Origin of the sequence: Collinsella tanakaei (assembly GCF_030373545.1) — a bacterium.
GTDB classification, from domain to species: Bacteria; Actinomycetota; Coriobacteriia; order Coriobacteriales; family Coriobacteriaceae; genus Collinsella; species Collinsella tanakaei_C.
The window spans coordinates 1-57,671 of the sequence record NZ_JAUDCO010000009.1 but is presented as its reverse complement, the minus strand read 5'-3'; the positions used below and the strand labels follow the sequence as shown (position 1 = coordinate 57,671).

Genomic DNA, 57,671 nt, shown 5'->3' with positions numbered 1-57,671 from the left:
TGGGCGAGCTCGGGTGCGACCCAGAAGAACTGCTGGTTGCCCGTGGTTTCCAGATACGGTTCGTACCCGGCCTCCATCATGCCGTGCGCCAGGCGCACCGCGGCCGCGTTGGCGTGGCGCGCGTAGCGCCAGTAAGCGAGCTCGCCGGTCGCGTCGGCGTTGGCGTGGTCAAACGCCGCCTCAAACATCACGCCCATCAGGCGGCCCTTCGCCGTCATGGCGCCCGCGCGCTTGGTGAGGTAGGGGAGGCGCTCGATGGCGCGGCGTCCGCGCTCGCTGCGCCTGTTCACCACCAGCGTCTCGCCAAAGAGCATGCCGTTTTTGGTGCCGCCGAGCGTGAAGGCGTCGGCACGCGCCGCGATGTGGGCGATATCCAGGTCGGCACCGTCGGCGGTCATGGCGCTCGCCATGCGCGCGCCGTCGACGTAGATCGCAAGCTCGTGCGCGTCGGCCCAGTCGCAGATCGCATCGAACTCCGCGCGCGTCCACACATGCCCGAGCTCGGTGGTGTCGGAGAAATAGACCATGCCGGGACGCGTGGTGTGGCAACCGTTTGCCGCGCATACGCGCCAGACGCCCTCCGCGCCCTCGGGCGTGAGCACGCCCAGGTCGTCGTACGTGGCGAGCAGGCGGCGCCCGCAACCCTCGATAGCGCCCGTCTCATGGATGGTGGGGTGCGCGTCGGCGGCGCAGATGGGGCCCTCGAACTCGTCGGTGAGCGCCGAGATGGCGAGGATGTTTGCCACGGTGCCGCCGGGAGCGAAGGTCACGAACGCATCCGGCTGCTCGACGGCGGCGCAGATGAGCTCGACTGCGCGTGCGCAATGGGCGTCCGTCCCGTAGCCGGGGGTCTGCTCGGCGTTGGTGCGGACGAGCGCATCCAGGATTTCGGGCGCGGCGCCCTCGCTGTAGTCGTTGCGGAACTGATGCATGGTTGCTCCTTTGTCGAGCGGCGCGCGGCGGCAGGGCGTCAACGTGCGGGGAGGTACATGGATTTCGCTGTGAATGATACCGCGTGCGAGGAGCCATGGATATAATGGGTGGTCGATGAATCGAGGCGACGGGGAGGATCTCCATGCAAGCACAGCGGGCCGAGGGCACCAAGGATCTGATCGGGCGCGACATGCGCGCGTGGCAGCGCATGCAGGAGGTGGCGGCGAGCGTCTTCGAGCCCTATGGCTTCGACGCGATCGAGACGCCGGCCATCGAGCAGCTCGACGTGTTCGTGCACGGCATCGGCCAGTCGACCGACGTCGTCCGCAAGGAGATGTTCCGCGTCTTCTCCGGCGCCAACTTCGCGCGCGTGCTCGAGGAGGGCACCGACGCCAAGCTCAAGGCCAAGCAGCGCCTGGCGCTGCGCCCCGAGGGCACGGCCGGTGTGGTGCGCGCCGTGGTGGAGAACAACCTGGTTCCGCAGGGCTCCACGCCGTTCAAGGCCTACTATGCCGAGGCGATGTTTCGCGGCGAGCGTCCGCAGAAGGGCCGCCTGCGTCAGTTCCACCAGGTGGGCATCGAGTGGCTCGGCGCGCCCGACCCGGCGGCCGACGCCGAGTGCATCATCATGCTGATGGAGTTCTACAAGCGCCTGGGCTTCGACCTGTCGCGCCTGCGCCTGCTCATCAACTCCATGGGCGACCCTTCATGCCGTCCGGCCTATCGCGATGCCGTGCGCTCGTTCATCCTCGACCATGCCGACGAGATGTGCGACGAGTGCCGCGAGCGCGCCGAGGTCAACCCCTTGCGCGCCTTCGACTGCAAGAACGACCATTGTCGCGAGGTTATGGCTGACGCGCCCCTTATGCGTGACAACCTATGTGACGAATGCCGCGAGCACTACGAGCAGGTCAAGCGCTATCTCGATGCTGCCGGTATCGAGTATGTGGAGGACCCCACGCTCGTGCGCGGCTTGGACTACTACACCCGCACCGTCTTCGAGGTCGAGGCGCCGGGCGCCGGCGTGGGCTCCATCGGCGGCGGTGGACGCTACGACGGGCTGGTGGAGCTCGAGGGCGGCAAGCCGACGCCGGGCGTGGGCTTTGCCGTGGGCTTCGAGCGCGCCATGCTCGCCCTCGAGGCGTTCGGCGTCGACATGGCCTCCGACGCGCCCTCGTGCATCTATGTCGCGCATGCGGGCTCCGAGCTGCGTGGCGAGGTCTTCGCGCTCACGCACGAGCTGCGCGCGGCGGGCATCCGTACCGAGGCCGACTACCAGGGGCGCTCGCTCAAGAGCCAGTTCAAGCAGGCCGACAAGCTCGGTGCGCGCCTGATCTTGATCGTCGGCGGCGACGAGCTCGCGGCCGGCAAGGTCAAGGTCCGCGACATGGTGAGCCACGACGAGGAGCTCGTGGACCGCAGCGCGATCGTCGACGCGGTGCGCCGCCTGCTCGCATAAGCCGGCACCCGAGGGCGACTTCATTCCGTAGAGACCGCTCGGCGGCCCGTATCTGGCGATGCGGGCCGCCGTTTTTGTGACGATGCGTAGCGGGTGCGTTCGTGGGTTTCATCCGAGCTGGATGCCATGGATAAAATGAATGAGCTACTCATCAATAATGAATATAGATCGGTACTGAAATGAATGGGCGATATTGCGTACAATCTGACAGCAGCTTCTGCGAGTCATCAGACTAAAGCGCTGACCTGCTTTTTAATAAGCTTTTTACCGTTTTGTGACATCGCAGTCCTCAGGGCGCCATTTATATACCGCACACCGACCGTTTGCATAAACACTAGCAGACGAGTTCTAGAATCGCATATTGAGCGCTGCATGGTTGGCTGATGCACGGCGCCTGCTTGCACCGCTGGCAAGAACGGGTGCCCCGCGGGGCACGTGGAAAGGAGCGCATGTGAGAGTACAGCGATTGTTGCAAAAGGTTGCAGGGGGGGGGATGCTCGCTGCGGCACTGCTGACGGCGATGCCTCTTGACGCACTCGCCTGCACCCAGATCTACATGGGCAGCGACCTGACGGCGACGGGTGACACCTACGTCGGCCGTTCCGAGGATTTCAGCACGCGCTACGCGAAGCTCTTCGGTGTTCAGGAGCCCATGACGAATCCGACCTACATCTCCGAGGAGTCGGTTTTTAACTACACCTTCGAGGGCACGACCTATCGCTACACCTATGTGCGCGACGCTTCGGCTGTGTGGGATGGCTACGGAACCCCTGCTCCGTATTCCGAGGCGGGCACGAACGAAAACGGTGTGTCCCTCTCCTCAACGGAAACAACCTATACCAATGACGCCGTTCTTGCGGTCGATCCGTACAGCGGCGAGGGCATCGGCGAGTTCAACATCGCCGACGTGGTGCTCGGCCAGGCCGAGTCCGCACGTGATGGTGTTGAGCTGCTCGGCTCGATCGTCGACGAGTACGGCTCGGACCATGCGAACCAGATCATCATCGCCGACAGCGCTGAAACCTGGGTGTTCATGCAGCTCTCCGGCACGCAGTGGTGCGCCATCGTCATGCCGGACGACGTGCTTTCCAGCAACCCCAATATGGGCAGCCTGCAGTTCAAGGTCGACCTTGACGACGACTCCGTGTGCCTGCACTCGGAGCGCCTGGTCGAGGTCGCCAAGGAGGCCGGAACCTACACGACCTACGACGACGGCACGATGAACGTCGCCAAGAGCTACGGCGAGTCCCGCACGGCGAATCCGCGCTACGTGCAGGGTCGCCTGTACTTCGGCGTCGACATGGTCGAGGGTACCGACTATACGGTTGAAAACGACAGCGTCACGAGCATTGCCGACCCGCAGCTCATGTTCAAGCCCGGCGATTCCACCGAGCCGATCAGCCTGATGACGGCGCTGCGCTCGTATGCTGCGCGCGGTGAGCAGTCGGACAGCCCTGCGGTGAACGCGAACATTTCGGGTGTCACGGCCATCGGTAGCCAGCGCACCACCGAGACGCACATGTTCCAGATCCGCGAGGGCCTCTCCTCCGATATCGCCACGATCGAGTGGATCGCCACCTCCCCGGCGGAATTCAACGTGTTCCTGCCGGTGTACGGCGCCCTGCTTACCGAGGTCGACGAGGCGTACTATCCGGATTCCAAGACGCTCGACGTGTCCCACACCGGAACTGACGGTATGACCGACTACGACGGCACCGTGCTCAATTTTGTCTTCATGGACATCAACACGCTGTCCGACGCCAACCGCGGCACCGTAGCCGAGGGCGTGCGCGCGTACCTGGACGTCCTGCAGGAGTCCATCATCGATCAGCAGGAGCAGATCGATGCCGCGATGCAGCAGCTGCCCGCGGGCGATGAGCGCACCGCGCTGGCCAACGAGGCGTTCCAGACTGTGACCGAGCAGCTGTATGCAAAGGCCGATACGCTGCTCGACGAGATTCGCGACTACGTGGCTGCCGGCGACACGGCCGAGCCCTTCGTTCCGAGCGACTACGACGCCGATGCCGACGCCATGGTCGAGCCGTTCGTGTATGCCGATGCACTGTCCGCGCCGACGATCACCGCTCAGCCCGCTTCCGCGACGTACGAGCAGGGAGCAACCGCCGACGACCTCGCTGTCACCGCTGAGGCCGCCTATGACTCCGATGCCCTGACGTATCAGTGGTACGTTGCTGATGGCGCCATCGAGTCCGTTGACGACCTGTCCGCCTTTACCGCGATCGATGGCGCGACGAGCCCCCAGCTCGCCGTCGACACCGATACGGTCGGTGCCAAGACGTATGTCGTCGAGGTCACCAATGCGGCTGGTCTGACGGCCCTTTCGGATCCTGCGGTCATCACGATCGAGGAGCCGGCAACTGACCCGGGCACCGATCCTTCCGATCCGAGCACCGATCCTTCCGAGGACCCGACGGATGATCCGACCGAGAAGCCCACGCAGCGTCCCGACGACACCAAGAAGCCGACCGACACCAAGAAGCCGACCGGCGATCTGCCGCAGACCGGCGACAGCTCGTTTGCTGTCGTGGCGGCCGTTGCGACGGCAAGCGCCGCCTGCCTTGGCGCCGGCGTCTGGATTATGCGTCGTCGTATGAACTAACCGGCCGAAGGATCGCGCCTGAACGGCGCAGTTCTTCCGCGTGATGTGCGACCGCATCCGATTGTCTCGGGTGCGGTCGCTTTTTTGGCGGGCGTTGGCGCTGCGCCTCGAAGGTGGATTGGGTTTTGCCGGCAAATTGAATCGGGGTTCCGACTCAATTTAGTTTGCTAAAGCGTGAACTCTGTGAAACTCGTTGCCGGTGTGGCTGACTTTCGTATACTGACCAAGTGTTCTTATCGTGTTCTTTCTTTCAAAAGGCGGGAATCATCGGTGGGTGGTTTCTTCTTTTGTAGGAGGAGGGGAGGTATGCGGATGTCGGACGAAATCGAGCAGCAGACGGCCGACCGTGCGTCTCTGAAGGCAGAGCTTGAGGCGACGGCGACAGCGATGACCGCAGGTCCGCTCGCCGAGATCGAGATCCCGGAAAGCCTTCGGGCAAATCTCGCACTGATTTTGCGTCTCGAGCGCCGTGTGCTGAATGAGTACGACCCCGCGGTCTGCGATTTGTTTGACGTGCTGCTGCGCCATGCCATTCACGCCAATGAGGGCAATCCGGGTACCGCTGCGGCAAGCGAGCAGGTTGACGAGCAGGGCGTGCCCTATGCCACCAGCGATAGCAACAGCGCTTTCCGTGCCGCCGTGGAGCTGGTCGACGAGCTTCCCATCCAGACGCTCGAGACGCTCGTGCGCGCGTTCACGTCATTTTTCCACCTTGCCAACCTGTGCGAGGAAAACTACCGCGTCGAGACGCTGCACGACCGCGAGCGCCTGGTGTCCATCGAATCGGACGTTGACCCGTCCAACGAGCTGACGGTCGCCTTCAAACAGCTGATCGACGAGGTCGGCGTCGACCGCGCTACGCAGCTGCTGGGCAAGCTCGAGTTCCATCCGGTGTTTACCGCGCATCCCACCGAGGCGCGTCGTCGCGCCGTGGAGGGCAAGATTCGCCGCATCGGCAAGCTGCTTGCCGAGCGACCGCGACTCGGCGGGTCGGACCTCGTGGAAAACGAGCGCCATATGCTGCAGGAGATCGACGCTCTCGTGCGCACCTCGCCGGTGGCCATCAAGAAGCCGACGCCCGTCGAGGAAGCCGACACGATTATCGACATCTTCGACCATACGCTGTTCGATACCGTGCCGCGCATCTACCGCCGCTTTGACGACTGGGTGCTCGGTGAGGGCGCGGGCGTCGTGCCGCCGGTGTGCCCGGCGTTTTTCCATCCGGGAAGCTGGATCGGATCGGATCGCGACGGCAATCCCAACGTGACCGCCAAGGTGAGCCGTCAGGTTGCCGCGAAGTTCTACAAGCACATGGTCGCGAAGCTTGCGGACAAGTGCCGGCGCGTCGGACGCAACCTCACGCTCGAAGCGGGGTACGCCAAGCCCTCCGACGAGCTACTCAACCTCTGGAACCATCAGGTCGAGATGAGCGAGATCATCACGAGCCGCGCTAAGGACATATCGGAGTCCGAACCGCACCGCGCCGTTATGCTCGTCATGGCGGACCGCCTAGATGGAACGGTCGCGCGCGACGCGGACGTGCTGTACGCCTCGGCGGACGAGCTGTTGGACGACCTGCGCGTCGTGCAGCGCTCGCTTGCGGCGGCGGGCGCCGAGCGCGCGGCGTACGGGCCGGTCCAGACGCTGATCTGGCAGGTTGAGTCCTTCGGCTTCCATATGGTCGAGATGGAGTTTCGTCAGCATTCGCTCGTGCATACCCGCGCGCTTGCGGATATCCGCGAGCACGGCATCCACGGCGACCTCGCGCCCATGACGCGCGAGGTGCTCGACACCTTCCGCGCGATCAGCTCCATCCAGAAGCGCTATGCGCCCAAGATGGCACACCGCTACATCATCTCGTTTACCAAGTCGGCGCAGAACGTGGCGGACGTCTACGAGCTTGCGAACCTGGCGTTCGCGCACGCGTCGGACGTGCCGGCGCTCGATGTCATTCCGCTGTTTGAGCAGCTGGAGGACCTTGAGCGGTGTGTCGACGTGCTCGATGACATGCTCGAGCTGCCAGCGGTTCAGGCCCGTTTGGCGCAAACGGGGCGCAGGATGGAGGTCATGCTCGGCTACTCGGATTCGGCCAAGGACGCCGGTCCCACGACCGCCACGCTCGCCTTGCACTTTGCGCAGAAGCGCATTGCCGCATGGGCAGAGAAGCACGATATCGACCTCGTGCTCATGCACGGCCGCGGCGGCGCGGTGGGCCGCGGCGGAGGACCGGCCAATCGTGCGGTGCTCGCCCAGCCGGCGGGCTCGGTGCGCTGCTTCTTCAAGGTGACCGAGCAGGGCGAGGTCATCTTCGCGCGCTACGGCAATCCGGTGCTCGCCCAGCGCCATGTGGAGAACGTTGCGGCGGCGACGCTGCTCAACTCCGCGCCGTCGGTGGAGCGGGCCAACACCGAGATGACCGAGCGCTACCTCGACATGGCGCGCGAGCTCGACCGCGTGTCGCACGAGCGCTACCTTGCGCTGCTGGGCACGCCCGACTTTGCCCCGTGGTTCTCGGTGGTGACGCCTCTGGCCGAAGTGGGCCTTCTGCCCATCGGCTCGCGTCCGGCAAAGCGCGGCCTCGGCGCGCAGTCACTTGACGATCTGCGTACCATTCCCTGGGTGTTCAGCTGGAGCCAGGCGCGCATCAACCTGGCTGCATGGTACGGCCTGGGCAGCGCCTGTGAGGCGTTTGGCGACGTGGAAACGCTGCGAAGCGCCTATCGCGAGTGGCCGCTGTTCTCGACGTTTATCGACAACGTTGAGATGTCCATCGCCAAGACCGATACGCGTATCGCCAAGATGTACCTGGCGCTGGGCGACCGTTCCGACCTGGCGCACGCGGTGTATGACGAGATGCAGCTCACGCGCCGCTGGGTGCTTGCCATCGTGGGTGACGAATGGCCGCTCGAGCACCGTCGCGTGCTCGGCCGGGCCGTGCGCGTGCGCGACCCGTACGTGGACGTGCTGTCGCTCGCGCAGGTGCGCGCTCTGCGTATCGTGCGCGATGAGGGCGATGGGCTGTCCGAGGAGGCACGCGCCAAGTATCTGAGCCTGATCCTTGCGACCGTCACGGGTGTCTCCGCCGGTCTTCAGAACACCGGCTGATGAGGGGTTTGAAGCGAGCGGGCAGGTCGTGTCGTTCCTGATGTCTGAGGGCCCTGCTAGCGAGGGCGCGTAGGGTGCGCCTGACTTCTTTGTGGGAGGGTTCAGCTCAGTTCCGTGTGCAGGCAGTGCGCAGAGAGGAGATAGGCACGGGGCCGCCCGTCGTCATCGTGGCCCCACGCAAGGGGCGCCCCGCGAACGTGTATATTGTCGTCGGTCGTTCGGGGTACGCATGAATCAAAATGCGTTCGAGAAAATGCTGCCAATCGAATAGTATTTTCTGGGGCGCAGTTTTTCGGTGCCATCTTGTGGCTAGGGAAATATCCGTCGATAAAACCGCAGGATTCAACTGGGGCTTTATCGACGGGTATTTCCTCATGTACGAAGGGGCACTGAAAAATCGCGCCCCAGGGCTATGCATGTAGTTTTGAGCCCAGCGGACCGAGATGATGCGCGGGCGCGCTTCGTGCATGAGCGGAGTATCGAATGGGGGCGCACGCACGCGCCCGAGGGCCGCGCAGGGCGCGCTTCTAGCGCAAGCGAAACACATCTGCCGTGCCGGCCCGGCAGCTCGCTCTTGAGTGACGCCATAACATGAGGGCCGAGCGGCTTATCCGCCATTCGGCCCTCGATGCATTCGGAGTCGCGGGAATCGTGGCTACTTGAGCGAAACCTCGCCCAAAAAGGCGCGGGTGCGCTCGCTCTTGGGGTGGTTGAACACCTCGTCGGGCGTGCCCTGTTCCACGATGACGCCGCCGTCCATGAAGATGACACGGTCCGCCACGTCGCGCGCGAAACCCATCTCATGCGTGACCACGACCATGGTCATGCCGCCGCGCGCGAGCTCGCGCATGACGTCGAGGACGCCGCGCACCAGCTCGGGGTCGAGCGCGCTCGTCGCCTCGTCGAACAACATGACGTGCGGGTCCATGGCCAGGGCGCGCGCGATGGCGACGCGCTGCTGCTGGCCGCCGGACAGCTCGTCGGGATAGTAATCGGCGCGTTCGGCAAGGCCTACGCGCGCGAGCTGCTCGGCCGCGATGCGTTTTGCCTCGTCGTCGGAGCGATTGAGCACTTTGGTCTGGGCGAGCATGACGTTGTGCAGGGCGTCGAGGTGCGGGAACAGGTTGAACTGCTGGAACACCATGCCCATGCGCTCGCGCACCTTGTTGACATTCACCTTGGGCGCGGTGATGTCCTCGCCCTCGAAGATGATCTGGCCGCTCGTAGGTTCCTCGAGGCGGTTCAGGCAGCGCAGCATGGTCGACTTGCCCGATCCGGACGGACCGAGCACGACGACCACCTCGCCACGATGGATGTCGAGCGAGATGCCGCGCAGGACATCGACATCCCCAAAGCTCTTGTGCAGGTCGACGATGCGAATGATGGGATCGTTATCGGACGGCTTGGCGCCAGCGGCCGTCGCGACCGCGTTTTCCATATCAGGCATGCTGCGCCTCCTTGGTCGGTTCGGGTTCCGGGGCGCTCTTGCGCTTGTGCGCGTGGCCGCGGCGCGTGCGCTCTTCCAGATAGCGGGTGACGCGGGAGAGCGGCAGGGTGATCACGAGGTAGAACACGGCAGCCACGATGTAGGGGGTGATGGAGCCGGTGGACGCCACGATGGTGCGCGCGTACATGACGAGCTCCATGATGCCCACCGCGGCGAGCAGCGACGTGTCCTTGTACAGGGTGATGAACTCGTTGGTGAGGTTGGGGATCACGATGCGGAACATCTGTGGGAGGACGACGTAGAGCATCGTCTGCAGGCGGTTCATGCCCAGCGAGCGGGCCGCTTCGGACTGGCCTTTGTTGATGGAGAGGATGCCTGCGCGGAAGATCTCGCACATATAGGCGCTCGAGTTGAGCATCATGACGATGACGCCGAGCGGGAAGTTGGGAATGTTGATGCCCGCCATAGGCAGACCGAAAAACGCGACATAGATCTGCAGGAACAGCGGCGTTCCGCGCACGAGGTTCACGTAGACCGTGGCGATGCCGCGCCACACCGGGAACTTGGAGAGGCGCATGAACGCCAGGACGAGCGCGACGGGGATGGCGAGCGGGAACGACACGGCGACGATCGCGATGGACATGAAGAAGCCCGACAGAACCACCGGGAAGCTCGTCACGAGCAGCGTGGGGTCAAAGAACAGGCGCAGGAAGCGGTTGGAGTTCCACGCTTGGACCCACGCCTGCCCCTCAAGCCATTGCGAGATCGCCTCGGTGGTCGAGATGCCCTGGACCGGAATGACGGGGATGTCGGCGACGGCGGCGTCCTTCGTGCCGTCCGCGGTGGAGTAGGTGGCCTCGACCTGCATGTCGCCGCCGGCGGTGGGGAAGTACACGTCGTAGACGATGACGTTTAAGTGTCCAGCCTGCACGATCGGCTCGTCGAAGGTGAGCGTGAGGTTCTGGCCGTCGACCGTCTCGGTGTAGGCGACCTCGTTGCGCGTCATGAGGTCGTCGCCGGTGAGCAGCGTGACCGCCAGATCCTCGGTGTTGAACTCGGTTCCGTCGGGGATGTGCAGGGTGAGCTGCGTCACGCCCTCGCCCTCGGCGATGGACGCCTCGAAGGTGATACGCGACTGCGTGGCGCCCATGATGACGGTGGGGTCGTCCTCGGAGTTGGGACGGCCGGTGCAGCGCACCGCCTCCATAGCGGATGCGGGCGTGGCGATGGCCAGCGCGCAGATGCAGACGAGCAGGCACGCCGTAAGCGCGCTCATCAGACGATGGAGGGATAGTCGCGGAGTGTCCACGGTTTTTGCCTCGCTTTTCAAACGGGAATCGCGGCCCCTCCAGCGAGCGGAGGGGTCGCGAATACATACAGTCGGTTATGAGACGGGTTCGGCGAGATGCTTAGCCCATGTTGGCAGCGATAAGCTCATCGATGGTGCCGTCCTCCTGGAGCGCCGCGATCGCCTCGTTGATGGCGGCGAGCAGGTCGGGGTTGTCCTTGGAGACCGCGATGGCGTACTCCTCGCCGGTGGCGGAGGAGTAGACGACATGCTCGTCCGAGTAGGCGCCGGCGAGCATCTGCTCGACGACGGCGCTGTTGCCGCACACCGCGTCGGCCTGGCCGGCCTGGACGGCGGCGAAGGCGTCGGTGAAGTTAGGGAACGGCAGCTGCTCGGCGTTGGGGAAGAACTCGGCGGCGTGGTCGGCGCCGGTGGAGCCGCTCTGGACGGCGATGGTCACGTTCTCGGAGTTCAAGGCCTCGGTGGCGTTGTCCTCGGTGATGGCGGTGTTGTCGCTCATGACGGCGACGGCCTGGTTGTCGATATAGTAGGGCTCGGAGAAATCGACCTGGTCCTCGCGCTCCGGGGTGATGGAGATGCCCGACAGGCCGGCGTCGGCCTGGCCGCCCGCGACGATCGCCGGGACGATGCCGTCGAAGTCGATGTTGGTGTACTCGCACTCGAGGCCGAGGTAGTCGGCGATCGCGCGGCCAAGATCCATGTCGAGGCCGACGTACTCACCGTCGACGAGGTTCTCGAACGGCGGGTAGTCGGGCGAGGTGGCAAACGTGAGCGTGCCGGCGGTCAGCAGGGTGAGCTCGCCGTCGGACGTGGCCTCGGCGGAGCCGGCGTTATCGGCGGGGGCGCTGCCCGTGGTCGCGGGCTCGCTGCCGCAACCAGCAAGGCCGAACATGGCAGCGGCGGCACCGGCCGCCAGGGGGACGAACTGCCTACGGGTGATATTCATAAAAGAGCTCCTTCCACAGGGTGCTTCGTTGCGAATGTGGCACATCCTAATACTTGCTGATGTGCATGTGCAAGCGTAAATATGCATGCAACAGGATAGAAATATACATTCCAATACGATAATGGGCGGATATGATTCAGTTTTTGATAGATGTTCGTTTTGCCGGGAGCGTCGTCCGAGGTGTTCTTTTGACGGGATGCACGGCGAAACTTGCAGGTCAGAGCTTGCGTATGTGCACGGTTTGGAGCACCCGCGCCCGCGCCCGCGTCCGCACGCGGGGTGATTCATTCTTGATTATCTATGGTTTTGTTGCCAGAAATAATGCGGGTCTTCGTCTGCGCATACCTGTATGCAGGCTCGGGGGAAGGAGAGACCCGCCTGCGCCGCGTGTCGCTGCCGGCGCGGGCCAATGCTTCCCCTTTGTTAAGAGTCGCAAGAACCCGTGCTTTTTCGTGGCGCCGCACGGCATTTCCGGTATGCTAATGCAGCCGCGCTCCCTATAGGGGTATTGCGGCAAAACCCGAGATGCGCTGTCTACGCACGCTCGGGAATCTGTACGACGTCGCCCGTACCGGCACGGGGCGACACAGATCAAAAAGGAGGATTTCCGTGGCACACGACCACACGCAAAACCCCGCCGACATTCATTCCATGCACACCCGCACCTGCGGTGAGCTGCGCGCCGTCAACATCGGCGAGGAGGTTACGCTCACCGGTTGGGTCTCCCGTCGTCGCGACCACGGCGGCCTGATCTTCTGCGACCTGCGCGACCGCGAGGGCATCACGCAGTGCACGTTCGACCCGGAGCACGCCGCCGGCGAGGCCTTCCACATCGCCGAGACCATGCGCCCCGAGTGGCCGATCCTCGTGCACGGCACGGTTATCGCCCGCGATGAGGACACGATCAACCCCAAGCTCCCGACCGGTGAGATCGAGGTTTTGACCGACCGCGTCGAGGTGCTCAACCGCTCCAAGACCCCGCCGTTCCAGATCGAGGACGGTATCGAGACGTCCGAGGACACCCGTCTGCGCTATCGCTACCTCGACCTGCGCCGTCCCGAGATGATGGCCAACATGAAGCTGCGCTCCGACTTCACGTTCGCGATCCGCACGGCGCTGCACGACCGCGCGTTCATGGAGGTCGAGACGCCGTCGCTGTTCAAGTCCACGCCGGAGGGCGCGCGCGACTTCATCGTTCCCTCCCGCCTGCAGCCCGGCAGCTTCTACGCCCTGCCGCAGTCCCCGCAGCTGCTGAAGCAGCTGCTCATGGTGGGCGGCGTGGAGCGCTACTACCAGGTTGCCAAGTGCTTCCGCGACGAGGACCTGCGCGCCGACCGCCAGCCCGAGTTCACGCAGGTGGACATCGAGATGAGCTTCGTCGAGCAGGACGATGTCATGGGCGCGCTCGAGGACGTGCTCGCCGACGCCTTCGCCCGTGTGGGCGTGGACATGCCCACGCCGCTGCGCCGCCTGTCCTACTGGGACGCCATGGATACCTACGGCTCCGACAAGCCCGATACGCGCTACGGCATGACGCTCGTCGACCTGACCGACGTGTTCAAGAACTCCAAGTTCAAGGTGTTCGCCGGCGCTGCCAACATGGAGGGCCAGGTCGTCAAGGCCATCAACGCCAAGGGTGCGGGCGCTTGGCCGCGCGCGCAGATCGACAAGCTCGCCAAGGTCGCCGAGACCTTCGGCGCCAAGGGCCTGGCGTGGATTGCCTTCCGCGAGGACGGCTCCATCAACAGCCCCATCGTCAAGTTCTTTGCCGACGAGGAGATGGACGAGCTGCGTCGTCGCTGCGATGTGGAGCCCGGCGACCTCGTGATGTTCGCCGCCGGCCCGCGTCTGGCCTCCGACGAAATCTTGGGCGGCATGCGCTCCCACATGGCCGACGCCCTGGGCATCGAGCGCACGGGCCACGACTTCCTATGGGTCGTCGACTTCCCGCTGTTCCACTGGGACGACGAGGCCAAGCGCTACGAGGCCGAGCACCAGCCGTTCACCCTGCCGCATGTCGATCAGCTCGACCTGCTCGAGACCGATCCGCTCGCCATGGGCAGCTGCACCTACGACTTCGTCATGGACGGATTCGAGGCCGGCGGTGGCGGCATGCGCATCCACAATTCCGAGCTGCAGCTCAAGATGCTCGAGTTCATGGGCTTTTCCGAGGAGCGTGCCCGCGAGCAGTTCGGCTTCCTCATGGACGCCCTCGAGTTCGGTGCGCCTCCCATGGGCGGCTTCGCGCTCGGTTTGGACCGCGTGTGCATGCTGCTCGCAGGTTCGGATTCCATCCGCGACGTCATGGCGTTCCCCAAGACCTCGAGCGGCTCCGATCTCATGTCCGCCGCGCCGAGCGAGGTCTCGATGGCCCAGCTGAAGGAAGTCGGCCTGCGTCTGATGTAGGCTTTCTTCGACCTGATCGGCTTTCCCAGGCACCCGATCTTCGTCCTCAATCGTCGGTCGCCGCCCTTAAGGCGTGCTCCCTCCTCTTTCGGGCGAATCTCGGGCACCTGGGAAAGCCGTAAACGGCCGGACTGAGGCACCGCACCTTGCCGTTCAAGCCTTCGGGCGCCGCACGTCAGGCGTGCGCCCTCGGCTTTCACGGCAATTTGCGGCACCTCAGCCGGCCGTTGCCGTTGTCGACAAGATGGTGCCAGGTGCAAACTTGTCGCACCGTGAAGCCTCCGGGTCCCTTCTGGGCCCGGAGGCTTTTTTCATGGCGGTACGTCCACCCGATTTCACGCGATTTCGACGTTGAAAGTGCGTTTCCCGCGTGCAACCGAATGCTTTCAGCTCGATTACGAGGTCGTTTCGATATTACAGACCGGTTCCAACCGCGTAAAACGACATCCGTCCGCCCTCTTGTTCACCCGTCGTTTCCTACCATTGCCATGTCCTGCTCCGTCGTTGGCGCCGCAGACGGAACAGGCATTTCGATACGCAAGTGCTTTAGGAGGCGATATATATGTTGGATTCCGGTTCGACCGCGTTCATGATGGTGAGCGCCATGCTCGTCCTGTTTATGACGCCGGGTCTTGCGTTTTTCTACGGCGGTCTGTCGCGGCGCAAGAACGTGGTCAACACCATGCTCATGAGCTTCGCTGTGATCGGTATCGTCGGCCTTACATGGGTGATCGCGGGATGGTCGATTGCCTATGGCGGCGACGGTTCCAATCCCGTGATCGGCGGGCTCGATCAGCTCGGATTGTCGGGTACCGTGACGAACATGCTCGCAGAGGCGTCATCGACCGATGAGGTGACGTACCCTGCTGTGGTGGATATCGTCTTCCAGATGGCCTTTGCCCTCATCACCTGCGCGATCGTGACGGGATCCGTCGCGGGGCGCATGCGTTTCGGCGCCTTGGCCGCCTTTATCGCCGCCTGGTCGCTCGTGGTCTACGCGCCGCTCGCGCATATGGTATGGGGCGGCGACGGATCGCTCATCGGCGGTATCATCGGCGCGCTCGATTTTGCTGGTGGCGATGTGGTGCACATCAGCTCGGGACTCACCGGCCTCGTCTTGTGCATCGCACTTGGTGCGCGCAAGGGGTTCGGGATCAAGGCCTATCGTCCGCATAACGTTCCGTTCGTCGCACTCGGTGCGGGACTGCTGTGGCTCGGTTGGTTCGGCTTCAACGGCGGCTCGGCGTTCGCCGCGGACGGTATCGCCGCCCTCGCGATTCTGAACACCGTCGTATCGAGCGCGGCGGGGCTTGCGTCCTGGATGGTCGTGGAGCGCATCGCTACGGGCAAGCCGACCCTCGTGGGAGCATGCACCGGTCTTGTGGCGGGACTTGTTGTGGTGACGCCGTCGGCGGGCTTCGTCGAGCCGTGGGCTGCCGTCGTCATGGGGCTGATCGTCTCGCCCGTCTGCTATCTGGCGATCTCGCACCTGAAGACCCGTTTCGGGTATGATGACGCGCTCGATGCCTTCGGTTGCCACGGTATCGGTGGCATTCTGGGAGGCATCCTCACGGGCATCTTCTGCGTACCCGAGCTCTCATGGACGGAATACGGCGGGCTCATCTACGCGGGCGACGCGTCGCTTCTGGTAAGCCAGCTGCTCGGCATCGTGGTGACTGTGGTGTTGGTCCTTGTTGTCGATACCCTGCTCATCGTTGCGGTGCGGGCGGTTTTCGGCGGCAGGTTGCGCGTTACGGATTCCGAGGAGGCGCTCGGTTTGGACGTTGCCGCCCATGGTGAAAGCGCGTACCCCGCCTATACCGGCCTAGACATCTAATGGTCTGCAAGAGGCAGCGGAAAGCTGATCGAGTGAGAGGGATTTCCATGAAACAGGTTACGGCTATCGTGCGGCCGGAGGTGCTCGAGCCCCTGAAGGACGCGCTTACGGAAGCCGGTGTGTCCGGCATGACGATCTTCGAGGTGCAGGGCTGCGGTCACCAGCATGGATGGAAGGAGTTCGTGCGCGGTTCCGAGGTGCTGCTCGCGATGGTACCCAAGGTCGAAGTGATGCTCGTGGTGGATGACGACGAGGTCGATCCGCTTATTGATTGCATCTGCGCCGTCGCGCGCACCGGAGAGGTGGGTGACGGCAAGATCTTCATCGCCCCCGTCGACAGCGTGGTGCGCATTCGCACAGGAGAGCGCGGGCGCGCAGCGCTGTAGGCAGATCGCGGTGCGTGCGCCAGCGCTTCGCGTGTGAAACGGGCCAGATGACATTTCACACCATAAAGCCTCCGGGTTTCTTCTGGGCCCGGAGGCTTTTCTCGTTGCGGCGCGTGAAATCACGTCAGATGTGGTTGCATGTACGGGGCAAGGCGGACAATTTGTTCAGATATGAGGGTTTCATACGGCAAACTAATAGCGTCTAGTATTGTCCTGGCACTCAAAGGCTGGGGCATGCATCCGCGATCCGGTTAGATTGGCCAGATTATGCTCTGTATTTCAGGATTGCAGACCCGTTATTCCGCCCAGCGCGCCGTCCAAACCTTCATATCTGAACTAATTCCACCCAGCGCCTCGGCAGCGGTCATCGGGACGTCGGATGTGGCGCGCAGTGCTGTTCGCATGCTCCTTTTAGCTGGTCTGAGGGGCGAGTACGCTTATCGGTTGTTTGCACGTTCCCGCTACGCGCGCTTCTGTCCAGCGTAGATGGACCGATTCCCGTTGACGAGATAGCCCGCGGCGCACACGACGAAAAACGCAGGCAGATTTGCGAAGCCGAACACCTCGCCGCCGATGAGGATGGGGGCGAGCAGCGTGTTGGTGGCGCCGCCGAAGACCGCGGCGTAGCCCAGCGCGGCGACGAGCTCGACCGGCAGGCCGAGTATCCCGGCAAGCACGACGCCCAGGCTCGCGCCGATGGAGAACAGCGGCGTCACCTCGCCGCCTTGGAATCCGGCGGCGAGCGTCACGACGGTAAGAGCGAACTTGCAGGTCCAGTCCCAGGTAAAGACGCCGGCGCCGCCGTCGCCTGCAAGCGCCGCCGAGATGAGGTTGGTTCCCAAGCCCGCATAGCGCCCCTGCCACAGGGCGAGCAGGACAACCGAGAGCACGGCACCGATGATAGCGATGCGTACAAGTGGGTTCTCAATGCGGGCCGCTTGGCGCTTGGCGGTGGCAAGGCACCAGGCGAACGCGCCGCCCACCAGGCCGAAGGCAGCGCCGGCAATGGCGAGCTGCACCAACGAGGTGGGAGTGATGGCAAGCGTTTCGGCGATCGGAACCTCGAACTTCTCCAAGCCGAGGGCGCCCGAGGTCATGCTCGCGGCAAACGATGCGGTGAGCGAGCAGGCGAGCGCGCGATACTCGAGCCGCCCGGCGACAAGCACCTCGAGTGCGAAAACGCAGGCGGCAAGCGGCGTGCGGAACAGCCCGGCAAACCCTGCCGCCATGCCGCAGACCAAAAACGCGTTGCCCGCGTTGCGGATGGGCAGCTTGCAGCCAACCCAATGCGACAGCGTCGCGCCGATCTGCACCGCCACCCCCTCGCGACCCGCACTGCCGCCGAACAGATGGGTGAGCCAAGTGCCGCCCATAATGAGGGGGACAAGGCGCAGCGGGATTTCGGGTTCCGCACCATGACCGACGTCGAACACGAGTCCCATGCCGCGTCCGGTGTTCTTACCGAACCGCCGGTACGCCCACGCGATAACGACACCCGCGATCGCCAGCAACGGGATGAGCTGCCACGGGTGCGCGTCGCGGAAATCGGTGATGGCGAGCAGCACACGGCCGAACAGCGCGCAGATGGCGCCCACGGCGATACCGATAGGGATGCCGCAGACGGCCAGTGCTGCGATGGTCCTATATTCTGTTGCGGCGCGTGCGAAGCGTTCGTTCACGGTGACCTCCAAAAAAAGAGACTCCTACCCCAGGTCCGGCGGTTGCCGGGGGTAGAAGTCATCAGCCCAAGGCGGTTTAGGTGCTCGGACGCCTTGCTTGGGGCGCCGGCCCAGCGGAGAACATCATTCCGCAGGTCCATGATAGCGCATGTATCGGTATCGGGGGCGTTTTCGTCTGAGGCCTGCGCCTTTCATCGAAAGGGGCACATGCCCGTTTCGAGCGTCCGGTTCGGTTCTCTAGCGTCCCCATCGACCTGTGTTGATCTCGAAATTGCTAAGCGGTCCCCCCGTACGCGGCCCGTGCTTCCCCGCCGCGTGCTTCGGCCACGAAGCGAGTGCTTCGATTCGAAATGTCCGAGTAGACGCGTGTGCTTGCAACACAAAACTGCAGGTACAGGAATTGCTACCCCTACGGTATACAAAACGGTTTTGGATTCAAGCGCTCACTTCGCGGGATTTAAGGGCCTGGGGATACGGCGACATGCCCGCCTCGCCCGTATGGGACAGCGTGCGGTGCGCCGGACAAGTTCGTACCTGGCGCCATCCTGTCGCGACAGGATGGCGCCAGGTACGAACTTGTCCGGCGCGGGCGGCACCTTGATATATACTTGCTCACGATATAACGGGGAGCTGGAGGAGTCCGGCTGAGAGGAAGCCCGCGGGTCCGCACCCGCACCGCTTCGACCCTGAACCTGATCCGGGTAATGCCGGCGTAGGGACGCACGCATGCGCCAGATCGAGCCCCTACGATGACGAGGGGCTTTTTCATGCCCCGGAAGGGAAGTGCCATGGAGACAAGCGTAGCGATTCAGGTGCTGCCGCAAAACACCGCGAGCGACGAGGAGACCTGCCGCATCGTGGACGAGGCCATCGCCTACATCCAGTCCAAGTTCCCCGACGCGTACGTGGGGCCGTTCGAGACCGCCATCGAGGGCGACTACGACCTGTGCATGGAGGTGCTCGCTGAGGTGAACCGCATCGTGATCCGCGCGGGCGCGGACAAGGTCGCCACCTACGCCAAGATCTTCTATGCGCCCGAGCGCGGGCTCATGACCACCGAGCAGAAGGTCGGCAAGTACCATGAGCACGAGGCGTAGCGAGACCTCCGCGCCTGCGCTGCAGAAGCTCGCCGCTCCGGTGACGGTCGTGGCGCTCGTGGCGATCTGGCAGCTCGTGTGCTCCGTGGGGCTCGTCCCTTCGTTTCTGCTGCCGAGCCCGGTGGCGGTCGTCCAGGCGCTCATCGGCGACTGGCAGCTGCTGGCCGGCCACGCCGCGACCTCGCTCGCCGAGGCCGCCCTCGGCCTTGCCGCGGGCATCGCGCTCGGCTTTGCCGCCGCGGTCGCCATGGATCGCTTCGAGCTCGTCTACCGCGCGTTCTACCCGCTCGTGGTGCTCACGCAGACCATCCCGACGGTCGCCATCGCGCCGCTGCTCGTGCTGTGGTTCGGCTACGGCATGCTGCCCAAGGTCGTGCTCATCGTCGTGGCGACGTTCTTTCCCATCACGGTCGGCCTGCTCGACGGCTTCCGCTCCGTCGACCCGGACGTGATCGACCTCATGCGCTCCATGGGGGCGAGCCGCGCGCAGATCATGCGCCACGCCAAGCTGCCGGCGTCGCTCGGGCACTTTTTCTCGGGCCTCAAGATCTCGGCGGCCTACGCCATCGTGGGCGCCGTGATCGCCGAGTGGCTGGGCGGCTTCTCGGGCCTGGGCGTCTACATGACGCGTGTGCGCAGCGCATACGCCTTCGACAAGATGTTCGCCGTGATCATCCTCATCTCGGCACTGTCGCTCGTGCTCATGTGGGCCGTGGGCGCGCTGCGCCGCCGTCTGATGCCGTGGGAGCGCAGCGGCGACTGAGCCGATGCTCACTGAGACCCCGCTCTAATTTGAACGACTTCCATTCATATAAGGAGAACGATATGCACCGCATCCAAACCATCGACCAGATGATCGCCCGCCGCGCCGTGTCGCGCCGCGGGTTCGTCCGCGCCGGTCTGGCGGGGGCCGCCGCCCTCGGTGCCGTCGCACTCGCCGGTTGCTCGGGCGGCCAGAGCGCAACCGCGGGCAGCGCCGGCGCATCGGCTTCGGCCTCGGGTCTGAAGAAGATCACCTTCGCGCTCGACTGGACGCCCAACACCAACCACACCGGCGTATACGTGGCCGCCGCGAACGGCTACTACCAGGATGCCGGCCTTGAGGTCGAGATCGTCCAGGCGCCCGAGAACGGCGCGGACGCGCTCGTCGCCACGGGCGACGCGCAGTTCGGCGTGAGCTTCCAGGACACCATGGCGAGCTACGTCTCGGGCGACAGCGTGCTGCCCGTGAGCGCTGTGGCCTCCATCATCCAGCACAACACCTCGGGCATCATCAGCCGCGCCGAGAAGGGCATCACGCATCCCGCCGCCATGATGGACCACACCTACGCCACGTGGGAGGGCCCTATCGAGCAGGGCGTCATCCGTCGCTGCGTCGAGGCGGACGGCGGCGACTTCTCTCGCGTGCAGATGATTCCCTCGACCGTGACCGACGAGGTGACGGCGCTTCAGACCGACCAGGTCGACACCATCTGGATCTACTGGGCGTGGGCGGGCGTGAAGTGCGAGCTTGCCGGCCTCGACACCAATTACTTCGCGTTTGCCGACATCGACCCGGTCTTTGATTTCTACACTCCTGTCGTTATCGCCAACAACGACCTGATTGCCGACGACCCCGATACCGTGCAGGCGTTTGTGGACGCGACGCGCCGCGGCTACGAGGACTGCATCGCCGACCCGGACGCCGCCGCCAAGGCGCTGCTTGATGCCGCGCCCGAGCTCGATGAAGAGCTTGTGCGTGCGAGCCAGGAGTACCTGGCCGACCAGTATCAGGCCGACGCCGCGCAGTGGGGCATGATCGACCAGGACCGCTGGGATGCGTTCTTCGCATGGGTGAGCGAGCAGGGCTTCGCGCCGACCATCGAGGCCGGTGCGGGCCTCGACACCCAGTTCATCCAGTAGATGGGAAAAAGGGACAGGCACTTTTTCCCAGAGGGAGGAATTGTGGCACAGCTTGAGGTAGAGCGCGTGAGCGTGGCGTTCGACGGGGTCCAGGTGCTCGACGACGTGAGCCTGACGGTGGCGTCGGGACACATCGTCTGCCTGCTGGGGCCGTCCGGTTGCGGCAAGACGACGCTGTTCCATGTGGTGGCGGGCCTGTCGCTGCCCGATGCCGGCCACGTGCTCCTCGATGGGCGCGACATTACCGGCGAGCCCGGGCAGCTCGCGTACATGCTTCAAAAAGATCTCCTGCTGCCGGAGAAGACCATCGCGGACAACGTGGCGCTGCCGCTCGTGTTGCGTGGTGTGCCGCGGGACCGGGCACGCGCCCAAGCGCTCGAGCTGTTCGACACCTTTGGCCTTGCCGGCACGGCCGATCGCTGGCCCGCCGAGCTTTCCGGCGGTATGCGCCAGCGCGCCGCTCTTCTGCGCAGCTACCTGTTCAGTCAGGAGTTCATGCTGCTCGACGAGCCGTTCTCGGCGCTCGATGCCTTCACGAAGGCCGATATGCACGCCTGGTTCCTTGATGTTGCCGAGCGCTTCGGTACCACGGCGCTCGTGGTGACCCACGACGTGGACGAAGCGCTCGAGCTTGCCGACGAGATCTTTGTGATGCGCGGCGCCCCGCAGGCGGGGCAGCCGACGCGAATCGTGGGCTCCGAGCGCATCGCGTGTCCGCGTGTTGAGCGTACTGGCTTTGCCCTGACTGAGGAGTTCTTGGAGCACAAGCGCCGTGTGCTCGCGCTGCTCGGCTAGGGGAGCGCGGCGGCTACAGGGCGGCGGGACGATGGGGAGCGAAAGTGGGGTTCACCCCCCGGCCACCCGTCCCGACGCCCTGTGCGCCCCGGTTCTCGCCTGCATTGCCTTCGCGCATTTCCTGCGCAGATGAAATCGCGGCCGACGCCCCTGCGCTTTCTGCAGGCAGGTTTACCCTTGGCGAAAGCACGCCCGGCACGTTTTACGCGGGCGTGCCCGCCCCGGCCTCTCGCATGTGAAAGAGCACCCAGCCGTAGAAGGTCACGACCTGCTCAAAGCCTTCGGCCGGCTCCTCGCATGCGGAAGAGCACTCGGGCCTTTGTGTGCGGCCGGGTAAATGCTACCCCTGTTGTCACAAATGTATGCCACAGGTAACTTTTTTGGCTGAGTTGTCCGATATCCCTTCACAAAAAGTTAGACGTGTGTTAGTTTACCGATGGAAACATAGACATGGCTAACTTATCGCCCTGCCCCTGTTTCCAGCATGACCGGACGATGAAGGGAGGCGCCAGGCGATATGGCTTCCGCAGTCCATATGCCCGCCATGCCGCTGTCTTTGCGGCGCGCCGGGGAGACCGCTACCGTGACCAAGCTGCGCGGTGATGCCGATATGAAGCGCCATCTGGCCAATATCGGATTCGTCGAGGGCTCCGAGGTGCACGTGGTGTCTTCGAGCGGCTCCAACATCATCGTGATGGTCAAAGGCGCCCGTTTTGGTTTGGATGCCAAAGTGGCGCAGCGCATTATGACGGCATAGGGGCGCTCGGCGGTGCCGCGCCCTTCGAGAGCGCAGGAAAGGGGGAAGGACATGAAGACACTGGGAGATGTGGCGGTGGGCGATAGCTCGACCATCGTCAAGCTGCACGGTGCAGGGGCGCTCCGTCGCCACCTGATGGATCTCGGCCTCATTAAGGGAACGCAGTTCAAGGTCGTGAAGGTCGCTCCGCTGGGCGATCCCATCCAGATCACCGTTCGCGGCTACGAGCTTTCCATCCGCAAGGAGGAGGCGGCCATCGTCGAGGTCGCTTAGCGGCATCGTACGGGCCATTTGCACAGGTAGAGTTAGCTATTTCTAACAGTATGGGTTGATGCGAAGGCGCATCCTGCGTTCAGGGGCGCCGACACGGCGGATGGGTTGAACGGAACACGTCCCCAACCGACCCAAAATGGGTTGAACGGAGCACGTCCCCAACCAACCCATCGCAGAAGGGCTGGCTCAGCAGCTTATCCAAGTTTCAAAGCCTTATGGAAGAAGGAACGCATGGCGTCTTCACAGCTTCACGTCGCGTTGGCGGGTAACCCCAACTGCGGCAAAACCACACTTTTTAACCTGATCACCGGCCAGAACGGCTATGTCGGCAACTGGCCGGGCGTCACGGTTGAAAAGAAGGAGGCCACGCTCATCAGCGACAAGAGCGTGCGCGTCACCGACCTCCCCGGAATCTACTCGCTTTCCCCCTACAGCCCGGAGGAGCGGGTTTCGCGCGACTACCTCATGAGCGGCGAGCCTAACGTCGTGATCCAGGTCATCGACGCCACGAACCTCGAGCGCAACCTGTATCTGGCGCTTCAGGTCGTCGAGACCGGACTCCCCGTAGTCGCAGCGCTTAACATGGCGGACCTCGTTGAGAAGAGCGGCGACAAGATCGACACCGCGGCGCTCTCCAAGAGCCTCGGCTGCCCGGTCGTGATGATCTCGGCGCTGCGCAACAAGGGTGTCGACCAGCTCATCGCCGAGGCGAAGCGCACAGCCGCCGCGAAGGGCAACGTGCCGGAGCACCGCTTTGACTCCGCGATCGAGGATGTCCTCACCAAGATCGAGGACCTGCTGCCGGCATCCGTGCCGGCGAACAAGCGCCGCTACTGGGCGGTCAAGCTCTTTGAGCGCGACGAGGACGCGGCGCGCGTCGTCAGCCTCACCAAGGATCACGCCGCCCAGGTCGAGCAGCTCATCGCGCAGTGCGAGACCGATTGCGACGACGACGCGGAGTCCATCATCACCTCCGAGCGCTACGCCGTCATCGCGCACGTGATCGACGGCTGCCTCAAGAAGGCCCCGGCGCGCATGAGCACCTCCGAGAAGATCGACCGCATCGTCACGAACCGCATCCTCGGCCTGCCGATCTTCATTCTCATCATGTGGGCGGTCTACGCGATCGCCACCGGTGCGGACGCCTTCGGCACCGCCGGTACCGACTGGGTGAACGACAACCTGTTCGGCGAGGGCTTCGAGCTGTTCGGCATGGCGTTCCCGTCCATCCCCGGCGCCATCGAGGGTTGGCTTACCGCCGCCGGTGCGAGCCCGCTCGTGCAGAGCCTCGTGCTCGACGGCATCGTCGCCGGCGTGGGCGCGGTGCTCGGCTTCATCCCGCAGATGTTCGTCCTGTTCGTGCTGCTCTCCTTTCTCGAGGACTGCGGCTACATGGCGCGCGTCGCCTTCGTGATGGACCGCGTGTTCCGCCGCTTCGGCCTGTCCGGCAAGAGCTTCATCCCCATGCTCGTCTCCACGGGCTGCGGCGTGCCCGGCGTGCTCGCCACCAAGACCATCGAGAACGAGAAGGACCGCCGCATGACGGTCATGACCACGACGTTCATCCCCTGCGGCGCGAAGCTCCCCATCATCGCGCTGCTCATGGGCGCCATGGTGGGCGATGCCGAGGCCAGCTGGATCAGCCCGCTGTTCTACTTCCTGGGCGTCATCGCGGTCATCGCCTCGGGCATCATGCTCAAGAAGACGAAGCTGTTCGCCGGCCGCCCCACGCCGTTCGTGATGGAGCTGCCGAGCTACCACTTCCCGTCGATCCGCTCCTGGTGGCTGCATGTCTGGGAGCGCGTCTCGGCCTACATCAAGAAGGCGTTCACGATCATCTTCGCCTCCACGGTCGTGGTGTGGTTCCTCACGAACTTCGGCGTGTACGACGGCGCGTTCGGCTTTTTGCCCGCCATGGAGGGCATCCCCGAGGAGTTCACCAACTACTCCGTGCTCGCCATGGTCGGCGGCGCCATCGCCTTCATCTTCGCCCCGCTGGGCTTCGATTCCTGGCAGGCGACGGCCATGTCCATCACCGGCCTTGTAGCCAAGGAGAACGTCGTGGCGACCGCGAGCTCGCTGCTGCACATCGCCGACGGCACCGAGACCGATCCGAACCTGTGGGTCGCCTTCGCCGGCATGTTCCCGACCATGGGCGCCATCGCCGCATTCGGCGCATTCAACCTGCTGTGCGCCCCGTGCTTTGCGGCCATGGGTACCATCCGCGCCCAGATGAACTCGGGCAAGTGGACCGCGATCGCGATCGGGTACGAGTGCGCGTTCGCGTGGGTCGTGGGCCTGATGATCAACCAGTTCTACCTGCTCGCGACCGGCGTCTTCAGCGTGTGGACCGTCGTGGCCATCGCCTTCGCCGCCGCCATCGTGTTCCAGCTGGTGCGCCCGATGCCCAAGTGGGCATGGGACGACGATAAGGCGCCCACGTCGACTGCCGCTGGAGCCGTCGCGTAAGCGCTTCTGACTGTCAGGTTGTCTCCCCTCTGATGTGCCGCCTGCGGGCCCGTGTCCGCAGGCGGCACGTTTTTTGGTGCGCCGTGCCCGCAATCGGCGCCGGCGCCTCGTGCCCGCAATCGGTGCCGGCGCGCTCCGTTTTCGCAGGTGGTGCCGGCGCGCATCTCGATCGGCAGGTCATCTTTGCAGCATTTTTCGCGCTGCAGGCGGTGCGTTCTTCCTGGATGCATCCCGGAAGCTGCTTCTGCGATTTTTCCCTACGGGTTTGTCTCAGTTATGCGTCCGTAACTGAGACAAACCCGTGGGGATAAAATTGGTACCCGCTTGCTGCCGGTGCCCGCCTGCTGCCGGCATCCGCTTGCTGCCAATACCCGCACGCGGCGGCGGCTCATCTCCGCGGTACCCCGGCGCGTTCGAGCAGCTTGACGACGTACGACGCGTCGCGCGCTTCCCGCGATGTCAGGCGAATCACCGTAGCTCCCGTCAGGTTGATGCGAGATTCCCGGGCGCGTTCGTCTGAAAGCTTCTTGATGGCGTTTCTGACGTCTTTTTTCGTTGCATGAGGCTGTTCCGGGTCGTGGGACAGGTATTTTTGCAGCCCGTCGAACTCCAGAACGATCACGCGCCCGCCAGCCAGAAGCCAGTAAAAATCGACGCGAACGAAGGATCTACTGCCCAAGGGATCGTCCATCTCCACCTGAAGCTCGGGCAGGACGAAGCCTGCGTCGATGATGATGGCCCGCACAAGGGATTCCCCTCCGCTCTCCGCGCGGCCATCGGCATACATAAGAACTCTGCGCGCTTGCACGATGCCCTTGCGCCATCTGCCGTGGTCGGAAAGATGGTTTTTGAGCTGGCTGGGTGAGGTCAGATGCCAGTGAAGCGCCGAGTCGGCAATCGCGAGGCCGTCGGCAAACGGTGCGGCGCACAGGCAGTCCGTTACCGTCTCGTCGATCGGCGTCACAAGGGCTTCTTCGACACGCGCGGCTTCGTGCTTGCGCTCATGGCGCGTGATCGCCCTCGAGCTGGTGTTGTAGCGGCCGGGTGAGACGGCAAGGTGAACGGGGCCAAGGTAGGCGAAGGGGACGTGGATGCCATGAAGCACGGCAGCTGAAAACGAGCAGAAGCACCAGTCCGGATGCAGGTGGGCAAGCGTTTTGAGGGTTCGGTACGCGCAGCCGCGCGGGCCTAGCGACCCGTATGTCCCCGCGCGCCCGAAGAGGCCCGGAAACGGTTCGCGCAAATCTCCTGCGACGGTTCGGCGACGTAGCACTTGGTATTCGGCCCGGTTGCTGGGTGCGAGCCAGCGCATCGCGTCTTCCGATTGGTCGAGCTTGGCCTCGATGCCTCTGTTTGCTCGCATGGTTGCCTCCTTTTCGCCTAGGGAGGCAGACCATATGCCAGGGTTTTCGACAACATTCCGTCTGATGCCTACAAAAGGGTTTCCGATGGCTGCACAGATGCTTACCAGCATCAATATGAGTGCATCTACCTGCTGAAACATGGTGCGACGGACACGCGTGCGGTGTTGCGCCGCGCGCGTATCCGGAAAAGTTCCGTGCAGGTTCCACAACTCGCGCTCCCAGGCCCGCTGCTGCCATCTTGTCCCGGACGCCATCGAGCTGGTAGGCTTCCCCGATTTTTCCCCACGGGTTTGTCTCAGTTACAGGGCCATAACTGAGACAAACCCGTGGGCACAAATTGTGTTTCGTCAGCCTGTCAGCAGTACCACGTGTGGAAATAGGGTAAAGTTCTACTAAGCTAACACTAGGGAGGAACCATGTCCCTTATCGATATCGTTATCCTTGTCGTGATTGCCGTGGCGTTTGTGGCGGTGTGCGTGCGCGTCAAGCGCAAAGGGAGCTGCGCGGACTGCGCACAGGGCGGTACGTGCTCGGGGAGCTGCTCGAGCGCACAGCGTAAGAGCTGTCCGGCGTGTAAAGGCATCGACAAGGTGACCGAGGAACTGGGCCGCGGAGTCAAGTAGCGAGTGAAACGGGGCTAGGGCTCGCGCGAAATGGAAGCTGGAGCTCGCGGGAAATGGGTGCCGAGACCCTTCACGTGAGCGGCAGAAGCGCGCCGTCCGCGCGAGACTCTTGCCCCAATGCGCACGGCATTGCGGTGGCGCAGCCACGTCTCGGATTGCACCATCCATGTGAAGAGCCTCTGCCCCAAACCCGCACGGTATCGCGGGAGCGCAGTCGCGCCATCCGAGCGAAAAGACGCTCGGACCAACTTCGTGCGCATCCCTGTTTTGCTACGAAACCCTGCCGAAACATAGATATGTGACAATGGGCGTTTGAAATTCGTTTCGATCGGTTTTACGCGATTCGGAAGGGTGTCCCATGGATAAGAGCCAGAACATCGATTTCGTTCTCCGTACCGTCGAGGAGCGCGACATCCGCTTCGTCCGCCTGTGGTTCGTCGATGTGCTCGGTCGCCTGAAGAGCTTCGCCATCAGCCCCGAGGACCTCGAGGTCGCTTTCGAGGAGGGCATCGGCTTCGACGGCTCGGCCATCGAGGGCTTCACAGCGCCGGAGGAGGCCGACATGCTCGCCTTCCCCGATCCCTCCACGTTCCAGGTTCTGCCGTGGCGTCCGTCGAGCGACGGCGTGGCGCGCATCTTCTGCGACGTGTGCACGCCCGACCGCAAGCCGTTTGACGGCGATCCGCGCTACTGCCTGCGCCGCATGTTCCACAAGGCTGAAGAGGCCGGCTTCCTCATGAACGTCGGCACGGAGCTCGAGTTCTACTATTTCCCCGACGAGCACACGCCCGAGCCGCTCGACCGCGTGGGCTACTTCGATCTGCTTCCCGCCGATTCGGCGCGCGACGTGCGCCGCAACACCGTGCTCACGCTCGAGAAGATGAGCGTGCCGGTGGAGTACACGTTCCATTCGTCCGGCCCCTCGCAGCACGGCATCTCGCTGCGCCACGCCGAGGCGCTCACGATGTCCGACGCCATCATGACGGCCAAGCACATCATCCGCCTCGAGGCCTTCGAGGCCGGCGTCCACGCGTCGTTCATGCCCAAGCCCATCGCGGGTGAGGCGTCCTCGGCGATGTTTTTGCACCAGTCGCTGTTCGACTACGACGGCAACAACGTGTTCTACGGCGAAGACGACCCGGTGTATCACCTGTCGCCGATCGCCAAGAGCTACATGGCGGGCATCCTCATGCACGCCGGCGAGATCTCGGCCATCACCAATCCTACGGTGAACTCGTATAAGCGCCTTGCCACGGGCAAGAACAGCTCGCCGACGCCCACGCACGCCACATGGGGCCTGCGCAACCGCGCCGCGATGATCCGTATCCCCATCTACAAGCCGGGCAAGCAGCTCTCGACCCGCATCGAGCTGCGCAGCCCCGATCCGATGGCCAACCCTTATCTGGCCTGCGCGGTGACGCTCGCCGCTGGCCTCGATGGCATCAAGCGCGGGCTGCGCCTGCCGGCCGAGACCGAGCTCACCGACGCCGGCTTGTCCGACGTCGAGCTGCGCGAGCTCGGATGCGCCCCGCTGCCGCGCAACCTCGAGGAGGCCCTCGATATCTTCGAGAACTCCCTGCTCATGAAGGATGCGCTGGGCGAGCACATCCACAGCTTCTTCCTCAAGAAGAAGCGCAAGGAGTGGGAGAAGTACACCTCCAACATCACCGAGTGGGAGCTCAACCAGTATCTGGCAAGCTCGTAAGGGCCCTGCGCGTCGCCGCCGCGTGAGGCCGGCGCGCGGCGCCACTGCGGCCCGAGTTGATCCTGCCAGGCCCTATGACCTCTTCGACCTGCTATGATGTCACCTGAGAGGGTGGTGATATGTCCGAAAAGAACGTATTGTACATGGCGCGGACGACGCGCTACTACGATTTCGCGAACACGCTCTCCTCGACCATGGGCGTCGAGGTCAACGCCGCCACCCCTGACTCGCCGACCGCCTCGCGCGACTTTGACCTGCTGATCCTCGATGCGGACGGCATCCGCAACGATCGCATCGAGCAGATCGCCAAATGGCTCGACGAGCGCGGCAACATCCCCATGCTCGTCATGGTGGACGATGACGGCTTGTCCGGTCTGCACCTGCCCGCCCGCTCGCGCTGCGACTTCATCTGCTCCGGGGCAAGCGAGGCCGAGCTCGAGGTGCGCGCGCGGCGCCTGATGGGCGAGGAGGACGCGCTGTCTGTCGATGACGTGCTGCGCGTGGACAACATGACGATCAATCTGGCCACCTACCAGGTGTATCTGGATGATCAGCCGGTGGACCTCACCCTCATGGAATACTCGCTGCTCTCGTTTTTGGCCATGCATCCCAACCGGGCGTACAGCCGCGAGGTGCTGCTGCACCGCGTCTGGGGATTCGAGTATTGCGGCGGCACCCGCACCGTCGACGTGCACATTCGTCGCATCCGTTCCAAGGTGGGCCCGCAGATCGCCGCCCACATCACCACCGTGCGCGGCGTGGGCTACCTGTTCAAGGGTTAGCGGGAACATGGGGACAGGCATGCATTTCCCGTTCGAGACGCTATCCATGCTGAGGTCGGATCGCAGGCGCGTCCGGCCTCAGTTGCATTTTGAGCTGAGCGATCCGCTGTGCCGAATCTTGCTTTTCACTTAACATGAACCTGTGGACGCGCCGTGCGTCCCCTGTTGGGGTACAACCGTTTCTGGTTTTCTGTAGCCAACGAGCTGTTCTGGAAAGGACGTGCCGATATGAGCGATAACACGCCTCAGCGCCCTGAGGGCCAATACGATGCGGCGGCCGCGCAGCCGCGCGTTCAGGTTGAACCGACGCCGACGACGCCCGAGCAGGCGTCCGGCGCCGCCGCGACGGGCTCCCCGTACACCGCCTTCGGCGCCCATGCCGCTCCCGCCGTGGAGACCATGAGCCGCACGGTGGTCAAAACCAAGACCAAGAAGCTTCCCGTCTTCCTGAGCGCGCTGGGCGGCCTCGCCGTGGGTGCGGTGCTGGTGATCGCGCTGGTGATGACCGGTGCGCTCGATATCGACCGCGGCGGCAGCGTGACCGCCGTCACCCCGTCTTCGGGCACGCAGACCATCGAGATTGATGCCGAGGACACCACGCTCGCCGAAGCGGTTTCGGCCAAGGCGTTGCCCTCGGTCGTCTCCATCACCACCGAGATTCAGAACTCCTCCGGCATGATGGGCGCCTCGCAGGAGAGCTCCGGCAACATCGGCTCGGGCGTGATCTTGGACAAGGACGGCAACATCCTCACCAATTACCACGTGGTCAAGGGCGCGACGGGCATCGTCGTCACGCTTGACGACGGCTCGAGCTACGAGGCCGAGCTCGTCGGCTCCGACGAGTCGAGCGACCTTGCGGTCATTCGCCTGAAGGACGTCGACCCTGCCGTGCTGACGCCCATCGAGATCGGCGACTCCGACGAGCTGGCGGTCGGCGAGTGGGTTATGGCGATCGGCAGCCCGTTTGGCAACGAGCAGTCCGTCTCAACCGGCATCGTGAGCGCCCTGTACCGCTCGACGGCCATGGCCTCGACCAACGGCACGACCATCTACGCCAACATGATTCAGACCGACGCCGCCATCAACCCGGGTAACTCCGGCGGCGCGCTCGTCAACGACAACGGCGAGCTCGTGGGCATCAACTCCATCATCGAGAGCTACTCGGGCTCGAGCTCGGGCGTGGGCTTCGCCATTCCCGTCAACTACGCCATCGATATCGCCAATCAGATCATCGATGGGAAGACTCCCGTCCATCCATATCTGGGCATCACCCTGACCACGGTCAACGCCCTGAACGCACGCCAGAACGGGCTTCCGGTCGAGTACGGCGCCTACGTCAACGAGGTCACCGAGGGCGGCCCGGCTGCCGAGGCAGGCATCCAAGCGGGCGACATCATCGCCGCGCTCGACGGCGAGGAGGTCACCTCCGCCGACGGCCTGATCATCGCGCTGCGCGAGCACGAGGTCGGCGACGACGTGACGCTCACGGTCGTGCGCGGCGACGAGCGGCTCGACGTGAAGGTCACGCTCGGATCCGACGAGGCCCTGCAGGAGTCCCAGGACAGCTCGACCGACCAGCCCGGCAACGAGCTGTCCGACGAGCAGCTGCGCGAGCTGCTCGAGGAGCTGCTCGGCCGGGGCGGCGCTGGCGGTAACGGCGGCTGGTAAGGGCCGTGCTGCCGGCGTGCGGCCGGCGACCACCATGAGCGAATCCGCATGAGGGGCGGGGCGGTCGACAGGCCGCCCCGTTTTTTGTGAGGCGCGACGGCATGGGCGCCGCCGCGGAGCATGCGGCGCATCCCCGGTCGCGGGCGCGTCAAGACGCCGGTCCGCGCGAGCGCGTCGGATGCGGCCGCCCCGACCGACATCGAAAGCCGCCCATTGGCGCCATCGAACGTCGGCGTTTCGCGGGTTTGGGTAAAGGCGCCGTCAACGTCGCAGGTCGGGGGCCGTCAAAGACGTTGGACATGCCGCTGGCGGCGCTGCGGCGCATGTCCGGGTGGCAAGGAGGGGATAGTATAGGCAGATTGCCGCCGTGCGGTCGTGCGACGGATGGATGCGGGCGTGAAGGAGGGCGCGCCATGGTCGGTCGGGAACTCGGGATGCGGATTCGCGCCCTGCGCGAGGAGCGCGGCATCACACAGGAGGATTTCGCCCACGGCGTCTTCGTCGCCCGGCAGACGGTGAGCAACTGGGAGCGCGGCAGGACGCTGCCCGACGTTGAGAGCCTGAAGCTCATCGCGGGTTTTTTCGGCATCACGGTCGACGAGCTGCTCGATGCGGACGTGCAGCGGATGATCGACGAGACGGCCGACGCGCGCCATACGCTCATCGTGTGGATCGTCTCGAGCGCCATCTACTTCCTGGCGCTCGTCGTCGAGGCCGCGGTGGGGGCGTCGGCACAGCGGGTGCTTTCGACGGTGGACCTTCGGGGCATAGAGTTCGTGACGGGCATCCTTCGCCTGATCCTGCTGACATGGTTTTGCGTGTGCGCCTTCCGCGCGCAGAAGGTTCGGCGCGACCGCGACCTTGCGACGGCTCTGGAGATCGTCGCGTTCATCGAGGGCAGGCGCCCCGGCACCCCGCTGCCCGACACCGTTTTGTATCGTTGGATTCTTCCGTACTTCTCGTTTTGGTGGGCGGCGTTTTTGGTCATCGTCTGCGCGCTGTTCGTCGTTACGTTCGCGTGGGATGGGGCGTCGTTTTGACGGAGGCCTGAACGCGACCGACTTGATGGGAGGAGCTCATCGCGACGAGGTGGTACCCTATAGGCCGACTGGAATCGACCGGAAGGGAAGCCATGGCGGAGCAGCAGAGCTTATTTGGTGACGGTACGCTGGATAACCCGGGGCAGGCGGAAGCGCCCGCCCCGAAGGCGGATGACGCCGCGCACAAGAAGGCCGCCGAGCGCGCCGCCGAGCTCCGCCATCTGCTCGACTACCACGCCTATCGCTACTACGCCCTCGACGCGCCCGAGATTACCGACGCCGCCTTCGACAAGCTGCTCGTGGAGCTTCAGCAGATCGAGGCGACCTATCCGGACCTGGTGACCCCTGATTCCTACACGCAGCGCGTGGGCGGCTACGTGTCCGAGCAGTTCGCTCCCGTGACGCACATGGCGCGCATGTACTCCATGGACGACGCGATGAACCTCGAGGAACTCGACGAGTGGCTGCAGCGCACCGAGGACGCCCTCGGTGCAGGTAACGCTACCTACACCTGCGAGCTCAAGATCGACGGCCTGGGCGTGGCGCTCACCTACGAGAACGGCGCATTCGTGCGCGCGGCGACGCGCGGCGACGGCACGACGGGCGAGGACGTCTCCCTCAACGTGCGCACCATCCGCGACGTGCCCACGCATCTGTCCGAGACGGCTCTTGCGCACATGGGCGCCGACCGGCAGACGCCCATCGAGGTGCGCGGCGAGGTCTACATGCCTAAAGGCAGCTTCGTGCGCCTGAACGAGGAGGCCGATGCCGAGGGCCGTGCCCCCTTCGCCAACCCGCGCAACGCCGCCGCCGGCAGTCTGCGCCAGAAGGACCCCAAGGTCACCGCCCGTCGCGACCTGGCGACCTTCCTGTACGCGGTGGCCGATACCGCGCCGTTGCATGTCGACTCCCAGCTCGATTTCCTCGCCTGGCTGCGTGACGCGGGCTTCTCGGTGAATCCCAACGTCGCGCGCTGCGCCACGCCGGCGGAGGTGCACGCGTTTTGCGCCGATGCGCTGGCGCATCGTGGCGACCTCGACTACGACATCGACGGCGTGGTCGTGAAGGTCGACAGCTTCGATCAGCAGGACGAGCTGGGCTTTACCGCCCGCGCGCCGCGCTGGGCCATCGCCTTCAAGTTCCCGCCGGAGGAGAAGACGACCGTGCTGCGCGAGATTCGCATCCAGGTGGGCCGCACCGGCGTGCTTACCCCGGTGGCCGAGTTCGACCCGGTGACGGTGGCGGGCTCCACCATTGCGCGCGCGACGCTGCACAACGAGGACGAGGTGCACCGCAAGGATGTGCGCGAAGGCGATACGATCGTCGTGCACAAGGCGGGCGACGTGATCCCCGAGGTCGTGGGCCCGGTGCTCGCCGAGCGCCCCGAAGGCGCCGTCGAGTGGCACATGCCTGCGACCTGCCCGGCGTGCGGGGCGCCCGTGGTGCATGAGGACGGCGAGGTGGCCTACCGCTGCGTGTCGATCGACTGTCCCGCCCAGCTCAAGGAGCGCCTGCTGCACTGGGTGAGCCGTGGCTGCATGGACGTGGATGGCGTGGGCGAGGAGCTCGTGGACAAGATGATCGACGCGGGCCTGCTGCACGACGTCGCCGACTTCTACAGCCTGACCGCCGAGACGGTGGCGGCCCTCGACACCGGTCGCACCTACCTTAAGGACGATAAGCGCCGCGGCGTGCGCGCCGGCGATCCGATTCCGGTGGGCATGACGATTGCGACGAAGGTTGTCGACGAGCTGACGAAGTCCAAGGCACAGCCGCTCGGCCGCGTGCTGTTTGCGCTCGGTATCAGACACGTGGGCAAATCGGTGGGTGAGCTCATCGCGCAGCACTTCCTTACCATCGACAAGCTCGTGCTGGCGAGCGAGGAGGACATCGCTGCCATCGACGGCATCGGTCCCAAGATCGCGCAGAGCGTCAAGCAGTTTTTGGCGGTGCCTGAGAACCTTGCGGTGCTCGATCGCCTGCGCGCCGCCGGTCTGACGCTTGAGGAAGACCTGTCGGGGGCCGCCGGTCGCGCGGCTGCCGAGACGGGCGTGACGGCCGACCTTGTCGAGACGCAGCCACTTGCGGGCCTCACGTTTGTGCTCACCGGCACGCTCGTCAACCGCACGCGCGACGAGGCGGGCGCTGCCCTGAAGGCGCTGGGCGCCAAGGTGACCGGGTCGGTGTCCAAGAAGACGAGCTATGTGGTCGCCGGTCCCAAAGCGGGCTCCAAGCTCACCAAGGCCGAGGCTCTTGGCGTGCCCGTGCTTGATGAGGACGATCTCGAGCGCATCCTTGCCACCGGCACCGTGGAGGAATAGCGCCGGCGCGCCGCAGGATGTGAAATCACCCCAGGGATGTTCTTGCACCGGCGAGAGAAAACCCCTCCCCGGTGTAAGAACATCCCTGGGGTGATTCCGCATCCGGGGCATCATCGCGTTCCATTACGTTTACCTTACGCAATCCTGCTCGTGCGCTTACAGATGAGGTGAGCATTTCTCGATAGCCTGTTGGTCTGTATCTTTTTTTCTGCGACCCCGAAACTGCCGGATGTCCGTGCGCATCCTGTTGGCAGAGAGGAAGGCCATGGGATCGAGCGAAGACATCGGTGCGCGGGTATGCGCCGTCAAGGGAGATGCGCGTAAAGCTGACGAGCTCGTACGCGATTACCTGCCGTTCATAACGTCGGAGACCGCCAAGTTCATGGCGCGGCGCCCTGTCGTGGGCGTCGATGACGAGTTGGGCATCGCCATGTTCGCATTTCATGAGGCAACGCAGATATACGACCGCCAACGCGGTGCGTTTCTGCCTCTCGCGGCGCGCATGATCCGCAATCGGCTGATCGATTACCGGCGGCGCGAGGCGCGTCACACGCGCGTGGTCTCTTTGGATGCCCCGCGGTTCGAAGGGGATGACGAGGAGGGCAAGACCCTGCTCGAGCACGTGGACTCCGGACATGACGAGATCGGCGATCGCCACATGCGCGAAGCGACCCGTACCGAGATCGAGGAGTTCACCCAGCTGCTCGCATCGTTTGACGTGAAGCTTACCGATGTCGCCGACAACTGTCCCAAGCAGGAGCGAACGCTCTCTGCGTGCCGGCGTGCTCTGGCGTACGCGCGCGAGCATCACGAGATCCTCGACCGGCTCGAGCAGACCGGGAAACTCCCGCTTGCCGATCTGGCCGAGGGCAGCGGCGTGGAGCGCAAGACGCTCGAGCGCCATCGCAGGTATCTGGTTGCGTTGCTGCTGGCGTACACGAACGGATTCGAGATTATCCGCGGCCACCTCTGCAGGCTTGATGCACGTCAGGGGGACGATGCGCGATGAGGTATTTGGTGATGGAATGCGCGACGAGCTATGCCGTCGTGCTCGATCAGGAGGGGCGCTTCTACACGGTGCCCAACCTGGGATATGCCGTAGGCGATGTTCTTGAGGATGTGGTCCTGTTCGACACGGCGGCCGATGTGCGCGACGAGTCAACCGCGCCTGCCCGTCGTCGAAATAACCAGGTCGTTCGTTGGATGGCGGCGGCCGCATGCTTCGTGGCGCTGGCGATAGGCGGCTTTGCGTTTTGGCAGACGCCCATCGGCGTTGTTCGCATGCAGATCAACCCCGAGGTGAGCATGGATGTCAACCGCTTCGACCGGGTGGTGGGCATCGAAGGCGAGAACGCGGACGGCGTCGAGCTCATCGAGGGATATCAGGCGTACGGCAAGGATATCGAGACCGTGACGAGCGAGCTTGCGGACCGCTCGCGCGAGCAGCGGTATCTGAACCCCGGGGATACGATCGTGATCGAGGTCGATTCCGACGATGACGCATGGACCGCTGAGGTCGAGGAGCGAATCGTCGTGGAGCTCGATAAATATATGGATGGCGATGCGATCGTCATCACGGCGGAGGATGCCGCTCGCGCTGCAGCGCAGAAGCGGGCGCAGGAGGAGCGGGAGCGCCTTGAACGGGAGCGCGCCGAGCAGGAGCGCCTTGAGCAGGAGCGCGCAGCCCAGGCGCAGCGGGATGCGGCTGCCGAGGAGAGCGCACGCGACGGCGGCCAGTCTGTCTCGACGCCGGCGCCTGCAGTTGAGCCCGCACCTGCTCCTGCTCCGACGCCGGCCCCTGCAGCTCCGACGCCCGCGCCCTCTTCGGACGACGATGACGACGACGATGATGACGATGACGACAGCGACGACGATGATGACGACGGCGGCGACGACGATGACGACGACTGAGCGCCCGGGCGCCCGGGCGGGGTGCGCTTGTTCGTGAAGGCAAGCGCAATTTCGTCCGATGACCAGCGGGAACGATTCTTCGGCCGCGTCCTTTCCAACATTCTTAAAAAAGTTTTTGCTCCGACCCCGTTTTTCTGACATACGCGCCCGCACCCTAACACTGCAAGGTAAATCGGTTCGAAGATGACCGCATATACAAAAGGAGGCACACGATGAAGCGCATGAACGGAAAGGCTCTGGTTGCAGGTTTGGGTCTCAGCATGGCATTCGCCGCGGCTCTGAGCGGATGCGGTGGCACCACCCAGCCGACCGCTGCGGTGAGTGCTCCGGGCGAGGCGGCGGCCGAGGTTGCGGGCTATGTTCTGATGAGCGTGAACCCCGAGATCGAGCTCGCCTACGACGACAAGGGCAACGTCGTCGAGCTCGAGGGCGCCAACGAGGACGGCAAGAGCGTCCTTGCCGACTACGATGACTATCGCGGGCGCCCGGCTGACGAAGTCATGGGTGAGCTCGTTCGCGAGATCGATGCCGACGGGTACTTTGCCGGCGGAGTCGGTGGGCGCGAGAAGAACATCGTCCTGAAGGTCGCCGAGGGTTCGACCTATCCGAGCGATGACTTCATGGAGCGCATCGCCGAGAGCGTCAAGGTTTCGGCAGGGGAGTGCGGTCTTGGCTCGGGTGCCTATGCGGTTGGCACTGACAGGCTCGACGGCGACGGTCTGATCGGTATCGAGGCGGCCAAGGAGATCGTGCTCGGACAGCTCGGCATCGACCCGGCGACTGCGAAATTCAACGATCATGAGTATGAGCTCGATGATGGCGTGTACGAGCTCGAGTTCGTGGCGGACGGTATCGAGTACGACTACGAGGTCGACGCGCGCACCGGCAAGGTGCTCGAGGCTGACTTCGAGCGCAACGACGACTGGAATGATCGCGATATGTGGGACGACGATGACGACGACCGTGATGACGATGGTTGGGACGACGATGACGACGACCGCGCTCCCGTAGCGGCCCCGACCGTGCCAGCAGGAGATGACGACTGGGATGACGATCGCGACGACGCCTACGACGACCGCGACGACGACTGGGACGATCGTGACGACAACGACGACTGGGACGACAACGACGACTGGGACGACGACAACGACGATGACGGCGATGACGATGATTGGGACGACGACCGCGATGACGACGATGACGACGACCGCGACGACGACTAATCCGCTATAGCCATGGTCCAAGGGGCCGCTTCAGCGGCCCCTTGGATGTGAAAACACCCTAGGGATTTTGTTGCACGGCGGGCGATCATATCGCCCGCCGTGCAACAAAATCCCTAGGGTGTTTTCACATCCCCCCGGGGCGCCTTTATGCCTGCATGACCCTGCATACTTGACTTTCGATGCAGCCGTTTCATACTTGACGGTATCAAACATTGACATGTCAAGGAGTTGCCATGGCTTCATCCCTGCCGTTCGGTTTTTCGCTCACCGATCTGCACATGCAGGTGAGCGCGATGTTCCACCTCATGCGCGCGTGCAACCACGATAAGGTCGTGGAGCTTGGTCTGGGGCCCGGTCGCCCGCGCGTCCTGTCCTATCTTGCCGTCTACGGTGCAAGCACCCAGCGCGATGTCGCCCGTTACTTCGGCATCGACGCCGCTGCCGTCTCGCGCATGCTCGACGGCCTCGTGCGCGACGGGTTCGTGCGCATCGTCCCCGGCCGGGACCGGCGTTGCCGCGTCGTCGAGTTGACCGAGTTCGGCTGCACGACCCTGTCTGCATGGGATCGGTGGTGCGCCGATGTCGACGAGGTAATGCTTGAGGGCTTTTCCGACGAAGAGCGTGCCGCGGTGACCGACATGTTCGACCGCATCTGCGCCAACATGCGTGCCCATCTGGGCCGAAACGTCGTTGACAAAGAAGACGATCCGCTCGAGACGGAGGCCGCCCATGAATGAGATCCGCCGCCTGCTGCACTACGTGGGGCCCTATCGCCGCGACGCGGTGCTCGGCATTATCTTCGTGGCGCTCGAGACCTCGCTCGAGTTGCTGATCCCCCTGCTCATGGCCAACATCATCGACGAGGGCGTCGCCAGCGGAGACACCCGCTACATCTTCGAGCAGGGCGCGATCATGCTCGCCCTCGCGCTGCTGTCGCTCGTCCTTGGCTTGGGATATGCCCGCTTCGCCTCGCGGCTCGCCACGGGCATCGGTGCCCAGTTGCGCCAAGCCGAGTACGAACGGATCCAGGACTTCGCTTTCGGCAACCTCGATCGCTACCAGACCTCGAGCCTCGTTACCCGCATGACGACCGACATCACCGTGATCCAAAACGCGGTGTCGAGCGGTTTTCGGCCCATGGTGCGCGGCCCGGTGCTGCTCGTCATGGGCTTCATCTACGCCTACGTCATGAACGCCGAGCTCGCCGTGGTCTTCTTCTGCACGATGCCGGTGCTCGCGATTTTCCTCGGCCTCATCACGTGGCGCGTGGCACCGCTCTATCGCGACCTGCAGACGTCCATGGACCATCTGAACCGCGTGGTCCAGGAGGACGTGACCGCCGTGCGCGCCGTCAAGGCCTACGTGCGCGAGGGCTATGAGCGCGAGGTCTTCCACGGCGTCAACGATGCGCTTGCCAAGACCTCGACCAAGACGTTCTCGACGGCGGTGCTCAACCTGCCGGCGTTCAACATCGTCATGTACACCACCACAGTGCTCGTGCTCGCCGTGGGCGGCCACATGGTCATGACCGGCGCCATGGGCGTGGGCATCCTCACCGGCTTCATGAGCTACGTGCTGCAGATCATGAACTCGCTCATGATGATCTCGAACGTGTTTCTGCTGCTCACGCGCGCGCTCACGAGTGTGCGGCGCGTGGGCGAGGTGCTCGACGAGCAACCGCTGATCGCGAGTCCCGATACCGCGACGGCGCTCACCGAGGTGCCGGACGGGTCGGTGGAGTTCGACCATGTGAGCTTCAAGTACAGCGCCGACGCCGAGGAGGACGTGCTCGAGGACGTGAGCCTGTCCATCCCGTCCGGCGCGACCGTGGGCGTGCTCGGCTCGACCGGTTCGGGCAAGAGCTCACTCGTGCAGCTGATCGCCCGCCTGTACGATGCGACCGCCGGCACGGTTCGCGTCGGCGGCCACGATGTGCGCGCCTACGACCTCGCGGAGCTGCGCGAGGCGGTCGGCGTCGTGCTGCAGAACAACGTGCTGTTCACGGGGACCGTCCGCGAGAACCTGCAGTGGGGCGCTCCGGACGCTTCCGACGAGGAGCTGCTGCACGCCTGTGAGATGGCGTGCGCCGACGAGTTCTTGGATCGCATCGGCGGGCTCGACGGCGACCTGGGCCAGGGCGGCGCCGGCGTGTCCGGCGGCCAGAAGCAGCGCCTGTGCATCGCGCGCACCCTGCTCAAGCGCCCGCGCATCCTGATCTTCGACGACTCCACGAGTGCGGTCGACATGGCAACCGAGGCCAAGATCCGCGCCAACCTGGCGAGCATCCCGGACGCGACGGTGATCATCATCGGTCAGCGCATCACGTCGGTCATGGACGCCGACGAGATCTTCGTGCTCGACGACGGGCGCATCCATGCGCACGGCACGCACGACGAGCTGCTCGCGACCGACAGTATCTACCAGGAGATCTACGCATCGCAGATGGAGCACGCGCAGGAAGCTACCGCTGCGGGCGCGCGGGCGACCGCTGTGGAGGGCGCTGTGACGGACGCCGTGCTCGGGGAAGGGGGTGAGCAGCGTGGCTAGGACGACCGCTCAGGCCCGGCCGCAAAACCTGGGCCATACGATCCGCCGCCTGCTGTCCTACATGGGGCATGCGAGGCTCTCGCTGCTTGCGGTGGCCGTGCTCGTATCCATCGCGGCACTCGCCAACCTGTGCGGCACCTACATGGTGCGCCCGGTGGTCAACGCCCTGTCCGAGGGACGTGGCGACGACCTGCCCGGCCTCATCGCGTTCACGGTCATCGTGTACGTCATCGGCGTGTTCGCGTCGTTCGGCTACACGCAGACGATGGTGCGCGCCGCGCAGAAGGTCGTGTTCGACATCCGTCGCGACCTGTTCGCGCATATCCAGAAACTGCCGCTGTCGTTTTTCGACCGCACCCGCACCGGCGATGTCATGAGCTACTTCACCAACGACGTCGATACGGTCGCCGAGGCGCTCAACAACAGCTTCGCCAACGTCATCCAGGCCTTCATCCAGATGGTCGGCACGCTTATCGTTCTGTTTGTGCTCAACTGGCAGCTCACGCTCATCACGGTGGCGTGCAACCTCGTCATCGCGCTGTACGTGCGCTTCTCGGGCGGGCGCAGCAAGATGTTCTTCTCGCGCCAGCAAAACGCGCTCGGCGCGCTCGACGGCTATATCGAGGAGATGGTCGCCGGCCAGAAGGTCGTGAAGGTGTTCAATCACGAGGCGGCCAACGTCCGCGAGTTCACCGACCGTAACGAGGAGCTGCGCCAAGCCGGTGCCTCCGCGCAGGCTTACGCCTTCACGATGGTGCCGACCACCGTGTGCATCGGGTACGTCAACTACACGATCGTGGCCGTCGTGGGCGCGCTGCTCGCCGTGAACGGGATGGCCGACGTGGGCGCGCTGGCGAGCTACCTCGTGTTCGTGCGCCAGGCGACCCAGCCCATCAACCAGTTCACGCAGCTCGGAAACTTTCTGCTCAACGCCATGGCCGGCGCGGAGCGTCTGTTCGCCGCCATGGAGATGGAGCCCGAGGTGGACGAGGGCACGGTGAAGCTCGTGCAGACCGGGCGCGACACCTGGGCGTGGAAGCTGCCCGAGGGCATGGGCATCGGCGCCTACGGTGCGCTCGTCCGCGTGGCCGACGGTGCGCAGCAGGCTGAGGGGGCCAGCGGCGTGGGCGGCGATCTGGCCGCGGAGGAGTCCGGTGCCGTGGCGCAGACAACGGCGCTCGGCGTGGACGGCACGGTGCTCGCGACGGGTATGCTGCCGCTTCGCGGCGACGTGCGCTTCCACGATGTCGACTTCGGCTACGTGCCGGGACGCTTGGTGCTCAAGAAGCTCAACCTGTTCGCCAAGCCGGGGCAGAAGATCGCCTTCGTCGGGTCGACGGGCGCCGGCAAGACCACCATCACGAACCTCATCAACCGCTTCTACGATGTGGATGCGGGCGAGATCACCTACGACGGCATCAACGTGAAGAGCATCTCCAAGGCCGATCTGCGCCGCTCGCTTGGCATCGTGCTGCAGGATACGCATCTGTTTACCGGGACCATTGCCGAAAACATCCGCTTCGGCAAGCTGGATGCGACCGACGAGGAGGTGCGGGCGGCCGCCAAGGCGGCGTGCGCCGATTCGTTCATCCGCCGTCTGCCGCAGGGCTACGACACCATGGTGACCTCCGACGGCGCGAACCTCTCCCAGGGCCAGCGCCAGCTGCTCGCCATCGCGCGCGTCGCGGTTGCCGACCCGCCGGTGCTCATCCTGGACGAGGCGACGTCGTCGATCGACACGCGTACCGAAAAGCTCATCGAGCGCGGCATGGACCGCATCATGGAGGGTCGCACAACGTTCATGATCGCCCACCGCCTGTCGACGGTGCGCAACTGCGATGCGATCATCGTGCTTGAGCACGGCAAAATCGTGGAGCGCGGTACCCACGAGCAGCTACTCGCGCAGCGCGGGGAGTACTGGCAGCTGTATCAAGGATTGAAAGAGCTCGACTGATCCCTGCGGCCGGACTGAGGCACCCGACCTTGCCCCTCAGGCCTTCGGGCGCCGCACGCTAGGCGTGCGCCCTCGGCCTTCGAGGCAATCTCGGGCGCCTCAGCCGGCCGTCTCCGTTGTCGCGACACCGCACCTCGGGGCTCAATCGTCGGGCATGGCCTCAAGGCCTATGCCCTCCTCTTTCGCCCCGATCTGCGGCACCTGGAAAGTCCGTTTCCACAGTCGCCATCTTGCCCTTCAATCGTCGGGCGCCGCACGCTAGGCGTCCGCCCTCGGCCTTCGAGGCAATCTCGGGCCCCTCAGCCGGCCGTCTCCGTTGTCGCGACAAGATGGTGCCAGGTACAAACTTGTCGCTCTCGCCCCGATCTGCGGCACCTGGACGACAAGATGGTGCCGGGTACAAACTTGTCGCCTGACAAGAAGGTGCCGGGTTCAAACTTATCGGGTACGCGAAAGCAGGCCGCGTCCGGTCGATCGATCGGATGCGGCCCGCTTGTCTGCGGTGCGTTTGTGGCCGGGTGTTACTCCTCGGCGGTCTCGTCTTCGTCTTCGTCGTCCAGACAGGCGGCTTCGATGCGGCGCTTGAGCTCGTCGATGCCCAGGCCCGTTTGCGACGAGGTGACGATGATGTCCTCCGCCGGTACGTTGAGCTGTTTGCGGATGGACGCGAGCTGGCGTCCCTGCTGGCTGCGCGAGAGCTTGTCGGCCTTGGTGAGCGCGACCACGAACGGGTAGCCGCCCTCCTGCAGAAACTCGATCATCTGGTGGTCGAGTTTGCTCGGATCGTGCCGAATGTCGACGAGCGAGACGATCAGGTTGAAGCTGCGTTCCATGTCGAGGAAGTCGAAGATGAGGTCGGCCCAGCGCTCGCGCTCGGACTTGCTACGCTGCGCGAAGCCGTAGCCCGGCAGGTCGACGAAGTGCACGTCATCCGTCTCGAAGAAGTTCACGTTGCTCGTCTTGCCCGGCGTGCTCGACACCTTGACGAGGTTCTTGCGGTCGAACAGCTTGTTCATGATCGAGGACTTGCCCACGTTGGAGCGTCCCACGAAGCAGACCTCGGGGCAGGTCGACTCGGGGATCTGCGACGTCTTGCCGTAGCTGGCGACGAACTTTGCCTTGCGGTAGTTGATGGCGTCGGGCATAAAAGCCTCCTTATCCGATGTCCCGAAAAGGGACGGGAGCTTGTCGGGACACTACGCGTGCGCGGCGATGCGGTGCACGATGTCGAGCGTGAGCTCGCTGGCGCTGCGGGCGTACTCATCCAGGTCGAACTCGCGCTCGCAAAAGGCGTCGTAGGCCTCATCGCAGTTGTCCGAGATTGCGCGCAGCACGAGGCAGTCGACGCCGTTCTTGGCAGCGATGTGGGTGACGGCCGCTCCTTCCATCTCGGCGCAGTCGGCCTGCGTGGCGTCGATGACCGCCTGGCGCAGGGCGTCGCCGGTGATGAAGCGGTCGCCCGTGGCGATGGTCCCGCACAGGTAGCGAGGGGTGTCGGGCGAGGTCGTGCCGTCGGCGTCGTCGACGGCGACGTAACCGTGCGCACGCAGGGCCTGCACGGCCATCTCGACAAGGTGCGGCGTCGATGCGAACTCCTCGAGTGCGGGTGCGGACTCGGCGATCAGAGCCGTATCGGTGTCGATGTAGCGCAGACAGCGTCCGACCACGACGTCGCCGATGTGCAGCGCGGGGTTGAGCCCACCGGCGATGCCGGAGAAGATGACCGTGTCGGCGCCGTAGACGGAGATGAGGTGCTGGGTTGCAGCTGCCACGTTGACGGTGCCCATGCCCGCAGTGGTAGCCACCACGCGCAGCCCGTCCAGCTCGCCGCAGGCGATCGTAAGACCGGCTGCGACATCCTCGCTGCCATGGCTCAGCGCGGCGAAGATATGACGGACTTCCTTCTCGAGTGCTCCGATGATGGCGACGGTGCGTGCCATGTGCCCTCCTGTTCGCTCGGGTTTCGCCTGCATATTCTAGCAGGCGTCCCGGCTACAGCCAGCGCTTGAGCAAAACGAACAGGATGGCGCAGGAGACGGCGGCGATGGCTGCTTGGACGACCTGCACCATCTGCGCACTCACCACGAGCGCTGACAGCACGCTCATGAGGACGCCGGATACGACCATGATCGCCCCGGCGATGCGCTGAGCGTGGTACTGCTCGCCGAGTACCGGCTCGTCTTCCGGCGCATTGATGGTGCGGATCGCGAGCAGGACGCCGGCGACCAAAAAGATCGCCGGCACACCGAGTACCTGCAGGTTGAGCGAACCGGTCAGCGATTCGACCGGAGTCCCGGCGCCCTGCGCGCCCATGATCCAGCCCACGGTGCCACCGAGGACGATAAGCGACTGACCGATGCACGCGGCAGCCATGACGGCGCGCTCGCCGATCGAGCCGCCGAGGAAGGGCACGCGCGCGTCACCGGCCCGATGCGCGCCGAACAGCAGCACGGCGCCGAGCAGCACGCCGAGGGCGGGTACGATAAGCAGCTCGTATTTGGAGCCCCAGCGGTCGATGCCCTCGGCACCCCAATGGGCGGGGATGGTATCGGGCAGTGAGCCCCAGGTTATCGCCAGGGCGACGACGGGGGCGAGCATGAGGACGATGCAGAGCGCCGCGAGCGGAAGGGGAAGCGGCTTGTGGGTATCGGAAGCGGTCATATCGGCTCCTCGTCAGCGATTGTCCATGGCTTTCCATGATACCGTTCGACGGCAATATCCGCCTGCACGTCCCGTGTCCCAAACGGGGCCAGGAGAAAAATGGGACATTCAGGGAATCCGTTACCCGACCAACAAAGTCATCCATGCGAACAAACCCAAGCCCGGCGACCTCCAGAGCGAACCCCTGCAAGCGCAGGCACCGCAGGCGGCAAGACCGAGACCCCCTCCCAGACAATCCGCAGCCCAAAGGGCGAGGACGTCTGGGAGGGGGTCTCGGTCTTGCCGCCGGAGGGTCCGAAGCGACCTACAGGTACTCGATCTGGGCGCCCTCCGTGTCGCAGGTGAGGATGTGCGTCTCGCAGGCGGGGAAGCGCTCCTGCAGACGCACCTGCAAAAACTTCGCCACGATGGTGTCGTCGGTCACGGCCATGAGGGTCGAGCCCGAGCCCGAGATCCACAGCGTCTTGGCGCCGCCCTCAAGGCACACGCGGCGGATGTCGTCGTAGTCCGGGATGAGGGGGCGACGGTAGGGCTCCTGCAGGCGGTCGTCGTTCGCGGCGGCGATGAGGTCGGCGTCACCGGTCTCCAGGCCGCGCGTCATGCCGGCGATGCGGCCCATCTGCCACACGGCGGAAGACAGCGGAATCTCCTGCGGCACCACCTTACGGGCCTCGCTCGTGTGCACCTCGTACGGGGGGATGACGGTGATGAAGCGCAGGCGGTCCGACACCTCGTAGCGCAGGCAGCGTGGCAGGTCGCCTTCAGGGGTGAACGAGCACACGGCGCCGCCGAGGATGGCGGGCGCGACGTTGTCGGGATGCCCCTCGACCGCAGTGGCGATACGGACGAGTTCAGCACGGTCGACCATGTGGCCGGTGAGCGCGGCTGCGGCCATGATGCCGGCGACGACGCAGGTGGAGCTCGAACCCAGGCCGCGCGCGACCGGCACCTCGGTGGCGATGTCGATGGCGACGGGGAAGGGCTCCTCGCCCCACTCGCGCAGGGCGTCGACGAACGAGACGTAGACGAGGTTGTCCTCGTTGCGGAACTCCTCGGGGCAGCCGGTGATGGTAAGCGTCTCGGCGCGCTCGAAGGTGAAGTGCGAGTAGAGGCTCACCGCCATGCCGAGCGTGTCATAGCCGATTCCCAGGTTCGCGCTGGTGGCGGGGACGGTGATCTTGATCATGGTCAATGCTCCTTCCGGGCGGATCTGGTCGTTCCATCCGGCGCTCGGACAGTCCTGCGCAAGACGGAGAGCCCACTGGGCTCTCCTTTGCGTGCGGAACTCGCGGCGGACGGAACGACCAGATCCGCCGGGAGGCGTTTACCCGCTCACCGTCCCCGCCACCAGCGCGAACCTGAGGGTGTTCGTCTCTGGGGCCACGGGGCGGGGAGGGAAGATGGCGCGGTCTCGGCCGTAGGCCGAGACCGCCCAATAAAGGGGCGGGGTCGGCAGGCCGCCCCCGCCGGGGGTTACAGCTTCGATGCGGCGGCCTCGACGTAGGCGGGCATGGTGTCGATGTCCACGACGTCGGTGTGCAGGACGGGCTTGTCCTGCAGGTTGGCGAGCTGGGCCGGGGGCGTGGTGTTCGTGGCCTTGGCGAGCACGTTCATGCAGGCGAAGTCATCCGGCGGGCAGAACAGGCCGAGGGCGCCGGCGACGGCGCGCGGGAACTTGTAGGGGCTCGCCGTGGACAGCAGCACGCGTGCGGCGGTGCCGGGGACGCAGGGCAGCTCGGAGAGCACGTGGTAGCCGCAGGCGGTGTGCGGGTCAATCACATAGGAGTTGTCCTCCCAGCACGTGCGGATGGCGCGCGCCACGTCGTCCTCATCCGCCCAGCCGCAGCCGAAGACTTCTTGGATGCGCGCGAGCAGCTCGGCGGGCACCTCGTAGGAGCCGTTCGTTCCGAGCTGTTCCATGAGCTGCGCCACGAGCTCGCAGTCGCCGTCGGATGCGTAGTACAGCAGGCGCTCGAGGTTCGAGGAGACGAGGATGTCCATGGACGGCGAGCTCGTCGTGAAAAACGGGCGCTTACGGTCGTAGGTGCCGCTCGTCAGGAAGTCGAACAGCACGTTGTTCTTGTCGCTCGCCACGATGAGGCGGGAGACGGGCAGGCCCATGCGACGGGCATAGTAGCCCGCGAGGATGTCGCCGAAGTTGCCGGTCGGCACGCAGAACTCCACGCCGTCGCCCACCTGGATCGCGCCTGCGCGCAACAGCTGCGCGTAGGCGGCGAAGTAGTAGACGACCTGCGGGACGAGGCGCCCGACGTTGATGGAGTTGGCGCTCGAGAGCATCACGCCCTGCTGGGCCAGGCGCGCAGCCAGATCGCGGTCGGCGAAGATGCACTTCACCGCGCTCTGCGCGTCATCGAAGTTGCCGCGCACACCGCAGACGGCGACGTTGGCGCCCTCCTGCGTGGACATCTGGAGCTCCTGCACGCGGCTGACCTTGCCTTCAGGGTAGAAGACGGTGATGCCGCAGCCCGCGGCGTCGGCAAAGCCGGCAAGCGCCGCCTTGCCCGTGTCGCCTGAGGTCGCCGTGACGATCATGATGCGCTCGTCGGTCGTATCCGCGGAGCCGGTGCGGGCCATGAGGCGGGGGAGCATCTGCAGCGCGACGTCCTTGAAGGCGCTCGTGGGACCGCCGAAGAGCTCGAGCACGAACGTCGGGGCATCGGTCGTGCCGCCCGGTGCGCACGTGAGCGGCACGAGGGGCGTGACCTCGTCGCTGGCAAACGTGGTGCCGTAGGCCTCGTCCACGCACGCCGCGATCTCGTCGGCCGTGTAATCGGGCAGCAGGATGCCGAGCACCTCGCGGGTGAGCTCGTGGTAGCCCTTGCCGGCGAGCGTGGCGATATCGATCGTCGTCTCGCCGAGCGCGTCGCTTACGAACAGACCGCCGTCGGCGGCGATGCCGGTGCGGATAGCCTGCTTGGCGGTGCATGTCGTTTCCCGAGAACGCGTGCTGTGGTACAGGCCCATCGGGTCCCCCTTTATCAAACGAAAGCGTATCGTGGGGATATGGTAGCAGAGCTGTATAGGGTCGCGCTGTCTGCGCGCAGTGTCGTCGCCCGATACCAGCGGGGCCACACAGGACGTTTTCCGTTTGGAAACAAACGGCCCTCTCTGTATATCGATTTTGCCGCATGCATGAAAAGCCTAGTACACTTGCACCTACTAAAGCGATTCCTGCAGTCTGTCTTTCGCGACCGCGCGCTCCTGCGAGCGTGTGCACGGCGAGCGGTCTTGCGCATGGGGGAAGGTGTTACGACTATGATCAAGGTAGCCAAGTTCGGCGGCTCATCGGTTGCCGACGCTGAGCATTTCAGGAAGATCAAGGCGATCGTCGACGCCGACCCGGCGCGCCGTTTCGTCGTCGTGTCGGCGTGCGGCCGTCGTCGCGATGGTGACGCCAAGGTCACCGACCTGCTGTATCTGGTCAACGCGCACGTCAAGTACCGCGTGTCGTGTGACGACCTGCTCGACGATATCGCCCAGCGCTATTTTGACATCGCTGACGAGCTCGGCCTGTCCTATCCCATCCGCGAGGAGTTCACCGCGTTTGCCGATCGAGCCCGCTCGGGCGGCTACAGCACCGAGGAGCTCGTCAGCCGCGGCGAGTATTTCACCGCGCGCCTCATGGCTGAGTACCTTGAGCTGCCGTTCTTGGACGCCTCCGAGGTCGTGGCCTTCCATCACGACGGCAGCCTGTCCATGACCCGCACCGCCAAGCTCATCGACGAGCGCGCCCCGCAGGGCGGTTTCGTGATGCCGGGCTTCTACGGCGCCACGCGCGAGGGCCGCATCTGCCTGCTCGACCGTGGCGGCGGCGACATCTCCGGCTCCATTCTGGCCAAATGCCTGGGCGCCGACCTGTACGAGAACTGGACGGACGTCTCGGGCTTTTACTCCGCCGATCCGCGCATCGTGCCCGACGCCCAGCCCATCGAGCGCATCACCTACGAAGAGCTGCGCGAGCTTTCCTATATGGGCGCTTCCGTCCTGCACGAGGAGGCCATCTTCCCCGTGCGCGAGGCGGGCATCCCGCTCGTCATCAAGAACACGAACGCCCCGGCCGATCCCGGCACCATCATCTCGGAGCATCCCAAGCAGGGCGAGAGCGAGCCCATCATCACGGGCGTCTCGGGCAAGCGCGGCTTTCTGGCCATCAACGTGGCGCGCGACCGCACCACGAGCCGCATCGGCTTCATGCGCCGCGCGCTGTCGGTGTTCGAGCGCTACAACGTGAGCGTCGAGCACATGCCCACCGGCGTCGATCAGTTTGCCGCCGTGGTGCAGGCCGAGGACGTGCACGATTCGCTGTACTCGCTGATCGCCGACATCCAAGACGAGGTCCAGCCGCTCGAGATCGAGGTCGTCGAGGACCTGGCGCTCATCGCCACGGTGGGCCGCAACCTGCATGGCCGTGCCGGCGTGGCGGGCCACCTGTTCGGCATGCTCGGCCAGGCCGGTGTGAGCGTGCGCATGATCACGCAGGGCTGCGACGAGATCAACATCATCGTCGGTGTTGAGGAGAAGGACTTCGAGACCGCGATCCGCACGATCTACAAGGCCTTTTCGGACGAGAACGGCATCGTGGAGACCTCCGAGCTCGAGCCGACCCCGCAGCCGTTCTAGACGATGGGGCAGAGGCGGCGCGCGGCTGCCTCTGTTCGAATTTCACCTCATTTCACCTACGGAAGGAGACCGCAATGAAGCAGTACACCGTCGCCATCCTGGGAGCTACCGGTGCTGTGGGCACCCAGATGATCCAGTGCCTGGCAGAGCAGGACTTCCCCGTGGGCGAGCTTCGCCTTCTGGCCAGCGCGCGCTCCGCGGGCAAGCAGGTCGAGACTCCCTTCGGCACTGTGACGATCGCCGAGGCGGGCCCCGATGCCTTCGCCGGCTGCGACATCGTACTGGGCGCTGTCGAGGATGACCTGGCGCGCGAGCTGCTTCCGCACGCCGTCGAGGCGGGCGCCGTCGTGGTGGACAACAGCCACGCCTTCCGTCTGGACCCGGACGTGCCCCTGGTCGTGCCCGAGATCAACGCCGAGGACGTCGCCTGGCACCACGGCATCATCTCCAACCCCAACTGCGCGACGATCATCGGCTTGGTGCCCACCTGGCCGCTGCACAAGATCGCCGGCGTGACGCGCATGATCGTGTCGACCTATCAGGCCGCGAGCGGCGCCGGTGCGCCGGGCATGGCCGAGCTCGAGGCGCAGATCGGCGCTATGGGTCGCGGCGAGGAGCTTCCCGAGCCCAAGACGTTCGCCGCCCCGCTCGTGAGCAACCTCATCCCGCAGATCGGCGGCTTCAAGTACGAGGGTTACACCTCCGAGGAGATGAAGCTGCAAAACGAGGGCCGAAAGATCATGCACCTGCCCGAGCTGCGCGTGAACTGCACCTGCGTGCGCGTGCCCGTGCTGCGTTCGCACTCCGAGAGCATCACGCTCGAGTTCGAGCGCGATATCACGCTCGAGCAGGCGCGCGAGGCGCTGGCCGCCGCGCCGGGCGTCAAGCTTGTGGACGACCGTGAGGCTGCAAGCGCCCACGACCGCTTCCCCATGCCGATCGACACCTCCGACCAGGATCTCATTTGGGTCGGACGCCTGCGCCGCGACATCTCCAACCCCGAGACGGCGCGCGGCATCACCTTCTGGTGCTGCGGCGATCAGATTAGGAAGGGTGCCGCCACGAATGCGGTGCAGATCGCGAAGCTGCTGACGGAGTAAGCCTCTGGCGGGTACCCGGGTCTCTCGGCGCGTGGGTCCTCGGCCTGCGGCCTGCGGAATGCACGCGCCGAGAGACCCGGGTACCCGCTCCGCGGTCGACTTGTGCAGCAGCTTTGCGAGCTGCTTGCGCGTGGTGGCCCCTTTGGCCTTGGGCGGGGGTGTAAGATGGTGCGCGGCCTTGTGGCCGCGCATTTTTGTATAAGGGGGTTTGGGGGCGCTCTATGTCGGTCGCGCACACGATGCCGATCATGATTACGCAGGTGGTCGCCATGTTTTTGATGATGGTGATCGGTGCGGTGCTGTATCGTGGGCGGCTCGTCGACAATGCGGGTTCGAAGCAGCTCTCGAACGTCGCCCTCTACGTGGCCACGCCTGCGGTGATTCTGCAGTCGCTGGCTACGACGTTTGACGCGGCCAAGATGGCTGTCGGCGCCGCCTGCATGGCGCTGTCGTTCATCTTCACACTGGTGTCGGCGGGTGTGGCGCGTCTCTACTTCCGCGATCGCCAGCGTGCGGCGCAGCTGGGCATCACGATCTCCAATATGGGCTTCATGGGCATCCCGCTCGTGCAGAGCGTGCTGGGCGAGGAGTACGTCTTCTACATCTCGGCCTGCATGGCCGGTCAGGTGCCGCTTATCTGGAGCTACGGCATCTGGCTCATCTCGCAGGATGCGTCGAAGATCTCGCCGAGAAAGATTGCGACCAACCCCTCGATCGTCGCTGTCGTGGTGGGCATCGTGCTGTTCTGCTGCTCGATCGATCTGACCGGCGTCATCAAGGTGACCGCTCAGGACATGGGCAACCTCAACACCGGCCTGGCGATGCTCGTCATGGGCATCTACCTTGTCCAAACCGACCTGCGCAGCCTCGTGCGCGACCGCAATCTTTACGCCGCCTGCGCCTTGCGTCTGCTTGTCGTTCCGGCAATCGTGATGGCCGTCATGGTGGTGCTGCCCCTCGATTCCGTCGTCAAGCTCGTGGTAGTCATCGCGCTTTCCACGCCTTGTGGCACGGTGTCCGCCATGTTCCCCCAGCTGTTTGGCGGCGACTACCGCTTTGGGGCGGGCCTCGTATCCCTCTCGACCCTCCTCTCCCTGATCATCATGCCTCTCATCCTGGCTCTTGGCCTTCTCATCTTTTAACCCCTCACGGCCCAATCCGCAATCGTCCCCTCCGCGCAGCGGCCATGCGTCCTCAGCAACATCTCCCGCCGAAAGCCAAGCGCCGAGCATCCCGCCGGCCGCCCGGTCAGAGACAAGCCGCCCGCCCATCCCTCGCGAACATCCCGCAGCCGCAAAGCGGCGAGGACGTGAGCGAGGGATGGGCGGGCGGCTTGTCTCTGACCGGGCGGCCGGCGGGCTTATTCGACGCTCTTGAGCGCCTCAATCATGTCGATGCGGTTGAGGGTGCGGTTGGTGATGAGGTTCACGATGAGCGCGAACACGAGCGGCAGGATGGCGGCGAGCACGTAGCTCAGCGGCGTCACCGTGGTCAGGAAGCTGATCTGCGGCATTTTGAGCACATGCAGCAGCATATCGCCCAGCACGTAGCCGAACGGCAGGCCGCATACGATGCCGATCAGGGTGAGGATGATGGTCTCCTTGTTCACGTAGTGGTGCACCTCGCGCGGGCGGAAGCCGAGCACCTTGATGGTCGCCAGCTCGCGCTCGCGCTCGGAGATGTTGGTTGTGGACAGCGTGAACAGCACGGCGAAGGCGAGCGCCGCCGCCATACCGAGCACGATGGCCACCACGGCGTTGATGAGCATGAACGACTGCGAGAAGTCGTCGGCGAGCTCGGAGGTGCTCGTGACGGAGAGGAAGCGCGTGTCGTCGGAGAGCTCGTCGGCAAGCGAGGTCTCGTTGCCCTCGGTGCAGCGGATGAGCACGCCGTTGGGCTCGAAGTCCTCGTCGTCATCGAGGGCGGCGGCACGGTCGCCAAAGGCCTCGAGGTAGGCGGACTCGCTCATGTAGAGATAGTTGCCCAAGAAGTTGCGCGCCACGGCGGCGATGGTCGGCGTGGCGCCGTTGAGCTGCGAGTCCTGGAGCTCGACGGTCGCGCCGGCATCAAAGCCGAGCACCTCAGCTGCGTTCTGCGTCACGATCGCACCGCTTACGGGCAGCTCGATCGGCTCGTCGGAATCGCAGTCGGAGACGTTGATATAGCTGGACAGATCGGTGTCGTCGGGCACGACGATGAGCTGCACGGTCTCCTCGGCGTCGCCATAGCCGAGGGTCGTGGAGTCGATGTAGATGCGGATGAAGTCGTCGACGCGGCTGTCGGCGGCAAGGTCGCGTGCCGCGGCGTCGTGCTCGCCGGCCTCGGTGACCGCCATGATGTCGTAGCGCGCGATGCGCTCGTACTGTTCGGGCACGAGCTCGGCCACGGAGTCCTTGATAGCAAAGCCGCAGACGATGAGCGCCGTGCAGCCGAGGATGCCCGCGACCGTCATGAAGAAGCGGCGCTTGTAGCGGAAGAGGTTTCGTGCCGTGACCTTGTTCAGGAAGGACAGGCGGTGCCAGATGGCGGGGATGCGCTCGAGGAAGATGCGCGAACCGGACTTGGGCGCCTTGGGACGCATGAGCTCGGCGGGCGTGCGGCGGACCTCGGAGCGGCAGGCGAGGTAGGCCGTGCCGCCGATGGCCACGACGAAGATCGCCATCCCGCCCAGCCCGTAGACGGGGTCGAACGCAAAGGCGTAGCCGGGCAGCAGGTACATGATGTCGAAGATGATGAAGATGAAGGCCGGCAGCGCGATGAAGCCCAAGAACAGGCCGAACGCGCAGCCCACGATGCAGGCCGCCAGCGCGTAGACGAGGTATTTGGCGTAGATCTCGCTGTTGTGGTAACCGAGCGCCTTGTAGGTTCCGATGAGGCCGCGCTCCTCCTCCACGAGGCGGGTGATGGTCGTGAGCGAGACCAGTACCGCGACCACGAGGAACACGATGGGGAAGAGCGTGCCGATGGCCTCGATGGAATCGGCGTCGGATTCGACGGAGGAGTAGCTCGAGTTCGACGAGCGGGTCTGCACGTACCAGGTCGCGGTGTCGATGTCGTCGATCTCGGCCTGTGCGTCGGCGAGCTCGGCCTCGGCCTCGGCGAACTGCTCGTCGGCCTCCGCGCGGCCCTCCTCCCACTCGGCCAGGCCGTCTTCGTATTCCGCCAGGCCGTCCTCGTATTCGGCGACGCCCTCATGGTAGGAGGCCATGCCGTCCTCGTATTCCGCGATGCCGCGGTCGATCTCGGCCTGGGCGTCGATGAGCGTCTGCCGCGCTGCGGGGAGTCCCGCGGCTCCCGCCTCGAGCTCAGCGTATCCGCGGTCGATGTCGGCCTGCGCGCTCGCAAGCGTCGCGCGCACCTGGGAGCGCGTCGCATCGAGCTGGGCTTGTCCGGCTTCGAGCTGCGCCTCTCCGGCTTCCAGCTCGGCACGGGAGGCTTCAAGCTCCTCGCGACCTTGGGCGAGCGCCGTCTTGCATTCGATAAGTTCGGTAAGTCCGTCGACAGCTGTCTCGAGGTCTTCGACGGTCACGCCGAACATCGCCATCATGCCCTTGATGGTCGCATAGGTCTGCGTCGCTCGGGTGAGCTCGACCTTCGCTTCTTCAAGTTCGCCTTCGGCCTGCTCGGCTTCTTCGGTCTTTGCGGCGAGTTCTTCGGTGACGGTTTGCAGGCGGGTTTGTGCAGCGGCGAGCTGCTCCTGCGCTTTTCCGAGGTCCTCGAGGAGCTGCAGGTATTCCTCGTTTGCTGACGCGTCTTCGCCAAGGGCGGTTTCAAGCTCTGCTTTTCGGGTCTCGAGGGTGCCGATCGTTTCCGTGAGTTCGGGAATCGTAGCCTGCTCGAGCTCATCTTTCTCGGCCTGCAGCTCGGTGCGCGCGCCCTCGATGGCGTCGTAGCTCGCCTGGAGCTCATCGACCTTCTGTTGCGCGGCCGTTACGGCATCGCGGGCCTCGAACACCATGCTTGCGTACGGCTCGATCGCCTCATACGCCTCCTCGGCGGTGGAGACTTCGTCCGCGGGAGCGTCCGGAATCTCGGAAACCATATCGTTGATTTCCTCAACGGCTTCTCGTTCTCCCTCGGCAACGGCCTCTTCGTTTGCCTCGAGCTCCGCCTCGCCCGCTTCGAGCTGTTCTCGTCCCGCCGCGAGCGTCGCGCGGTTCTCGTCGATCTTCGCCTGCGCGCTGGCGAAACCTGCCTCCGCGTTGGCGCGCTGCCCATCAAGCTCTTCCTGGCCGGCGGCGAGTTGCGCGCGGCCGTCGGCGATCTCGGCCTCTCCCGCCTCGAGTTCGTCCCATCCGTCGTCGATCTCGCGCTGACCCGATACGATCTGCGCCCACGCGTCGACAAGCTCGCGCAGGCCGTTTTCGAGTTCCACCTTGGCGTCGGCGAGCTGGGCCGCCGCGTCGTCGAGTTCCGCCTTGCCGTCCGCGAGCTCGGCCTCGGCGTCGGCGCGCTCCTCCTCGTACTCGGCGCGCGCGTCGTCCAGTTCGGCCTGGGCCTCGCCCTTCACGGCGGCGGTGCGCGCCTGCTCGCGATCGGCGCGGATCTCGTCCTCGATGATGTCAGTGACCGCGGCCACGCGCCGTTCGTAGTCCTCCGAATAGCAGGCAAGGCCGTCGGTATCGGCGACGGCCACGTAGGCGACGGTGTAGGCATCGGAGATGGCGTCATCGGCGGTGACGAGGAACGTGTAGTCGGAAGACGAGCTCGAGCGGAACGAGAGCTCGGGGTTCGATACGTCGGCGGCGTCGATCACGATGGCGGTGATGGTGTAGGGGCGGCGTTCGAAGACGGCTTCCTCCTCGTCTTCCGCCTCGGCGATCTCGACGGTGTCGCCTATCTTCAAGCCGCTCGCATCGACGAACTTCTGCGTGACGGCGACCTCGCCCGCGCGCTCGGGCAGCGTGCCCTCCACGACGTACGGCTCGTTGAAGCCGCGCTCGCTCAGGGCTTTGACCTCGACGGTCGCGCGCGCTCCCTCGACGTCGGTGTAGGTCGACTCGCTCCAGCCGCCCTCGACCTCTTGGACGCCCTCGACGCCGGAAAGCGCCGCGAGGTCGTCGTCATCGAGGCCAAGGGTCGAGAGCACCTGCACGTCAAACAGGTTCTGCTCGTCGAAAAACGCGTCGGCGGCGTCGCGCAGGTCCTGGCACGAGGCGCGCAGACCGCAGAACATGGCCACGCCGAGCGCACAGATAACGGCGATCGATACGAATCGCTTGAGGTTGTTGCGCACGGTGCGCGCTATGTCCGATCGATACGCCGACGCCATGTGCCTACCGTCCTACCACTCGATATCGGCGATCGGCGTGGGCGCGGGGTTCAGACTCATCTCGGTGACGCGGCCGCTTTTGAAGCGGATGAGGCGATCGGCCATGGGCGCGAGCGCCGAGTTGTGGGTGATGATGATGACCGTGATGCCGTCGCGCCGGCAGGTGTCCTGCAGCAGCTGGAGGATCTGCTTGCCCGTCTGGTAGTCGAGGGCGCCGGTGGGCTCGTCGCACAGCAGCAGCTTGGGGTTCTTGGCGAGCGCGCGGGCGATGGCCACGCGCTGCTGCTCGCCGCCGGAGAGCTGGGCGGGGAAATTGTCCATGCGCTCGCCGAGCCCGACGTTGCGCAGGGTGTCCGCGGCGTCGAGCGAGTCGGGGCAGATCTGGGCCGCGAGCTCGACGTTCTCCAGGGCGGTGAGGTTGGGCACGAGGTTGTAGAACTGGAAGACGAAGCCGACGTCAGCGCGGCGGTATTCGACGAGCTCGGCGTTGCTCGCGCCCGAGATGTCGCGTCCGTCGACGCGCACCGTGCCGGAGGTGGCGGTGTCCATGCCGCCTAGGATGTTCAGGGCGGTCGTCTTGCCCGCACCCGAGGCGCCCAGGATCACGGCGAGCTCGCCGCGCTCGACGGCGAAGGTCGCGCCGTCCAGCGCGTGGATCTCGGCCTCGCCCTGACCGTAGACCTTGAGGACATCCGTGAACTCGATATATGCCATGAGGGTCAACGCTCCCCACATTACTCGACATCGTGTTGTCTAATAGGCAGTATAGTGAAAGCGGCCAGAGCCGACGAGGTCCGCTCGACACTGGCGTCGGAATTGTCGAGTGACGGCGCGGACGGGCTGCAAGCGACGTGTCCGGTCCTGGTGCGTTTTGGCATGAGAGGGGCAGCCGATGAAAAAGCAACCGCAGGTCACCGAGCAGACGCGCGCCAACCTGACCCAGGCGTTTTGGGAGCTGTATCTGGACCGTCCCATCGAGAAGATCACCGTGCGCGAGATAACCAAGCGTGCCGGCTACAACCGTGCGACCTTCTACCTGTACTTCCGCGACGTGTACGACCTGTTCGAGCAGCTTGAGGACGAAATCTTGTCGCAGGTTCGCGCGCTGGTCGACAACCGCCTGCTTGCCGGCGACACGCTCGATTTCTCCAACCACATGGGGTTCATCGTGGGGCTGGCGCAGCGTTTCGATGGCTACATGCCGCGCCTCATCGCCGGCGACCCGTCGTTCGGCGAGCGCTTGAAGCAGATCATCGCGCCGCTGCTCGACCGCTTCATCATCCGTGATGCCGACCTTACCGCATCCGAGCAGACGATTGTGCGTGAGTTTTACCTGTCCGGCCTGCTCGGCGCCATCAGCGCCTGGATGGCGACGCCGAGCGGCATGCCTATCAACCGTCTCATCGAGCTCATCGTGGGCGTCGTTCTCTAGCGAGTGG

Annotated in this window: 42 protein-coding genes (1 of these 42 running past the window's edge); 29 read left to right on the top strand and 13 right to left on the bottom strand. The window is 64.7% G+C overall.

Features of this window, described 5'->3' with window-relative positions; all coding sequences use genetic code 11:
- Positions 1–932: the 5' portion of a threonine aldolase family protein gene (locus QUW00_RS08015; RefSeq protein ID WP_289613860.1), read on the bottom strand. It extends 151 nt beyond the left edge of the window; the window shows 932 of its 1,083 coding nt (coding positions 1–932); its start codon is at positions 930–932; the stop codon falls past the left edge of the window.
- A gap of 143 nt (positions 933–1,075) precedes the next feature.
- Here QUW00_RS08015 and hisS point away from each other — a divergent pair, with 143 nt between their 5' ends.
- The 3 genes from hisS (at position 1,076) to QUW00_RS08000 (ending at position 8,117) form a co-directional block, all read left to right on the top strand.
- On the top strand, positions 1,076–2,392 hold the full coding sequence (gene hisS / locus QUW00_RS08010; protein ID WP_289613859.1) for a histidine--tRNA ligase: 1,317 nt from the start codon (positions 1,076–1,078) through the stop codon (positions 2,390–2,392).
- Between the two features lie 493 nt (positions 2,393–2,885).
- On the top strand, positions 2,886–5,012 hold the full coding sequence (locus tag QUW00_RS08005) for a C69 family dipeptidase (RefSeq protein WP_289613858.1): 2,127 nt from the start codon (positions 2,886–2,888) through the stop codon (positions 5,010–5,012).
- Positions 5,013–5,399: 387 nt separating this feature from the next.
- Positions 5,400–8,117: a phosphoenolpyruvate carboxylase gene (locus QUW00_RS08000; RefSeq protein WP_289613892.1), complete on the top strand. Its 2,718-nt coding sequence runs from the start codon at positions 5,400–5,402 to the stop codon at positions 8,115–8,117.
- Between the two features lie 655 nt (positions 8,118–8,772).
- Here QUW00_RS08000 and QUW00_RS07995 read toward each other — a convergent pair.
- The 3 genes from QUW00_RS07995 to QUW00_RS07985 form a co-directional block, all read right to left on the bottom strand.
- Positions 8,773–9,564 (bottom strand): amino acid ABC transporter ATP-binding protein, encoded by a 792-nt coding sequence (locus QUW00_RS07995; RefSeq protein WP_436232161.1) that lies wholly within the window; start codon positions 9,562–9,564, stop codon positions 8,773–8,775.
- Positions 9,557–10,873 carry an amino acid ABC transporter permease gene (locus QUW00_RS07990; RefSeq protein ID WP_289613857.1) on the bottom strand — a complete coding sequence of 439 codons (1,317 nt, stop codon included), beginning with the start codon at positions 10,871–10,873 and terminating at the stop codon, positions 9,557–9,559. The genes QUW00_RS07995 and QUW00_RS07990 overlap by 8 nt, the downstream gene beginning before the upstream one ends.
- A gap of 100 nt (positions 10,874–10,973) precedes the next feature.
- Positions 10,974–11,819, bottom strand: a complete 846-nt coding sequence (locus QUW00_RS07985) for an ABC transporter substrate-binding protein (protein WP_270403855.1) — start codon at positions 11,817–11,819, stop codon at positions 10,974–10,976.
- A 651-nt stretch (positions 11,820–12,470) separates the two neighbouring features.
- Between QUW00_RS07985 and aspS the strand changes: the two genes are divergently transcribed.
- The 3 genes from aspS to QUW00_RS07970 all read left to right on the top strand — a co-directional run bounded on the left by aspS (position 12,471) and on the right by QUW00_RS07970 (position 16,448).
- Complete coding sequence (gene aspS / locus QUW00_RS07980; RefSeq protein ID WP_289613890.1) at positions 12,471–14,225, top strand: aspartate--tRNA ligase; 1,755 nt, start codon at positions 12,471–12,473, stop codon at positions 14,223–14,225.
- A 562-nt stretch (positions 14,226–14,787) separates the two neighbouring features.
- On the top strand, positions 14,788–16,062 hold the full coding sequence (locus QUW00_RS07975; RefSeq protein ID WP_289613856.1) for an ammonium transporter: 1,275 nt from the start codon (positions 14,788–14,790) through the stop codon (positions 16,060–16,062).
- 47 nt (positions 16,063–16,109) lie between these two features.
- A complete protein-coding gene (locus QUW00_RS07970) occupies positions 16,110–16,448 on the top strand; it encodes a P-II family nitrogen regulator (RefSeq protein ID WP_289613855.1) in 339 nt (112 codons plus the stop codon).
- A 461-nt stretch (positions 16,449–16,909) separates the two neighbouring features.
- Here QUW00_RS07970 and QUW00_RS07965 read toward each other — a convergent pair whose 3' ends face one another.
- Positions 16,910–18,127 carry a chloride channel protein gene (locus QUW00_RS07965; RefSeq protein WP_289613854.1) on the bottom strand — a complete coding sequence of 406 codons (1,218 nt, stop codon included), beginning with the start codon at positions 18,125–18,127 and terminating at the stop codon, positions 16,910–16,912.
- A gap of 788 nt (positions 18,128–18,915) precedes the next feature.
- On the opposite strand from QUW00_RS07965, the gene QUW00_RS07960 reads away from it, so the two are divergent.
- The 7 genes from QUW00_RS07960 to feoB all read left to right on the top strand — a co-directional run bounded on the left by QUW00_RS07960 (position 18,916) and on the right by feoB (position 25,420).
- Entirely contained in the window at positions 18,916–19,224 is a 309-nt protein-coding gene (locus QUW00_RS07960; protein ID WP_289613853.1) for a thiamine-binding protein, read from the top strand.
- The gene (locus tag QUW00_RS07955) at positions 19,208–19,987 is read left to right on the top strand and encodes an ABC transporter permease (RefSeq protein WP_289613852.1); all 780 of its coding nucleotides are present in this window, start codon (positions 19,208–19,210) and stop codon (positions 19,985–19,987) included. The genes QUW00_RS07960 and QUW00_RS07955 overlap by 17 nt, the downstream gene beginning before the upstream one ends.
- A gap of 62 nt (positions 19,988–20,049) precedes the next feature.
- Positions 20,050–21,126: an ABC transporter substrate-binding protein gene (locus QUW00_RS07950; protein WP_289613851.1), complete on the top strand. Its 1,077-nt coding sequence runs from the start codon at positions 20,050–20,052 to the stop codon at positions 21,124–21,126.
- A gap of 42 nt (positions 21,127–21,168) precedes the next feature.
- Positions 21,169–21,921, top strand: coding sequence for an ABC transporter ATP-binding protein (locus QUW00_RS07945; RefSeq protein ID WP_289613850.1), 753 nt, complete (start codon positions 21,169–21,171; stop codon positions 21,919–21,921).
- 517 nt (positions 21,922–22,438) lie between these two features.
- The gene (locus QUW00_RS07940; RefSeq protein ID WP_289613849.1) at positions 22,439–22,678 is read left to right on the top strand and encodes a FeoA family protein; all 240 of its coding nucleotides are present in this window, start codon (positions 22,439–22,441) and stop codon (positions 22,676–22,678) included.
- A 51-nt stretch (positions 22,679–22,729) separates the two neighbouring features.
- Positions 22,730–22,951 carry a FeoA family protein gene (locus QUW00_RS07935; RefSeq protein ID WP_289613848.1) on the top strand — a complete coding sequence of 74 codons (222 nt, stop codon included), beginning with the start codon at positions 22,730–22,732 and terminating at the stop codon, positions 22,949–22,951.
- Between the two features lie 231 nt (positions 22,952–23,182).
- Entirely contained in the window at positions 23,183–25,420 is a 2,238-nt protein-coding gene (gene feoB, locus QUW00_RS07930) for a ferrous iron transport protein B (RefSeq protein WP_289613847.1), read from the top strand.
- Positions 25,421–25,808: 388 nt separating this feature from the next.
- Here the strand turns inward: feoB and QUW00_RS07925 are convergent, their stop codons facing one another.
- A complete protein-coding gene (locus QUW00_RS07925; protein WP_289613846.1) occupies positions 25,809–26,783 on the bottom strand; it encodes a hypothetical protein in 975 nt (324 codons plus the stop codon).
- Between the two features lie 417 nt (positions 26,784–27,200).
- On the opposite strand from QUW00_RS07925, the gene QUW00_RS07920 reads away from it, so the two are divergent.
- The 12 genes from QUW00_RS07920 (at position 27,201) to QUW00_RS07865 (ending at position 42,558) form a co-directional block, all read left to right on the top strand.
- Complete coding sequence (locus QUW00_RS07920; RefSeq protein WP_289613845.1) at positions 27,201–27,407, top strand: hypothetical protein; 207 nt, start codon at positions 27,201–27,203, stop codon at positions 27,405–27,407.
- A 358-nt stretch (positions 27,408–27,765) separates the two neighbouring features.
- Positions 27,766–29,112 (top strand): glutamine synthetase family protein, encoded by a 1,347-nt coding sequence (locus tag QUW00_RS07915; RefSeq protein ID WP_289613844.1) that lies wholly within the window; start codon positions 27,766–27,768, stop codon positions 29,110–29,112.
- A gap of 119 nt (positions 29,113–29,231) precedes the next feature.
- Positions 29,232–29,894 carry a winged helix-turn-helix domain-containing protein gene (locus tag QUW00_RS07910; RefSeq protein ID WP_289613843.1) on the top strand — a complete coding sequence of 221 codons (663 nt, stop codon included), beginning with the start codon at positions 29,232–29,234 and terminating at the stop codon, positions 29,892–29,894.
- 228 nt (positions 29,895–30,122) lie between these two features.
- Complete coding sequence (locus tag QUW00_RS07905; protein WP_289613842.1) at positions 30,123–31,562, top strand: S1C family serine protease; 1,440 nt, start codon at positions 30,123–30,125, stop codon at positions 31,560–31,562.
- 413 nt (positions 31,563–31,975) lie between these two features.
- Positions 31,976–32,602 (top strand): helix-turn-helix domain-containing protein, encoded by a 627-nt coding sequence (locus QUW00_RS07900; protein WP_289613841.1) that lies wholly within the window; start codon positions 31,976–31,978, stop codon positions 32,600–32,602.
- Positions 32,603–32,694: 92 nt separating this feature from the next.
- Positions 32,695–34,923 carry an NAD-dependent DNA ligase LigA gene (gene ligA, locus QUW00_RS07895; protein ID WP_289613840.1) on the top strand — a complete coding sequence of 743 codons (2,229 nt, stop codon included), beginning with the start codon at positions 32,695–32,697 and terminating at the stop codon, positions 34,921–34,923.
- Positions 34,924–35,188: 265 nt separating this feature from the next.
- Positions 35,189–35,932, top strand: coding sequence for a sigma factor (locus tag QUW00_RS07890; protein WP_289613839.1), 744 nt, complete (start codon positions 35,189–35,191; stop codon positions 35,930–35,932).
- Entirely contained in the window at positions 35,929–36,834 is a 906-nt protein-coding gene (locus tag QUW00_RS07885) for an anti-sigma-I factor RsgI family protein (protein WP_289613838.1), read from the top strand. The genes QUW00_RS07890 and QUW00_RS07885 overlap by 4 nt, the downstream gene beginning before the upstream one ends.
- Positions 36,835–37,046: 212 nt before the next feature.
- Complete coding sequence (locus tag QUW00_RS07880; RefSeq protein WP_289613837.1) at positions 37,047–38,057, top strand: PepSY domain-containing protein; 1,011 nt, start codon at positions 37,047–37,049, stop codon at positions 38,055–38,057.
- A gap of 233 nt (positions 38,058–38,290) precedes the next feature.
- On the top strand, positions 38,291–38,794 hold the full coding sequence (locus tag QUW00_RS07875) for a MarR family winged helix-turn-helix transcriptional regulator (RefSeq protein ID WP_289613836.1): 504 nt from the start codon (positions 38,291–38,293) through the stop codon (positions 38,792–38,794).
- A complete protein-coding gene (locus QUW00_RS07870; RefSeq protein ID WP_289613835.1) occupies positions 38,787–40,604 on the top strand; it encodes an ABC transporter ATP-binding protein in 1,818 nt (605 codons plus the stop codon). Before QUW00_RS07875 ends, QUW00_RS07870 begins: the two co-directional genes overlap by 8 nt.
- Positions 40,597–42,558, top strand: coding sequence for an ABC transporter ATP-binding protein (locus QUW00_RS07865; protein ID WP_289613834.1), 1,962 nt, complete (start codon positions 40,597–40,599; stop codon positions 42,556–42,558). Before QUW00_RS07870 ends, QUW00_RS07865 begins: the two co-directional genes overlap by 8 nt.
- Before the next feature lie 521 nt (positions 42,559–43,079).
- On the opposite strand, the gene yihA is transcribed toward QUW00_RS07865, so the two are convergent.
- The 5 genes from yihA to thrC all read right to left on the bottom strand — a co-directional run bounded on the left by yihA (position 43,080) and on the right by thrC (position 48,204).
- A complete protein-coding gene (gene yihA / locus QUW00_RS07860; RefSeq protein ID WP_289613833.1) occupies positions 43,080–43,703 on the bottom strand; it encodes a ribosome biogenesis GTP-binding protein YihA/YsxC in 624 nt (207 codons plus the stop codon).
- Positions 43,704–43,754: 51 nt separating this feature from the next.
- Positions 43,755–44,498, bottom strand: a complete 744-nt coding sequence (gene mtnN / locus QUW00_RS07855; RefSeq protein WP_289613832.1) for a 5'-methylthioadenosine/S-adenosylhomocysteine nucleosidase — start codon at positions 44,496–44,498, stop codon at positions 43,755–43,757.
- Positions 44,499–44,550: 52 nt separating this feature from the next.
- Entirely contained in the window at positions 44,551–45,219 is a 669-nt protein-coding gene (locus QUW00_RS07850; RefSeq protein ID WP_289613831.1) for a DUF1648 domain-containing protein, read from the bottom strand.
- 304 nt (positions 45,220–45,523) lie between these two features.
- Positions 45,524–46,405 (bottom strand): homoserine kinase, encoded by an 882-nt coding sequence (gene thrB, locus QUW00_RS07845; RefSeq protein ID WP_289613830.1) that lies wholly within the window; start codon positions 46,403–46,405, stop codon positions 45,524–45,526.
- Positions 46,406–46,692: 287 nt separating this feature from the next.
- On the bottom strand, positions 46,693–48,204 hold the full coding sequence (thrC, locus tag QUW00_RS07840; protein WP_289613829.1) for a threonine synthase: 1,512 nt from the start codon (positions 48,202–48,204) through the stop codon (positions 46,693–46,695).
- 291 nt (positions 48,205–48,495) lie between these two features.
- On the opposite strand from thrC, the gene QUW00_RS07835 reads away from it, so the two are divergent.
- From QUW00_RS07835 to QUW00_RS07825, 3 genes are all read left to right on the top strand, one after another.
- Entirely contained in the window at positions 48,496–49,860 is a 1,365-nt protein-coding gene (locus QUW00_RS07835; protein ID WP_289613828.1) for an aspartate kinase, read from the top strand.
- 74 nt (positions 49,861–49,934) lie between these two features.
- Positions 49,935–50,960: an aspartate-semialdehyde dehydrogenase gene (locus QUW00_RS07830; RefSeq protein WP_289613827.1), complete on the top strand. Its 1,026-nt coding sequence runs from the start codon at positions 49,935–49,937 to the stop codon at positions 50,958–50,960.
- Positions 50,961–51,181: 221 nt separating this feature from the next.
- Positions 51,182–52,102: an AEC family transporter gene (locus tag QUW00_RS07825; protein WP_289613826.1), complete on the top strand. Its 921-nt coding sequence runs from the start codon at positions 51,182–51,184 to the stop codon at positions 52,100–52,102.
- A 218-nt stretch (positions 52,103–52,320) separates the two neighbouring features.
- Here QUW00_RS07825 and QUW00_RS07820 read toward each other — a convergent pair whose 3' ends face one another.
- Entirely contained in the window at positions 52,321–56,232 is a 3,912-nt protein-coding gene (locus tag QUW00_RS07820; RefSeq protein WP_289613825.1) for an FtsX-like permease family protein, read from the bottom strand.
- 12 nt (positions 56,233–56,244) lie between these two features.
- Positions 56,245–56,946 (bottom strand): ABC transporter ATP-binding protein, encoded by a 702-nt coding sequence (locus tag QUW00_RS07815; protein ID WP_289613824.1) that lies wholly within the window; start codon positions 56,944–56,946, stop codon positions 56,245–56,247.
- A 178-nt stretch (positions 56,947–57,124) separates the two neighbouring features.
- On the opposite strand from QUW00_RS07815, the gene QUW00_RS07810 reads away from it, so the two are divergent.
- Entirely contained in the window at positions 57,125–57,664 is a 540-nt protein-coding gene (locus QUW00_RS07810) for a TetR/AcrR family transcriptional regulator (protein WP_289613823.1), read from the top strand.
- Positions 57,665–57,671 lie beyond the last annotated feature (7 nt).

What these genes read in the sequence shown, in the direction of transcription:
- QUW00_RS08000 (WP_289613892.1), top strand. Translation starts at nt 5,400, where the DNA reads ATGACCGCAGGTCCGCTCGCCGAGATCGAGATCCCGGAAAGCCTTCGG.
- hisS (WP_289613859.1), top strand. Translation starts at nt 1,076, where the DNA reads ATGCAAGCACAGCGGGCCGAGGGCACCAAGGATCTGATCGGGCGCGAC.
- QUW00_RS07910 (WP_289613843.1), top strand. Translation starts at nt 29,232, where the DNA reads ATGTCCGAAAAGAACGTATTGTACATGGCGCGGACGACGCGCTACTAC.
- QUW00_RS07955 (WP_289613852.1), top strand. Translation starts at nt 19,208, where the DNA reads ATGAGCACGAGGCGTAGCGAGACCTCCGCGCCTGCGCTGCAGAAGCTC.
- QUW00_RS07985 (WP_270403855.1), bottom strand. Translation starts at nt 11,819, where the DNA reads ATGAATATCACCCGTAGGCAGTTCGTCCCCCTGGCGGCCGGTGCCGCC.
- thrB (WP_289613830.1), bottom strand. Translation starts at nt 46,405, where the DNA reads ATGATCAAGATCACCGTCCCCGCCACCAGCGCGAACCTGGGAATCGGC.
- QUW00_RS07935 (WP_289613848.1), top strand. Translation starts at nt 22,730, where the DNA reads ATGAAGACACTGGGAGATGTGGCGGTGGGCGATAGCTCGACCATCGTC.
- QUW00_RS07875 (WP_289613836.1), top strand. Translation starts at nt 38,291, where the DNA reads ATGGCTTCATCCCTGCCGTTCGGTTTTTCGCTCACCGATCTGCACATG.
- ligA (WP_289613840.1), top strand. Translation starts at nt 32,695, where the DNA reads ATGGCGGAGCAGCAGAGCTTATTTGGTGACGGTACGCTGGATAACCCG.
- QUW00_RS07925 (WP_289613846.1), bottom strand. Translation starts at nt 26,783, where the DNA reads ATGCGAGCAAACAGAGGCATCGAGGCCAAGCTCGACCAATCGGAAGAC.
- QUW00_RS07995 (WP_436232161.1), bottom strand. Translation starts at nt 9,564, where the DNA reads ATGCCTGATATGGAAAACGCGGTCGCGACGGCCGCTGGCGCCAAGCCG.
- QUW00_RS08005 (WP_289613858.1), top strand. Translation starts at nt 2,886, where the DNA reads ATGCTCGCTGCGGCACTGCTGACGGCGATGCCTCTTGACGCACTCGCC.
- QUW00_RS07960 (WP_289613853.1), top strand. Translation starts at nt 18,916, where the DNA reads ATGGAGACAAGCGTAGCGATTCAGGTGCTGCCGCAAAACACCGCGAGC.
- QUW00_RS07970 (WP_289613855.1), top strand. Translation starts at nt 16,110, where the DNA reads ATGAAACAGGTTACGGCTATCGTGCGGCCGGAGGTGCTCGAGCCCCTG.
- QUW00_RS07825 (WP_289613826.1), top strand. Translation starts at nt 51,182, where the DNA reads ATGTCGGTCGCGCACACGATGCCGATCATGATTACGCAGGTGGTCGCC.
- QUW00_RS07890 (WP_289613839.1), top strand. Translation starts at nt 35,189, where the DNA reads ATGGGATCGAGCGAAGACATCGGTGCGCGGGTATGCGCCGTCAAGGGA.
- QUW00_RS07880 (WP_289613837.1), top strand. Translation starts at nt 37,047, where the DNA reads ATGAAGCGCATGAACGGAAAGGCTCTGGTTGCAGGTTTGGGTCTCAGC.
- QUW00_RS07850 (WP_289613831.1), bottom strand. Translation starts at nt 45,219, where the DNA reads ATGACCGCTTCCGATACCCACAAGCCGCTTCCCCTTCCGCTCGCGGCG.
- QUW00_RS07915 (WP_289613844.1), top strand. Translation starts at nt 27,766, where the DNA reads ATGGATAAGAGCCAGAACATCGATTTCGTTCTCCGTACCGTCGAGGAG.
- QUW00_RS07810 (WP_289613823.1), top strand. Translation starts at nt 57,125, where the DNA reads ATGAAAAAGCAACCGCAGGTCACCGAGCAGACGCGCGCCAACCTGACC.
- QUW00_RS07830 (WP_289613827.1), top strand. Translation starts at nt 49,935, where the DNA reads ATGAAGCAGTACACCGTCGCCATCCTGGGAGCTACCGGTGCTGTGGGC.
- QUW00_RS07950 (WP_289613851.1), top strand. Translation starts at nt 20,050, where the DNA reads ATGCACCGCATCCAAACCATCGACCAGATGATCGCCCGCCGCGCCGTG.
- yihA (WP_289613833.1), bottom strand. Translation starts at nt 43,703, where the DNA reads ATGCCCGACGCCATCAACTACCGCAAGGCAAAGTTCGTCGCCAGCTAC.
- QUW00_RS07820 (WP_289613825.1), bottom strand. Translation starts at nt 56,232, where the DNA reads ATGGCGTCGGCGTATCGATCGGACATAGCGCGCACCGTGCGCAACAAC.
- QUW00_RS07900 (WP_289613841.1), top strand. Translation starts at nt 31,976, where the DNA reads ATGGTCGGTCGGGAACTCGGGATGCGGATTCGCGCCCTGCGCGAGGAG.
- QUW00_RS07815 (WP_289613824.1), bottom strand. Translation starts at nt 56,946, where the DNA reads ATGGCATATATCGAGTTCACGGATGTCCTCAAGGTCTACGGTCAGGGC.
- QUW00_RS07920 (WP_289613845.1), top strand. Translation starts at nt 27,201, where the DNA reads ATGTCCCTTATCGATATCGTTATCCTTGTCGTGATTGCCGTGGCGTTT.
- feoB (WP_289613847.1), top strand. Translation starts at nt 23,183, where the DNA reads ATGGCGTCTTCACAGCTTCACGTCGCGTTGGCGGGTAACCCCAACTGC.
- QUW00_RS07905 (WP_289613842.1), top strand. Translation starts at nt 30,123, where the DNA reads ATGAGCGATAACACGCCTCAGCGCCCTGAGGGCCAATACGATGCGGCG.
- QUW00_RS07975 (WP_289613856.1), top strand. Translation starts at nt 14,788, where the DNA reads ATGTTGGATTCCGGTTCGACCGCGTTCATGATGGTGAGCGCCATGCTC.
- aspS (WP_289613890.1), top strand. Translation starts at nt 12,471, where the DNA reads ATGCACACCCGCACCTGCGGTGAGCTGCGCGCCGTCAACATCGGCGAG.
- QUW00_RS07885 (WP_289613838.1), top strand. Translation starts at nt 35,929, where the DNA reads ATGAGGTATTTGGTGATGGAATGCGCGACGAGCTATGCCGTCGTGCTC.
- mtnN (WP_289613832.1), bottom strand. Translation starts at nt 44,498, where the DNA reads ATGGCACGCACCGTCGCCATCATCGGAGCACTCGAGAAGGAAGTCCGT.
- QUW00_RS07870 (WP_289613835.1), top strand. Translation starts at nt 38,787, where the DNA reads ATGAATGAGATCCGCCGCCTGCTGCACTACGTGGGGCCCTATCGCCGC.
- QUW00_RS07835 (WP_289613828.1), top strand. Translation starts at nt 48,496, where the DNA reads ATGATCAAGGTAGCCAAGTTCGGCGGCTCATCGGTTGCCGACGCTGAG.
- QUW00_RS07940 (WP_289613849.1), top strand. Translation starts at nt 22,439, where the DNA reads ATGGCTTCCGCAGTCCATATGCCCGCCATGCCGCTGTCTTTGCGGCGC.
- thrC (WP_289613829.1), bottom strand. Translation starts at nt 48,204, where the DNA reads ATGGGCCTGTACCACAGCACGCGTTCTCGGGAAACGACATGCACCGCC.